Annotated in this window: 39 protein-coding genes and 1 tRNA gene; 27 read left to right on the top strand and 13 right to left on the bottom strand. The window is 41.1% G+C overall.

Annotation, left to right across the window (positions count from 1 at the left end; all coding sequences use genetic code 11):
* The first annotated feature begins 55 nt into the window (after positions 1-55).
* The 7 genes from AAC000_RS21870 (at position 56) to AAC000_RS21840 (ending at position 8,321) form a co-directional block, all read left to right on the top strand.
* Positions 56-460 (top strand): methyl-accepting chemotaxis protein, encoded by a 405-nt coding sequence (locus AAC000_RS21870; RefSeq protein WP_339725894.1) that lies wholly within the window; start codon positions 56-58, stop codon positions 458-460.
* 382 nt (positions 461-842) lie between these two features.
* Positions 843-3,005: a penicillin acylase family protein gene (locus AAC000_RS21865; protein WP_339725893.1), complete on the top strand. Its 2,163-nt coding sequence runs from the start codon at positions 843-845 to the stop codon at positions 3,003-3,005.
* Between the two features lie 212 nt (positions 3,006-3,217).
* Positions 3,218-3,667: a DUF1499 domain-containing protein gene (locus AAC000_RS21860; protein ID WP_339725891.1), complete on the top strand. Its 450-nt coding sequence runs from the start codon at positions 3,218-3,220 to the stop codon at positions 3,665-3,667.
* A 142-nt stretch (positions 3,668-3,809) separates the two neighbouring features.
* On the top strand, positions 3,810-4,199 hold the full coding sequence (gene speD, locus AAC000_RS21855) for an adenosylmethionine decarboxylase (RefSeq protein WP_339725890.1): 390 nt from the start codon (positions 3,810-3,812) through the stop codon (positions 4,197-4,199).
* Between the two features lies 1 nt (position 4,200).
* Positions 4,201-5,754, top strand: a complete 1,554-nt coding sequence (locus tag AAC000_RS21850) for a polyamine aminopropyltransferase (protein WP_339725888.1) — start codon at positions 4,201-4,203, stop codon at positions 5,752-5,754.
* Positions 5,755-6,009: 255 nt separating this feature from the next.
* The gene (locus AAC000_RS21845; RefSeq protein WP_339725886.1) at positions 6,010-7,188 is read left to right on the top strand and encodes a monodechloroaminopyrrolnitrin synthase PrnB family protein; all 1,179 of its coding nucleotides are present in this window, start codon (positions 6,010-6,012) and stop codon (positions 7,186-7,188) included.
* Entirely contained in the window at positions 7,185-8,321 is a 1,137-nt protein-coding gene (locus tag AAC000_RS21840; RefSeq protein ID WP_339725884.1) for an aminotransferase class V-fold PLP-dependent enzyme, read from the top strand. The genes AAC000_RS21845 and AAC000_RS21840 overlap by 4 nt, the downstream gene beginning before the upstream one ends.
* A 115-nt stretch (positions 8,322-8,436) precedes the next feature.
* Here AAC000_RS21840 and AAC000_RS21835 read toward each other — a convergent pair whose 3' ends face one another.
* Positions 8,437-8,955 (bottom strand): hypothetical protein, encoded by a 519-nt coding sequence (locus AAC000_RS21835; protein ID WP_339725882.1) that lies wholly within the window; start codon positions 8,953-8,955, stop codon positions 8,437-8,439.
* A gap of 337 nt (positions 8,956-9,292) precedes the next feature.
* Here AAC000_RS21835 and AAC000_RS21830 point away from each other — a divergent pair, with 337 nt between their 5' ends.
* Together AAC000_RS21830 and AAC000_RS21825 are read left to right on the top strand one after the other, a co-directional pair.
* Positions 9,293-9,712, top strand: a complete 420-nt coding sequence (locus tag AAC000_RS21830; protein WP_339725880.1) for a hypothetical protein — start codon at positions 9,293-9,295, stop codon at positions 9,710-9,712.
* A 105-nt stretch (positions 9,713-9,817) separates the two neighbouring features.
* Positions 9,818-10,222 carry a hypothetical protein gene (locus tag AAC000_RS21825; protein WP_339725879.1) on the top strand — a complete coding sequence of 135 codons (405 nt, stop codon included), beginning with the start codon at positions 9,818-9,820 and terminating at the stop codon, positions 10,220-10,222.
* Between the two features lie 168 nt (positions 10,223-10,390).
* Here AAC000_RS21825 and AAC000_RS21820 read toward each other — a convergent pair whose 3' ends face one another.
* From AAC000_RS21820 to AAC000_RS21800, 5 genes are all read right to left on the bottom strand, one after another.
* The gene (locus AAC000_RS21820) at positions 10,391-12,574 is read right to left on the bottom strand and encodes a family 78 glycoside hydrolase catalytic domain (RefSeq protein ID WP_339725877.1); all 2,184 of its coding nucleotides are present in this window, start codon (positions 12,572-12,574) and stop codon (positions 10,391-10,393) included.
* Positions 12,575-12,723: 149 nt separating this feature from the next.
* Complete coding sequence (locus tag AAC000_RS21815; RefSeq protein ID WP_339725875.1) at positions 12,724-15,621, bottom strand: TonB-dependent receptor; 2,898 nt, start codon at positions 15,619-15,621, stop codon at positions 12,724-12,726.
* Between the two features lie 420 nt (positions 15,622-16,041).
* Positions 16,042-17,436, bottom strand: a complete 1,395-nt coding sequence (locus tag AAC000_RS21810; RefSeq protein ID WP_339725874.1) for an FGGY family carbohydrate kinase — start codon at positions 17,434-17,436, stop codon at positions 16,042-16,044.
* On the bottom strand, positions 17,429-19,129 hold the full coding sequence (locus AAC000_RS21805; protein ID WP_339725873.1) for a nucleoside transporter: 1,701 nt from the start codon (positions 19,127-19,129) through the stop codon (positions 17,429-17,431). The genes AAC000_RS21810 and AAC000_RS21805 overlap by 8 nt, the downstream gene beginning before the upstream one ends.
* An 86-nt stretch (positions 19,130-19,215) precedes the next feature.
* Positions 19,216-20,007: a DeoR/GlpR family DNA-binding transcription regulator gene (locus AAC000_RS21800; protein ID WP_339725871.1), complete on the bottom strand. Its 792-nt coding sequence runs from the start codon at positions 20,005-20,007 to the stop codon at positions 19,216-19,218.
* A gap of 187 nt (positions 20,008-20,194) precedes the next feature.
* Between AAC000_RS21800 and AAC000_RS21795 the strand changes: the two genes are divergently transcribed.
* The 3 genes from AAC000_RS21795 (at position 20,195) to AAC000_RS21785 (ending at position 25,517) form a co-directional block, all read left to right on the top strand.
* Positions 20,195-22,387 (top strand): bifunctional rhamnulose-1-phosphate aldolase/short-chain dehydrogenase, encoded by a 2,193-nt coding sequence (locus AAC000_RS21795; RefSeq protein ID WP_339725870.1) that lies wholly within the window; start codon positions 20,195-20,197, stop codon positions 22,385-22,387.
* A 19-nt stretch (positions 22,388-22,406) separates the two neighbouring features.
* On the top strand, positions 22,407-23,699 hold the full coding sequence (rhaI, locus tag AAC000_RS21790; protein WP_339725868.1) for an L-rhamnose catabolism isomerase: 1,293 nt from the start codon (positions 22,407-22,409) through the stop codon (positions 23,697-23,699).
* Positions 23,700-24,047: 348 nt separating this feature from the next.
* The gene (locus tag AAC000_RS21785; RefSeq protein ID WP_339725866.1) at positions 24,048-25,517 is read left to right on the top strand and encodes a DUF3336 domain-containing protein; all 1,470 of its coding nucleotides are present in this window, start codon (positions 24,048-24,050) and stop codon (positions 25,515-25,517) included.
* 198 nt (positions 25,518-25,715) lie between these two features.
* Here the strand turns inward: AAC000_RS21785 and AAC000_RS21780 are convergent, their stop codons facing one another.
* The 4 genes from AAC000_RS21780 to AAC000_RS21765 all read right to left on the bottom strand — a co-directional run bounded on the left by AAC000_RS21780 (position 25,716) and on the right by AAC000_RS21765 (position 29,746).
* Complete coding sequence (locus tag AAC000_RS21780; RefSeq protein ID WP_339725864.1) at positions 25,716-27,005, bottom strand: aminotransferase class I/II-fold pyridoxal phosphate-dependent enzyme; 1,290 nt, start codon at positions 27,003-27,005, stop codon at positions 25,716-25,718.
* Positions 27,006-27,100: 95 nt separating this feature from the next.
* On the bottom strand, positions 27,101-27,712 hold the full coding sequence (locus AAC000_RS21775) for a DUF2306 domain-containing protein (RefSeq protein WP_339725863.1): 612 nt from the start codon (positions 27,710-27,712) through the stop codon (positions 27,101-27,103).
* Positions 27,713-27,789: 77 nt separating this feature from the next.
* Complete coding sequence (locus AAC000_RS21770; protein ID WP_339725861.1) at positions 27,790-28,950, bottom strand: helix-turn-helix domain-containing protein; 1,161 nt, start codon at positions 28,948-28,950, stop codon at positions 27,790-27,792.
* A gap of 109 nt (positions 28,951-29,059) precedes the next feature.
* Positions 29,060-29,746, bottom strand: a complete 687-nt coding sequence (locus tag AAC000_RS21765) for a tRNA-uridine aminocarboxypropyltransferase (protein ID WP_339725860.1) — start codon at positions 29,744-29,746, stop codon at positions 29,060-29,062.
* 70 nt (positions 29,747-29,816) lie between these two features.
* On the opposite strand from AAC000_RS21765, the gene AAC000_RS21760 reads away from it, so the two are divergent.
* A complete protein-coding gene (locus AAC000_RS21760; RefSeq protein WP_339725859.1) occupies positions 29,817-30,359 on the top strand; it encodes a GNAT family protein in 543 nt (180 codons plus the stop codon).
* 44 nt (positions 30,360-30,403) lie between these two features.
* Here the strand turns inward: AAC000_RS21760 and AAC000_RS21755 are convergent, their stop codons facing one another.
* Positions 30,404-32,104 carry a M1 family metallopeptidase gene (locus AAC000_RS21755; RefSeq protein ID WP_339725857.1) on the bottom strand — a complete coding sequence of 567 codons (1,701 nt, stop codon included), beginning with the start codon at positions 32,102-32,104 and terminating at the stop codon, positions 30,404-30,406.
* Positions 32,105-32,424: 320 nt separating this feature from the next.
* Between AAC000_RS21755 and AAC000_RS21750 the strand changes: the two genes are divergently transcribed.
* The 10 genes from AAC000_RS21750 (at position 32,425) to AAC000_RS21705 (ending at position 43,899) form a co-directional block, all read left to right on the top strand.
* The gene (locus AAC000_RS21750) at positions 32,425-32,832 is read left to right on the top strand and encodes a DUF2750 domain-containing protein (RefSeq protein WP_339725855.1); all 408 of its coding nucleotides are present in this window, start codon (positions 32,425-32,427) and stop codon (positions 32,830-32,832) included.
* Positions 32,833-33,387 (top strand): hypothetical protein, encoded by a 555-nt coding sequence (locus AAC000_RS21745; protein ID WP_339725854.1) that lies wholly within the window; start codon positions 32,833-32,835, stop codon positions 33,385-33,387.
* A gap of 160 nt (positions 33,388-33,547) precedes the next feature.
* Positions 33,548-34,165, top strand: coding sequence for an ANTAR domain-containing protein (locus tag AAC000_RS21740; protein WP_339725852.1), 618 nt, complete (start codon positions 33,548-33,550; stop codon positions 34,163-34,165).
* Between the two features lie 17 nt (positions 34,166-34,182).
* Complete coding sequence (locus tag AAC000_RS21735; protein WP_339725850.1) at positions 34,183-35,292, top strand: CmpA/NrtA family ABC transporter substrate-binding protein; 1,110 nt, start codon at positions 34,183-34,185, stop codon at positions 35,290-35,292.
* Between the two features lie 300 nt (positions 35,293-35,592).
* The gene (locus tag AAC000_RS21730; RefSeq protein ID WP_339725848.1) at positions 35,593-37,059 is read left to right on the top strand and encodes a NarK family nitrate/nitrite MFS transporter; all 1,467 of its coding nucleotides are present in this window, start codon (positions 35,593-35,595) and stop codon (positions 37,057-37,059) included.
* 48 nt (positions 37,060-37,107) lie between these two features.
* Entirely contained in the window at positions 37,108-38,826 is a 1,719-nt protein-coding gene (locus tag AAC000_RS21725) for a bifunctional protein-serine/threonine kinase/phosphatase (RefSeq protein WP_339725846.1), read from the top strand.
* Between the two features lie 396 nt (positions 38,827-39,222).
* Positions 39,223-40,626, top strand: coding sequence for a CmpA/NrtA family ABC transporter substrate-binding protein (locus AAC000_RS21720; RefSeq protein ID WP_339725843.1), 1,404 nt, complete (start codon positions 39,223-39,225; stop codon positions 40,624-40,626).
* Between the two features lie 52 nt (positions 40,627-40,678).
* Positions 40,679-41,668 carry an ABC transporter permease gene (locus AAC000_RS21715; RefSeq protein WP_339725841.1) on the top strand — a complete coding sequence of 330 codons (990 nt, stop codon included), beginning with the start codon at positions 40,679-40,681 and terminating at the stop codon, positions 41,666-41,668.
* Between the two features lie 41 nt (positions 41,669-41,709).
* The gene (locus tag AAC000_RS21710) at positions 41,710-42,567 is read left to right on the top strand and encodes an ABC transporter ATP-binding protein (protein ID WP_339725839.1); all 858 of its coding nucleotides are present in this window, start codon (positions 41,710-41,712) and stop codon (positions 42,565-42,567) included.
* 117 nt (positions 42,568-42,684) lie between these two features.
* Positions 42,685-43,899 carry an alginate export family protein gene (locus AAC000_RS21705; protein WP_339725838.1) on the top strand — a complete coding sequence of 405 codons (1,215 nt, stop codon included), beginning with the start codon at positions 42,685-42,687 and terminating at the stop codon, positions 43,897-43,899.
* Between the two features lie 100 nt (positions 43,900-43,999).
* On the opposite strand, the gene AAC000_RS21700 is transcribed toward AAC000_RS21705, so the two are convergent.
* Positions 44,000-44,419 carry a DoxX family protein gene (locus tag AAC000_RS21700; protein WP_339725836.1) on the bottom strand — a complete coding sequence of 140 codons (420 nt, stop codon included), beginning with the start codon at positions 44,417-44,419 and terminating at the stop codon, positions 44,000-44,002.
* Positions 44,420-44,504: 85 nt separating this feature from the next.
* Here AAC000_RS21700 and AAC000_RS21695 point away from each other — a divergent pair, with 85 nt between their 5' ends.
* Entirely contained in the window at positions 44,505-44,858 is a 354-nt protein-coding gene (locus tag AAC000_RS21695) for a VOC family protein (RefSeq protein ID WP_339725834.1), read from the top strand.
* Positions 44,859-44,906: 48 nt separating this feature from the next.
* Here the strand turns inward: AAC000_RS21695 and rnhA are convergent, their stop codons facing one another.
* Positions 44,907-45,368, bottom strand: coding sequence for a ribonuclease HI (gene rnhA, locus AAC000_RS21690; protein WP_339725832.1), 462 nt, complete (start codon positions 45,366-45,368; stop codon positions 44,907-44,909).
* A gap of 88 nt (positions 45,369-45,456) precedes the next feature.
* On the opposite strand from rnhA, the gene dnaQ reads away from it, so the two are divergent.
* The 3 genes from dnaQ (at position 45,457) to AAC000_RS21675 (ending at position 47,935) form a co-directional block, all read left to right on the top strand.
* On the top strand, positions 45,457-46,164 hold the full coding sequence (dnaQ, locus tag AAC000_RS21685) for a DNA polymerase III subunit epsilon (protein ID WP_339725830.1): 708 nt from the start codon (positions 45,457-45,459) through the stop codon (positions 46,162-46,164).
* A gap of 25 nt (positions 46,165-46,189) precedes the next feature.
* Positions 46,190-47,683: a TIGR03503 family protein gene (locus AAC000_RS21680; protein ID WP_339725828.1), complete on the top strand. Its 1,494-nt coding sequence runs from the start codon at positions 46,190-46,192 to the stop codon at positions 47,681-47,683.
* Between the two features lie 175 nt (positions 47,684-47,858).
* A tRNA-Asp gene (locus tag AAC000_RS21675) sits at positions 47,859-47,935 on the top strand.
* Positions 47,936-48,052: the final 117 nt, after the last annotated feature.

Raw genomic sequence — 48,052 nt, 5'->3', positions numbered from 1 at the left:
TACAAAATTAAGAAACCGGCACATTTAAAGAAAAAGCCTTAAACGAACAGTATTAGTGGTAGCCGATGAAGTGCGAACACTTGCTAGTCGAACACAGGTATCGACTCAAGAAATTCAAGTGATGATCGAAAAACTTCAAACTGGCTCAAAACAAGCTGTGTCGGTAATGGAACAAGGACGAACTCAGGCTCAAACGGGGACCATACAAGCATCTGATGCAGCCCAATCTCTAGTGAAAATAACGAGTTCTGTGGCAACCATTAATGATATGAATACCCAAATAGCAAGTGCCGCTGAAGAACAAAGCGTAGTTGCAGAGGAAGTGAATCGTAATATTACCAACATTAGTGCTGCTTCTGAACAAGCAGCAGATGGAGCAACACAAACAACGTCAGCAAGTGAAGAACTTGCTCGTCTAGCCAGTGGTTTACAGGAATTGATTGGCCAGTTTAAGGTGTGAAACAATAATTGTCAGTTCTTAGTATTGCGGCGCTGCAGGCTCTACAAATTCCAAATTAATCAGAAATCTAAAGTACCAATAAATAGGGTGTTCGTTAATTCAAGTCTTCCCAATTTATTATCCTTAACATGCTTTTTTTGTTCCTTGTTATGATTCTTTTTTGACTCTAAGTCTGTAATAAACTTCAGATACTGTTTGGTTCTTTTTAAGTAGTGAAGTTTTGAATCACATAAAAATAGACGAAAAAATCTAATCTGGCTTTTAAAAGATATTGCACTTAGTCTAACTTCCTATAAAAAATACATTAACAGCGACTGTTATTAGAGCTCTGATAAATGGAGAGCTCGACATTTCAATGAGCGCGCTGTTATGGGAAGGCATTATGGCTAAAAAAATACTGGTTATTGTCACGACATTATTAACATTCATTTTTATCGGTTTTTGGATAACTGCACCACAATCAGAGGATCCAGCGCAATACAAAATACTCGCGGATAAGTACCAAGTACAAATTGTTAGAGACAAATATGCGGTACCACATATCTTTGGCGCGAGGGATATAGATGCGGCTTTTGGACTGGCTTATGCTCACGGTGAGGATGATTTTGCGACTATGCAAGATGTTTTGTTGGTTACTCGTGGCAAACTCGCGACTTTACACGGTGCCAGTGCGGCTAAGACAGATTATCTAGTACAATTTATGGGAGTCTGGGATGTGGTGAACGCCGGTTATGAGAGCCGCATTGACCAACAAACCCGAGATCATGCCCAGGCCTATGCGGATGGGGTAAACTATTACGCTTCTGTCAATCCGAGCAAAGTTGCTGCCGGATTATTGCCCGTTACCGCTAAAGATATTGTTGCCGGTTTCACTTTTAAAACACCGTTATTTTATGGATTTGATCAAGCTGTGGCCGCTGTCGTCGAGGGAACTTATGGAACTGGCCTCGACAAACTGGCGTATTTGCAAGTCACCCACTCACCGCAACCGGATCTTGGAAGCCAGGGAATTGCTATTGCGCCGTCTCGTTCAGAAGATGGTTATACTCGCCTTTTGGTTAATTCCCATCAACCTCTTACTGGACCCGTTGCTTGGTATGAAGCGCGAGTAAAAACACAGCAAGGCTGGGATATGGCAGGCAGCACTTTTCCTGGCGCACCTGTGATTTTACACGGTCACGGTCCCACGCTGGGATGGGCAAGTACCGTCAATAAACCGGACTTAGTGGATGTGTATCAATTAACTATTAATCCCAACAATGAAAACCAATATTTATTAGACGGTGAATGGCGAGACTTTGTAGTAAAAGACGCGGCTATTGATGTCACCTTTTGGGGGCCGATCCGCTGGACCTTTCACGAAACGATATATCGCTCAGAACATGGCCCCGTTTTTAAAACAGAAAAGGGCACCTTTGCACTGCGCTGGGCGGGTATGGATGAAATGCGTACTCTCGAAGAGATGATAGCCATGAACAAAGCCCGTACTCAAGGTGACTTTGAAGCCGCGCTTTCGATGCTTGCTGCGCCTAGCATTAACTATGTGTACGCAGATAGGAATGGCAATATTGCACACTACTATAATGCGATGATGCCAAAACGCCCCGAAGGGGATCAGTATTCAGCTATTAATTGGCTTGGTTTAATTCCTGGGGACCAATCAGATCTAATTTGGCACGGATATCACCCCTTTGAACGATTGCCTCGCACTGTGAACCCTAAATCCGGTTTTGTATACAATGCTAACAATACTCCGTTTCGTTCATCGGTTGGTGAAGGCCAACCAAAACCTGAAGACTTTGATACTGCTATGGGTATTCAGACTAATATGACTAATCGAGCATTACGTATCGAAGCTTTGTTTGGGAACGACCAAGCTATTAGCCGCGAAGATTTACGGAGCTACAAATATGATAATAGTTACGCCCAAGGTTCAGAGGTTGGCCAGGTGATCACACGGATTTTAGCGATGTCTTTTGAGTCTGGGAGTCAGTTGCAAGCAGGGCAAACACTGCTGCAAGATTGGGATTTAGGCACCGATGCTGAAAATCGAATCGCAGCGCTGGGAGTGCTGACCACTAAGCCATTTGTTATGGCGACTATGCGCGATCAGCCTGAACCTGATTTAACTGAAGCTTTTCGCACAGCGCTTTCTTTACTACAAACCCATTTTGGGCGAATCGATCCGAAATGGGGCGAAGTCAACCGGCTTGTGCGCGGTGATAAAAGTTGGCCTCTGTCTGGTGCACCTGACGTGTTGCGTGCCGTTTATGGAGAATTTGATGATGAGGACGGCCATCTACAAGCCACAGCTGGAGACAGTTACATTATGTTTGTTGAATGGGCGCCAGATGGAGAGCTTTCAACTCGCAGCATCCATAATTTTGGCAGTGCCACCCTTGATACCACTTCACGTCACTATGATGATCAAGCACCTATATTTGCAGCTGAAAAAGAGCGCAGGTTACCCTTGGATTGGGACTCACTCATGGCCGAGAATACCAGTGTGACAAGGCTTGGTGGAGACCCAAAGCCTTTACTTTAAACAATAGGTCTATGGTTTTTAAGTTAATTCGTAACGGCGAACTTGTTCAGTTCAAAGAGTACTATCTACTAAACGGCAAGCAGATATCATTGCCTAGATGTCTGCGGTAACTGAATATTTGCCAAGTGTTTTTGTATGTGCAATGCCTAGTTGTCTCTTAACTTATGTATACTGGCAGACATAAATACAACGAACATATAAGGAGCAGTGTTTTGAATAAATATCTAGCTATTACTCTGTTGAGCTTTATTGTTTTGGTGGGATGCTCTGGCACCATACCAAAATTAGGTGTGAAAAGTGGTCAATTGATGCCTTGTCCAGATAAGCCTAATTGTGTCAGCACTCAAGCAACAAATGAAGCACACTTTATACAAGCTATAGCATTCAGTGGTTCAGTCCAAGAAGCGCAAGATAGATTGTTACAGGTTCTGGAAGGGATGGAACGTACAAAAATTATAGCCACAGAAGAAAACTACATTCGCGCTGAATTTACTTCTAATGTTTTCCGCTTTGTTGATGATGCAGAGTTTGTTTTTTTATCTGCTGCTGAGGGAAAAACAATGATTCACTTACGATCCGCATCACGTATCGGGCACTCAGACTTTGGTGTGAATCGCCAGCGTATGGAACAGATTAGAAATACATTTAATTCAAATAGTTAATGTAAGGTGTGAATGAATGTCACGTTAAAACAGTTGCCAAACATTATCCTTTTTTATTTGCTACTCCTGTAGCGAAATTAGACAATAACAAAGTTACAAATAAACCGACTTTTAAATAATGTCAGGATAAAGATAAAATTTTATGGAAAATAGTTATACCCCAGGGATACATCTGATTTTAGATCTATACCAAGCCACCCATCTAAATGATAAGTGCGTGATTGAAAAAGCCTTAACAGAGGCGGCAGAGGCCTGTCACGCCACAATTTTGCAAAAATACTTTCATAGTTTTGGAGAAGGGCAAGGCATTACAGGTATGTTACTGCTTGCTGAGTCCCACATTAGCATTCACACATGGCCCGAAAATCACTTTGCAGCTGTTGATATATTTATGTGTGGTAATTGCGAACCGTCTTTAGCCATTACACCTATCAAGCAATATTTATGTCCACAACGTGTCGATGTGCGTGAGTTAGATAGAGGAGCGGCGTTAAACAAGGTAAACATATCGTCAACCTATGGACCAATTTAAGATGTCGACTGCGCCACCCGACTTGGCTAACCAGTCTAAACAGAAACACTCTGCTACCTTGATCTATGCCGCATTTATTGCTGGTTTATGCTCGATTATTTATGAACTGCTGATTGCCACCACTGTGTCCTATTTTATGGGGGACAGTGTGAAGTTTTTCTCACTTACCATAGGGCTATATATGGCCGCCATGGGCTTGGGTTCTTATTTATCTAAATTTATGACTGACAAGTTATTACAACGTTTTGTGATGGCAGAAATCTTACTCGGGCTTATCGGTGGGCTCAGTATTCCGTTATTGTATTTTACCTATACTACCACCGCATTATTCTACCCAACTTATGTGTTGCTCACCTTAAGCATTGGTTTCTTAATTGGCCTAGAAATTCCTTTTCTAACCAGATTAATGGAAAGTTATCAGGCACTTAAATCCAATATTGCGAATATCTTATCTTTTGATTACCTCGGAGCTTTGATCGCAACCATAGCCTTTCCGTTTTTTCTTTTACCTGTATTGGGCATTTACCAATCTTCATTGTTGTTTGGGCTAATCAATATGTCCATCGCGGCTGTGGTGTTGTACTCCTTTAGAAGGTCCCTAGGAAAAACCGGTAAAAGACTGCAATTCTTAACCTTTGTTATGAGTGTAGTCATTTTAGTGATGTTGGTGTTTTCTGGTCGTGCTCTAAAGGAATGGGATCAAATGCTTTATAACGGGCGTATTGTGCATAGTGAACAAACCCCTTATCAAAAAATAACTCTGACTAAAAGCAAAGACGATCTGAGACTGTACTTAAATGGTGTCTTACAGTTTTCATCTGTAGATGAGTACCGTTACCATGAATCATTAGTGATGGTGCCCATGACTTACGCCGGTAAACTCATCAAACGTGTATTGGTGTTAGGCGCAGGAGACGGTTTAGCGGTAAGAGAGTTGCTCAAGTACCCTGAAATTCAAGAAATAGTCTTGGTTGACCTAGATTCTAGAATGACCGAATTAGCAAAAAATAATGCACATTTAGTTGACATAAACTTAGCCAGTCTAGCGAATAAAAAAGTACAGGTTGTGATTGCTGATGCCTTCGTATATCTCGAGAAAAATCAACAACCTTATGATCTTATCATTAACGATTTACCTGATCCGAACAGCGTTGCACTGTCGCGTTTATACAGTAAACAATACTACCGCTTAGCCAGAGAAAACTTAACCTCAGATGGCCTAATGGTGACCCAAGCGACTAGCCCGTTTTTTGTTAAACCTGCATTTTGGAGTATTGCAAAAACCATAGCCGCAGCCGGTTTTGATTATACCTATCCCTATCACACTAATGTACCGTCTTTTGGAGACTGGGGATTTGTATTAAGTGGCCTGAAACCCATAAGCCTAGTACCTAAACGGCCCTTAGAACACAGCCTTTTTTTAAGCCCAGAAACACTGCCATCTATGTTTGTTTTTGCAAAAGACATTCAAGAAATCGCGGTTGACATTAACCAAATTGATAAGCCTGTAGTGCTGGATTATTACTTAAACAGTTGGCGTTATTTTAGTGATTGAGTGGTTAACCATCATTATTTTATAACGTTTAAAATTCGCTTTGATTCTCTTCGAACTGCATAGAGTCACATCTGATTTATCATACTTTATCACTGCGACCAATGTCCCGTAATTCATAATTTACGTTTCTATAAAAAATCTTCTTTGTTATCGCTGCAGTTAATTTGCTTATTTTTACAATGGTTGGCAACATATTTGACTCTTCCCACTGTTGAAGTAACTAGAACTGGGAGCAAATATTACAAATGGGAAAACATGAAATTACTGACGCCAAAAACACTGGCTTTCGATAGCTGGATCCGTAGCGATTTTGTGCAACTTAATGATGATTTGGAAGCCTTGTATTTCCAGCAAGAAGACAAGTCTAATGTTGCAGGTTTGGGTGATGACATTAAAGAGGCGCTGCAGCGGCAAGGGCGCGAATTAATAATAGAGCTATTGGCTGAGGGTAATACCGATCAGGGATTCGACAGTGCTTTTGATCTTTTAGGTAATGTAGGCCTGTATATGGCAGCGTGTCGTAGACACGAAATTACCGAACCGAGTCGCGAGACTCACTCGCCTTTGGTTGAGGCATCTGCACTAGCCATGCATATTGGTGCCTCAATAGGAGTGACACCACGTTTTGCAACAGCCCATTTGACCACCCACAACAGCGCTCAAAATGGTATTTATAAACGCTTTACCAGTTTAGAAGATGAAAAGCTTTTTGTGGATTATAATACCCGAGGGATATTGGCCTATAAACGCGCCGCTGATGCGCTGTTAAAAATCCAGCCCTTGGGGATCTCTCATCCAATTTGTTTCGATTTGCTGGTGGCATGTCAAAAGGCATTACAAGAAGTAATAGATTCGAATGCAATCTTGTTTGAACGTTTAGATGCCACGCGTTTTTTCTATTGCGTGCGACCTTACTATAAACCTTATCGAGTTGGCTCTCAGATTTTTCGAGGCGCCAATGCCGGCGATTTTGCTGGGATCAATGTTATCGATATGCAGTTAGGTCTGTGTATGGCCAATGATCCTAATTATTCTCAACTTTTAGTTGATAAGTTTCTTTACATGATGCCTGAAGATCAATCTTTATTGCGGGACTGTATGCGACGAGAAAGCATAATGAACGACTTTCTTAATGCTAAAAACTTTGCCGATCACCACTGGTATCAGTCTAATTTAGAGCAATTCCTACTAGCTTGTGCCTTGCACGGTGAAACCGCGAATCAGCACCATGAACAATTGGTTAATAAGTATATTACTGAGCCATCCAGTGATCTTTCGCAAACTCACTTAAATTCCGTCACTGCAAGTGGTCCTCCATTGGCATCTTTGCTAAGTGGATTAGAAAAACTCAAAGATAAACGTATGGCAAATCAACGCAGTGATATTCTGACCCGTTTTGATGATCTTAATAGACTTAAGGCTAGCCTTAAATGACAGTTGATTTAGCGACTCAAAACGTTAAGGACGACTTCTGCCTGCCTGAAAAAGGCAGTTATTTGTTAAGTCACTCGGTGGGACGTCCGTTAAAAAGTGCGCAACAGGCTTTTAGCAAGGCATTTTTTAGTCCATGGGAACACCAAAGTACTGAGCCTTGGCAACATTGGCTAGGAAGTATTTCAAGCTTTCAGTCCGCATTGGGACAGCTCTTTAACCATCGGCCAGAAAACTTTTGTCCGCAAGTGAATTTATCCAGTGCGCTGTGTAAGTTGGTAATGTCACTTCCTAGATTAACTAAACCATCGGCAAAGTTGTTGATGAGTGAATTGGATTTTCCAAGTATGGGGTTTGCATTGCGTCATGCATTACCTGAATGTGAGATTGTTTTTATTCCTAAACAGTTAGATATCAGTTGTGTAGATGTGTGGAACAGCTATTTAAAGGAAGACCTAGATTTAGTGTTTATTAGCCAAGTATATTCAAATTCAGGGCAACAGGCGCCTGTAAAATCCATAGTGGCAAAGGCTAAACAGCAAGGCATTTTAACTCTAGTGGATGTAGCGCAATCAGCGGGGGTTGTCCCTCTAGATCTTTCGAAAACCGCCGCCGACTTTATGATAGGTTCATCGGTAAAATGGTTGTGTTCTGGTCCTGGCGCGGCCTATTTATGGGTACACCCCAATCAAATAGCAGATTGTGAGCCAAAAGATGTAGGATGGTTTTCCCATGAGGATCCCTTTGAATTTGATATTCATCATTTTCGCTACCATCACGGAGCATTGCGCTTTTGGGGAGGAACGCCCTCAGTGGCGCCATTTATCTTGGCAGCCCATAGTATCAACTATGCGAATCAACTACCTCAAGGTCTGGCCAGACAGCATAATTTAAAGCTTTTAGCCATGTTGCATAAAGCGTTTGGCACACAAATGGTGTCACCTAAAGAGGGCAATAAATGCAGTGGTACCGCAATATTGCAGTTTGCAGATGCCCAAGACGCGGTACTGAAAGCCTTAAAAACAGCAGATATTGCAGTAGATGTGCGAAGTTTAGGGATCCGTATTTCGCCGCATATTTACAATGATGAAGATGATATGCAGGCGTTGATTGAGGTGATAACAAAAGTCTGTTAATTCCTAGCAGCTGGTTAACTTTGCATCGAATCAAAAATCATCCACTTTTATTAATAGCAACACGAGTTATTTTCACTTAATAAAGAGCAAGTGGCAGCGGCGATTAATATCCACTTTATGGGTAGAGCTGTACTATGCCACTTTTGCCTTCCCAGTCACCTACTATCCAAATTTCTTCAAAAGGGTGAGAAGAGGGCACAGTGATGCAATGTTGCAGAGCTTGGATCTGTGTTTTACTCCAAGCAGGGTGAGCATTACGGATCACTAGCCAAACGCGTTTCGTTTTATATTGCTTTAACGATTTATTAAATAAAATACGATTTAGGGCAGTTAACAATCGTGATTCAGGGGCGGTGTTCTTTTCTAGTTCCTGTAGTTCTTGACGGGTTTTATCGCTTAGTTCCCGCTGTAATATTTGCATGGCTTCTTGTTCACTGCCATATAGGTGTGCCACTTCTAAATCTAGGCGTTCACCTTCAAAACGACAAGATACATCGGGTTTGGTAGGGCGATTATGCCAAAGGTGGCGAATTGGTTTACCTGTTTGTTGCTCATACCAACGCATAAATAATTTTGCAGCCTGATGCTCCAACGCTATCTTTTCTTGTTCACTGCTGTTAAGTCTAGATACCACACCATTCCCTCAATTCGATTGAAAAGATTAGCATCAACGCTAACTTAAATGTAAATTGCCATTGCCTAAAGTTAACGTTAGATCTTTTTGAGTCAAGGCAAACCTAATTTGACGGTTCTAATAACAGCCAAATAATTGAAGATTTCTATAATACATAACGCATGCCCCTCTATCAGTGCAAATCTAGGCTACATGTCAGATCGTTAATCCAAGCTTAGTAAATTCAACCACTATTGAAGAGATTAAGTTGGAGTATTATTGTCGATAAAATACCCGCAGGGTAATTTAGGTGGCTCTTTATTAATATTTAGGTTCAGCTTAACGCAATGGAATCATCATGCTAAATTTAAAAGACACAGTAAAAATTTTACCTATAGCTGCTACGTTTTTGCTTACTTCTTGTCTGGAATCTCAGAAGCCTTTGATAGACGATTCTAAACTGATCGACCCCTTCGGTAGAGACTTTCAAGTGTCCTATTCTTATGCTGATCTACCGGTGATACCAAATGGCAAGTGGTTCAACAGTATGTCGCGAAACGGGAATATGTTAAGTGTTGCGTTTGTGTCGCCAGAATTTATGCAAGAAACACCAAAGTTTAGTTATTCCATTGCGATGTATGAATGGACAAAACTACAGCACTACAATTATGAATTGCTAAGGTTTAATAAGGACGAAGGTTCAGTGTATCGATGCCGCACAAATAAGGGGACTGTTGAGTCTAAATATTCCCTCTATAAGGCTGTGGAAAATGAATAAAAAAGTCTGGTTAAGAACGGCATTTTAGAGAGTAAATGTGGTGTACCAACCTTTATACGAGAGGATAGGGGGATTCCGATTCGAAAGCCGATCCCAAAACTACCCTTGTCACTGGATGATAAGAAGCAACAGTTATCGCAAATGATAGATATGGCAAAATTTGGAAGGCGTCATAATAAATCGAATAAAACCTATGATTTCTTGAGTCGCGACGGCACGCTCGTCGAATGTAGAGGCCCGTTTTATGAGCGTCTGAATTTCAGACGCAAGAGTGATATTGATGGAAAACCTATGGCACTTCTTATCGTCTATCTTGGCAAACCAGAACGCTTTAGCAATCACCGAAAAGACTTTAATGCCTGCTCAGTTGCATTGAGAAAAGTTGAATTTATGATGTTGCAAGATGCTGCAAGTTCCATTGGGTTGCCATTTGTACCTGATGAAATTACACCAACACAAATGATTGGCGTTGACCAAAATTTCAAAATTTTATATGACAGTGAAAAATAGTGCGTAAAACTTGCCATTTCACATTTGCACAATCTAGTTGGTTTATAATTCCAGCAGCTCAAAGACCGCCCAAGGTCATCGCACTGAGACAATGACGTTTGGGTAAAATGTTTAAAGTGAGTTCTATGCCGGTGAAATTATTTGACACCGGCATAGGATCTGAACTCTTTAATCTATAAAAATTTCGTTGGCTCCTGGAAGCAATATTATAGCATTTTTCCCTTTAACTTTTTCATCGTTTAAAGTAATGCTGCGTTTACTTAACTCATTGAAGATAAATTCCGCAGTGGTATTGGCAGGAATTATGAATGAAAATTTTTGGCTACCTGATGCTTGAAGTTGATAGCTTCCGCTTATTTTTCCTGACAAAGTCGGCACTACAATCTCACTGTGCTTTAGGTCAGCCATCTGTGGTCGAATGATAATGTTGGTAAAGCCTGGGGTTTTTGGTTGTATCCCCCAAAGGTAACGCCCAACGATGTTAGCCGGTGCGGCTCCCCAAGCATGGTTCCAATCTGAATTGGGTTTATATTTCATATCCCAGGCTTCCATAGTGATGGTAGAGCCCACTTTAATCATATTGTACCAACTGCGATCATGTGTCGCCCGCATCAGATCTAAGCCGTATTGCCCTTCTCCGGCTTTATATAAGCCTTCTAATAAGTACTGGGCGCCGTAGACACTGCAGGCCATTCCCCGTGACTTGATAAATGCCACTACACTAGGAATATATTCTTCAGGCACCATGCCAAATGCCAGAGGCATCATATTGGCGTGTAGCGAAGCATGAGTCGAACCTTCACCATCTAGATAAACCCCTCTGGTTTTATCAAATAGTTTTTCGTTAACGGATTGTTTGACTTGATTGGCTAATTGGCTGAATTGTTTTGCATCGTCATTTTTGCCCAGAACCGTTGCCAACTCGGCCATAATCAGCATATTCTGATAGAAAAAACTGTTCACCACTGTATTGACTGGCACGAGGTCGTAACCATCCCGCTCACCCGCTTCGGTGGCCAATTGCCACTTAGTGTCTTTCTGACCGGGAGGCCAATCGACAATGTCTTTTAATCTTCTGGTTGGATCTTTAAATCCAAGCTTTTGCATAAATTGATCGGTTACCAATGGGGATTCGGAGGTAATTAAACCGTCGGCACGGCTAAGTTCAATCAGGGTTTTATGTTTTAACTTATCATAGTAAGCAGCGATAAGTTCGGTATCACCGCTATGGTAATAATCCTGATAGATAATCAAAGCGGTATGTAACAACCACTCAGTTGGCCAGGTTGGGTTTTGCATAAAGTATTCAATGGTTTGTTTGCCCATTGCATACTCAGCGTCAACGTTATAATGGCTTAGCTGATTAATGTAGGCATCGGCTTCATAAGGAATACGCTCTCTGTCGCCATCCACGTAAACGCCAAATGTTGATGTGGCTTTCATACTGTATTTGCTGATATCCCAAACTGCATTAAGCACTGCATCGGAACTGCTAAATAGACTTTGGTCATCTTCAAAATAATGGAATATCGCCCGTTGGGTCACATTTTTAGCGGTAATGTTTTGCTTGGCATTTTCAATTTCCGCATAACGAAAGGGGATGATTACTCCGGCTGAGTTAGGGACTGGTACGCCGTGTTCATTGGTGTTTCGCTCGTCAGCGGGCAGTTGCAAAATATAGTGCGTTTGTTTTGGGGTAACCCTTAATTTCACTTTCTGATAACGAATGGTACCGCCAGGGTTAGTGTCTACCCGACCTTGTTTAAGTTTTTCGCCTACATGGATGATCAGCGTTTCTTTTGAGGTTGCGTGGTAGGTTAGCTCTAATGTACCAAATGCATCTTTACCAAAATCAATAAGGTAATGTCCACTGGACAATTGGGTAAAATGTTGAGGACGAATTTGCTCGGTTTCGATGCTATTGGCTGTAGAGAGGTAGCCGTCAAAACTACCGGTTTTGAAAGATTGGATCTGCGAATAGTTGCTGGGTTGGTTCAACTTGTCCCATATCCTTACTTTCCAAAAATAGCGTGAATTTTTGCTTAACGCGACGCCATCATGTTCGATGTTGATACTCGAAGATGAATTGACTTTGTGACTATCCCAAATATCACCAATATTTTCTTCAATGTTCTGTTTACTTGAGGCCACCAATAGCTGGTAAGCGCTTTGATTAACCGCTTGCTGTGGCACATGCCAACTAAACTCTGGACGCGGATCTGCTATTTCGACATTATTAGTATCGCGAATGTATTCAATGGTTAAGCCCGACGGCATAGTTGAGGCTTGACTGCTCTGTATGCCACAAAAAAGTGATATTGCGACAGAAAATAATACATTTCGATTTTTCATAATTAGTTCTTCTTAAATGCTTTTATCTAAATGGAATTGTTGAGTTAGTGAATTTACTACTTGGCTCAAACAGTAAAGTATTTCAGTTTGAATAACATAAAAATGCCAGTAGCTTATGGCCACTGGCATCTAAACGCTGCTAGGGAATATTAAAAGTTATAACGAGCTCCGACTATAAAGGTTTTGCCATCATAATCTACTCGACGTTGACGATTTAAGTTACCTTCAAACTCAATCAATGGTTCATCTGTCAAATTGAACGCCTCGAAACTCAAGACTAAGTTTTCATTGATATTGTACGATGCCGAAGAATCTAGCTGCCCCCTAGCATCAACAGAACGTGCTGCACCGGAGAAGGTACCACCAGCAGCAAGCTGATATTCATCCCGCCAGTTATAAGCTAAACGCACCGAAAAATCATCATTTTCATAAAACGCGACAGCATTATAATTTTTCTCTGAAACACCTGTTAGCGCTGCTTCATTGCCATTTATTTCACCATCAATATCGATTATGGTGTAATTAAATAATCCACCGAATCCACTCCAAAAACCGGGTAGAAAATCTAGGTTTTGCTGAATGGAGAATTCAAGACCTGTAATTGCAATGGTATCAGGCGTATTTCTGGCTTGAGTAACAATAATGCCTTGCCCTTCGCTAGTGAAACAATCAAAGACACCCTCACTATTAGTTACGCCAGCCCCGGTTAAATTGCCAAATGGTAAATCGCCACCATCATTAGGACACAAGGTTGTTGATGCAATGAATCCTTCTATATCTTTCTTAAACAATGCGACGGTTACTGCTCCTCCTGGGCGATTGTACCATTCAAGTGATAAATCATATGAGTTAGCGCTATAGGGCTCTAAGTTGTTACTTCCTAGTGTGGCTTTAATAGGGTTTGGATCAGTTGTGTCAGTCGATACAGAAATACTCTGAGCCGGTGTATTATCACGATTTAACGGTCGCACAATAGTTTTACTGTATGCTCCGCGTAATATTACATCTTCTGTTAAATTTAAGGTGATATTGGCTGACGGTAATACATTGTCGTAATCATTGTTGGTCGTTACGTATTCAATGGAACCTTCATTATTGCGCATCGATAACAGCTCAATACTGGAATCAACATAGCGAACACCTATATTCGCGCGGTAAGGAATATCTCCAAATGATCCATCAAAATTCAGTTTTCCATACAAGGAAAAGATATCGGTATCTGCAGTATAAGTACCATTAAGCATACCGCCGTCATATGGATTGATTGTCCAGCCAGCAGTACCAAGCATGTAGCCGTCAGGCACAACAACAGGTTGTAATCTTTGTGCGATAAGATTGCCATCTAAAGATGTCCAGTTATTTAAGCTATTAACGTTGCCGCCCATAAAACCCGCGCCATCTAAAAAGTGAACGTCATTTACAAAGTCATTATTGATGAAATCTGTTGAAAGGTTTTGCAAACCAATAGCCGTGTGACGCTGCCGAGAAGAGTCTTCAGTAGAGGAAGTATAAAGAGAGCCTAGTTCGAATCCACTTAATGCTCCCATGTCCAAATAGCGTTCAATATGAATATTGGCAACATCCATATCTGTTTCAATTACAGTATCAGTGTCAGCAATGATAAGCCGATTGTAGCCACCGATATTTGAAGGCGCTTCCAAGACGTAGGGAGGACTAAGTACATAGTCACCACTGGTATTCTCTAAGGTATTCACATCTTCAAAATTGGCACCTTGGGCATTGGTAATATCTACCGAATAACCCTTCCAGTCCGCACCTCCACTAGAAATTTGGGCAATGAGTCCATTTTCTCCGCCGTAGCGATAGTCATATTGTACTGTTCTAGTGATATTACTGCCTTCTGAATGGCCTAGAGCACCTTTAACCGTCCACTCGTCTTTGCTCCATTTAAGATCCCAATTGACATTTAACATATCATCTTTCATAGAGCCAGGTCGTGGCCCTTGAGTAGCATCCACGTGAGTCAGATTAACGTCTGTGACGACATATTCAGGGTTACCTGCTGCATTGTTTCCGGCAAATATAGGACTGGACAGTGCTTCTACTTGAGTCGTTGAACCTTGGTTTGATACCACCCATAAATCAAATGGGCGATCTAAATCTCTATCGGCATACAAAAGGGAGAGATTGGTTTCTGTATTATCATTAATTTTATACTGAATGGCGGTTGATAGGCCAAGGTTGTTACCGTCATAACTGGACACAATCTGACGCATTTGGCCTGGATAGTAAACCTTACCACCATCGGCCATTGTAACCGTACCACCTTCACCATCGGGTAATTCAGAATATCGGGTCACTAAAGTTGTATCACGACGATAATTATCTTTTGAGGAAACAAGGGAAATTGACACACCAAGCCTGTCGTCCAAGAAATGTTTATTGGCAGAAAATGCCATTGCTGGGGAAACCGCTTCAGTTAAACTTTCATATATTCCTTTAACGCTGAGTGTCATTGAGTCATCGGCTAAATCAAGTGGACGTGCAGTTTTGAGGTTGATAATGCCACTTAGCCCACCTTCTGGCATAATCGCCGTTGGTGATTTGACCACTTCAAGACCACTAAACAAATCCGATTGGAATGCGCCAAATGAAGTTCCGCCGTAATCGACAGGATCAGCGAAGGGTAAACCATTGATAAGCGTGCGTGAGAAGTCGTCTGGCAATCCGCGTAAATTGATACTGGCATCCCGTGGACTATCGCTAGGGTTAGAATTACTACGATTGATTTGCACACCCGTTATGCGTTGTAACGATTCACCCAAGTTCAAATCAGGAAAGGCACCCATACTGTCCGCGGAAATACCATCAACAATAGAGTCTGCATTTCGTTTGTTTTCCAATGCATTTTGCAAGCTTTGTTTGTAAATGCCTTTTACCTCAATGACCTCAACTTCATTATTAGATTCTTGTTGTTGTGAGGCGTCTTGTGCTTGTAAGGTGGTGGCGCCCCACAATGGACTCAACAGTGCTGCAACAGCACAGCAAACTTTAGTTTTCTTTGGTATTCCGTTAGCTGTTTTCATTTTAAGTATCTCATTGATGTTTTAGATTCGTGTTGTATGTAATTAGTACTTATAAGGGTACTTTCTGATATTAAGAATCCAACTCGCAATCAAATAAAATTTCACAAAGTGATTGCAATAGACTCCATTTGATAAAATTTAATCACAAATGCGCATTATATGTCAAACATAAATCAAAATTGTTAAATTTTTTCGAGTTAATTTAACAAGTTGTGCCTTTTTTAGCATTGAAAACGCCATTTATAGGATTAATTTTTGTGGGTTTTTATAAATCGCTCAAAATCAGTCATCTGGTTTTGGTGGAGGAGGGGACTCGAAATAATGTTTAGTTATGATAAAAATGGTGCTTGATTGTGTTTTAAAAGTAAATTGTGACTATTTTTCGATATTTTCTTAACTAGCGGCGTGGGAGACTAAGCCTTATAAGATGAGCTTTTTGACTTTGTCACGCCAACATTGTCGATAAGCCTTTAAACCTTTTAAATTGGTAGCCTCGGCAAAAGCAAATTCCTGCAATGATTTTTCTACAGGCCTGTTCCAACGCGTGAGGCACCATGCTCCTTTAATTGTAGTTGCCTCATCACCTGACAATAACACTTGCTGATGAGGACGCATTTGCGCCAACAATGAACAAAGAAATGGATTTTTTGTGGCAGAGCTGCCCAATACAAGATCTCCCTTACTCCCCAGCAAGTCCAATTCATAATCAATCATTAAGGCTAGATAAAGCGTTGCTAAAGCCTTGCCGTTGGCAGGGATCGCATTAAGTTGCCCCATATGACCCAAAAATGGCCCACCAATTGCGCTGAAACTGGGTAACGCAAACACCTTATTATAGATAACCGTCTGCAAGTCATCGGCACTGTATACAGCATCAATTTCAGTACGGGTTAACTCGCAGATTTTTTCAAATTCTCTACCTCCCATAAAACGCGCACAAGGTAAACATTGTCCAACGACACTTACATTGGCTAAGGTATCGTGATTTTCATCGAGTTTTTTCAATTCCTGTGCTGCGCTCATGCATATAATCCATGTGCCGGTAGAAATTACGGTAATATCCGATTTTGGCATCGCGTATAAATAGCGAGCAAATCCAGCATTGGAATCATGAGCACCAGTATATACCCGACAATCTGGTGATAAACTGGTCGTATTACAGACATCCTGTTTCGGATGCCCAGCAACTTCAAATGCCGCTTGAATAGGTGGCATTTTTGCAGTTAATGCTAACCTATCTATTAATGGTGAATAACACTGCTTTTCTGGTAGCCAAAGATCCGTATGGCAGCCTAACGAAGATACTTCGGTATAGGCTTCACCCGTCAGGCGCCATACCCAATACTGTGGGTACATTAACAAGGTTTCACTGTTGGCAAACTCCGCCGGATATTGTTGCTGCATCCAATACAACTGTCGGCCTAAGTTCAGTCCTGCAGGTAACTTGGGTGAAAACGTTTCGCTAAAACTTGGTCGGATTTTGTCATATTCCTGACTAACAATTTCCGGAATCGGGGTTTCGTAATCCAACACTGGCAGAGCCAATTCGCCATTCTGTTGCAATAACACGGCGCAAGCGCCATGCGTACTAACGTTGATAGCCTTAATTGGTGCAATATCATTTGCTTTGCGGATACTCTGCAGTAGCCATTGCCATGTCTGTTGGATATCAAAAAAGGGATAGTCACTATTACACTGAGTAATATTGGATAACTTATCGGAACAAACGATGTCGCCTTTATCATCTAGCAACACCGTTTTAATGTTAGTTTTGCCAATATCAATAATGAGGCAGTGTTCTTCCTGATTAATCATGGCTTGTCGCAACACCAGTAGATTTAAGCGATTCTTGGTTATCTTCGCCGATAGCGCAAAACGTTGCCGTTACAAAGTAAAGCAAACTGGGCCAGATCAATAGGGACTGGAATACTGGTAACGATATCGTGCCTTGAGTACAAGTGATGGCTAAGCCAATACACAATAACAAACAAGCCAAAGCTATCCATTTTAACCATTTAGCAGAACTGCGCTTGATGGTTATGTCAGACGTCGACGATTCACTATCTAGACTTGTTAAAAAGGCGACTTCAGCAGATTCGCGTTGCTGTTGTTGTGTTGCCTCCTCTTTTTGCTCGCTAGGATAGGCTTTGTTAGCTCCCAACACTTTTGCCAATAACAGATAAATCACAGTAGCGGCTAGCCAACTAGGAATAACTAGAAAAAATTGATGCACACCCACAGCATAACTTGCAATGGCAACAATTAAAGCGCCACCCCAGGCGATTATCGCAGCCCAATTGGAATTTTGCTGAGCATAACTAGACCAATAACGGGTTAGGCCAAAACGAGGGAATAACCAGTGCTCTGTCACTATGACTGCCCCTATTGGTGCGACAATGAGCCCCATAATGCTGACAAAATCCATCAACTTGGAAAACACAAAAGGGAAGCAGGCAATAATTGTGGTCACCACACCAGTGATTATAGTGACTTTGACTCTGTCCCATTTAGGGTTTAACGATTGAAAGGCTAATCCGGCACGATAAATAGTCGGATTGGAGGTAGTCCAACCCGCAATAATGACAGCAATAATACCTGCCGCACCTAGGGCCTGAAATGCCACTTCACCAGCATCCAGTGCCGATACCGAGGTTTTCAGCAATATGGCCGCTCCGGCACCCATTACTCCGGCACAAATCCAAGCGGCGAAATGACCGATAAACATACCCAATGCAGAAAAATAGCCATAGTTAGCTCGGCGTGCAAAACGCAATACTGTCATATCTGACAAGCCGCCATGCATGGCAAAATTACATACCCAAGCAAATGCTGCTACATGCCAAAAACCTAATTCGCCTTCGCTGGCAATCCAGATATGTTGATCGGCAACTGTTTTAAAGTCGGAAAAACTACTAATTGAATCCACACCCGGTGTCATGCTGGCCAACAAAGGCATCAACGCTAATGCACCAGCAAAAAACATTAAAATCATCCAAGGAGCGCATACTTCAGCAAACTGAGCAACCCGCTTGAAACCTTTAGCTGCAATGGCAACCACCACAGCACCTACAATTAATGCCACTACCACAAACCCCGGGCTAGTAGGGTACCAATTTACCTGTACAGGAATATCGAACAAGATACGCACTGCCGAAGCAGACACGGTAATCATGGTCCCCGCCAGCACGCAAAACAACGCACCGTTGACCACTGAGTAGAGTTTAATGGTGCCGGGACCGGCAATTTTCTCCAGATAAGCGTACAAGGTTAAGCGAGTATTAACGGCAATGGGAGCGCAAACTAAGGCCCAAGTTAACACCGCCAATAAATTGCCCAGTAATAATCCTATGAGGATATCACTGGTACCGACCCCCCATGTGACGAACATCGCGCCAATAACAAACTCAGTTCCGGCCACATGTTCACCTGCATAGCTGGCGGCAAAATGACGGGCAGGTTGTAACCTGTTCGCTGTTACCGGCGTACGTTCAAACTCTTGGTTCCCCATACTACTTACACCTCATGGTTATTATTTTTTTGTTATTAGAGCATGCTAGCAATGAACAATATCCAGGTTCGAACGGTCAACAGGCCCTAATTTTTGTTAGCATCCACAATGATTGTCTGCACACCATGTTCGGCGAACAAACGTAGATACTTTTCATCCACACCACTATCCGTAATTAACACATCAACTTCTTCTAAAGGGCACAGAATAAAATTGGAACGCTTACCCAGCTTGCTTGAATCCGCTAGTACTATTAGTTGATCAACTTGACGCATCAGTTTCTGTTCGGCACTGATTAACAGCGGATCAGATTCCATCACGCCATAGTCGCCTATACCTGGCGTACCCATAAACATCTTGGTTCCGTGATAATGTTTGATGGTGTCATGCTCAAAAGCACTCAAAATTAACTTTTGCTTACGATACAATTCGCCACCCGGTAGAGTGATGCGATTGTCGCTTGTTTCGAGCAATTCCAGCGCTAATGGAAATGAGTTGGTCAAGATATTTAATTCCCGTTTAGCCAAATATTCGGCCATCATATAGGTCGAACTGCCACCATTGATGATAATGGACTCACCGTCTTCACATAGCTCAACGGCCTTGCGCGCAATCAGTTGTTTCTCACGAGTCATGCGTTCCTTGTCTACCAGAAACGCACTACCTTCAAGATGCATAAGCTTACGTTTTTTATGGGGATCTAATCGCTCAGCACCACCATGAATTTTTTTCAATTTATGTTCTTCAGCCAACTCCACCAAATCTCGGCGAATAGTGGCCTCCGAAGCTGATAACTCATCTGTCAGTTCTTGCACTGTAATCAGGTGTCGCTCATCGAGCAAATCCAGAATCAAATGATGACGTTGTGACTTATGCATATGATTGCCTTTGAAAATTTTGGTTGTTCAATACTAAATCAATCATCCAAGATGCGCAAAATATTAACATAATATGACATAATTAGAGCATAACCATTCGATATTGACAATATAATGATTGATAATGATTGTATTGTGATTATAATTGGTTGCTAATTTGAACCTCGCTACTGTTGGGATAAAGATAATGCAGGATCCGAAAAAAGAATTTCGCCACGTAGACTATTTATGGTCTGATGAAGTGGCCGATAAACTCGGCCCAGTGGATAACTTAGTTTATCGTTCCAATCTACTCGGATCGGATCAGCGCATCACCAATACTGGTGGCGGCAATACCTCAGCTAAATTACAAGAGAAAGATCCGCTTACTGGCGAAATGGTCGAAGTTCTTTGGGTGAAAGGCTCAGGTGGTGACCTGCGTACCGCAACCCGGGAAAATTTTGCGTCTTTATATGAAGACAAATTGCAGGCGCTGGATAAGGTTTATCAGAAAATGCCCGAGGTCGGTTACAAGTCCAGTGGCGAAGATGCCGTTGTTGGCCTCTTTCCACATTGTGTGTTTTGTTTAAATCCACGGGCTTCATCTATCGATACCCCCTTACATTCGATGATCCACAATAAGCATGTCGACCATTTACACCCGAATTCAGTGATTTCGATTGCATCTTGTAAAGATCAGGAACGCTTGACTCAAGAGGTATGGGATGGTGCGTTAGCTTATGTGCCGTGGATGCGTCCTGGCTGGGAAGCCGCAAAATTATGCGCCGAGGTATACGACAAAAATCCGAATATTAAAGGTATATTGCTTGGTCAACATGGTCATACAAACTGGGAAGAAGAGAGCAAAGCCTGCTATGAAACCTCACTTTGGGTTATCGAAAAAGCCAGTCAATTTATTGAAAAACACGACAAAGGCGACAACACCTTTGGCGGTGCCAAGTACCAAAGCTTGCGCTGTAATGAACGCAATGAATTGTTAACCCAATTTTTGCCGGTCGCCAGAGGTTTGCTTTCAAACAAAGCCAAGTTTATTGGTACTGTGCAAACGGATGACAATACTTTAGGTTTTGTAAATAGTGTTGATGCGCCGCGACTGGCCGAATTAGGTACCTCTTGTCCTGATCATTTTTTACGCACCAAAATCAAACCATTGTATCTAGATTGGGATCCACAAAGTGGTGATCTAGACAGCCTTATCAGCATTTTTGAGCAAGGTCTGGAGCAGTATCGTCTTGATTACACTGCCTATTACAATCAATGCAAACACCATGATTCGCCCCCTATGCGCGACCCAAGTCCAACCGTTGTACTCATACCTGGCGTGGGTATAATTGGCTGGGGGAAAAATAAAAGTGAATCCCGGGTTACTACCGAATTTTATAACTGTGCGATTGAAGTCATGCGCGGTGCAGAAGCCGTCAGTGAGTATACCGCATTACCAATTCAGGAAGCCTTTGATATTGAGTATTGGGCATTGGAAGAAGCTAAGTTACAAAGAATGCCGGCGGAAAAACCCCTAGCACGTGATGTTGTTATTATTATTGGTTCCGGTGATGGTATTGGTAAAGCCACCGCTCACAGAGTAGCTAAAGAAGGGGCGCACGTGGTTTGTGCTGATCTACGCGCCGATGCTGCTAAACGTAGCGCTGATGAATTGCAAAGTAAGTATGGTCTTGGCGTTGGTGTTGCAGGAACAGACATTTCCGGTTGTGGTCCTGCTATCGGCTTATCGGTTGATATTACTAAGCGTGAAAGCGTAAAAGCCATGCTCGATCAGGTTATATTGGCCTACGGTGGTGTAGACAAGGTCATAGTCACCGCTGGAGTATTCTTAGCTCCCGGGCAAAATGGTATGGATGATGATGACATGTTTGATGTCAGCTTTTCAGTCAATGTAAAAGGTGGCTATATCGTTGCCACCGAAGCTGCAAAAGTGTGGGGCAAACAAAAGCTACCCGGTGCTTTGGTTTTAACCACTAGCGTCAACGGGGTTGTCGCTAAAAAAGGGTCGATGGCCTATGACACTAGTAAATCCGCCGCCAATCATCTAGTGCGTGAATTGGCTGTGGAATTGGCACCTTTGGTGAACGTTAATGGACTTGCCCCAGCGACTGTCGTTAAAGGTAGCACTATGTTCCCCCGGGACAGAGTGATTGCTTCATTGAAAAAATACGCCGTCCCTTTTACACAACAAGACAACGACGATGACTTACGCACTAAATTGGCAGAGTTTTATGCCCAGCGAACCTTAACTCGTCAGCCTATTACCCCAGAAGATCAAGCCGAAGCGGCTTATCTACTAATATCCGGCCAGCTCAGTAAAACCACTGGCCAAATTATCAGTGTCGATGGTGGCTTACACGAAGCCTTTTTACGCTAATTTATTTGAAGGAATCAAAGTGAACAATCTTTTGAATCATGATTTTATTGATGACTGTAACCAGCAATGCGAAAAACAATTGCAACTGGATTACCAATACTTAGGTGAAAAATTTTCACAACTTAATATTGATATTGAAGACATAGTGGCACACGCCAGCGACTTTTGTATTGCACTGCCAAGTTGGGGCGTGGGCACAGGCGGAACGCGATTTGCGCGTTTTCCAGGTCTGGCCGAACCGCGCAATATTTACGAAAAACTCGAAGACTGCGCGGTGATTAATAGGTTAGTTCAATGTACCTCTGCAGTATCCCCCCATTTTCCCTGGGATGTGGTTGATGATATGCCGGCTTTGCGTGAACAAGCCCAAACACTTGGATTGCATTTTGATGCTGTTAACTCCAATACCTTTCAGGACCAAGCACAGCACCAGCATAGCTACAAGTTTGGCAGTCTGACTCACACCGAGCAAAAAACGCGCGAGCAAGCTATTCAGCATAATCTAGATTGCATTGAATACGGTAAGGCACTGGGTAGCAAAGCATTAACCGTATGGGTCGGCGATGGCAGCAACCATCCAGGGCAACAGCATTTTAGCCGCGCTTTAGAACGCTATCTGGATTCAACAAAAATTATTTACAATGCTTTGCCTAACGACTGGCAGATGTTTATTGAACATAAAATGTTTGAACCGGCATTTTACTCGACTGTCATTCAGGATTGGGGCACCAATGTGTTGTGTGCAATGGAATTGGGTGACAAAGCAAAATCATTAGTGGATTTGGGCCACCATGCACCCAACGTGAATATTGAGATGATCGTGTCGCGTTTGATCCAGTTCAAAAAACTGGCAGGTTTCCATTTTAACGACAGTAAATATGGCGATGATGATCTCGATAGCGGCTCAATTAATCCCTATCAGCAATTTTTAATTTTTAACGAGCTGGTTGATGCCGAATATCGAGGCGCGGAAGGGTTTAACCCTGCCTATATGCTGGATCAGTCCCATAACGTTACCGACCCAATTGAAAGTTTGATGAACTCAGCCGAATCGGTGCAACGCTCATTTATTCAAGCCAAACTGGTCGATCGTGAAGCCTTGTATACTTATCAACAAAGTAACGACGCCTTAATGGCCAGTAACACACTCAAAGCAGCATTTCATTTGGACGTAACTCCAATTTTGGCCATGGCCAGATTACGTTCTGGCGGTGCCATCAATCCTTTGCAAACCTATCGAAAAGCCGAATATCGTCAAAATTTAAAAAAACAGCGCCCACAAACATCCCATGGCGGTTCTGGCATAGTCTAACTGCCCACATTTTCCTTGACACATAAGAAGCTCCTGACTTGGGGCTTTTTACTGAAATTAGATCAGCGAATGATTCTTACTTAGCTTTTATTTGACTACCAAATCCTTGAAGTCCTATGGTCCACCAGATTAAGGTGTTAGTCATTAATTCCGCTTGTAAATCTTGCTGTATTTATTAATTATTAGCATAAATTAAAACTTCTAAGCTATTTTACCCCCAGTCATTGTTAACAAATAAGCATTCCCACTCATTTTGGCTTGTATCTATATATCAGTCATCTTGATGGTTCCGCTTATTTTTTTGATTATAATGTTCAAAATAGTTTTTTGTTGCGGAAGTCTGACTTTATGTTGTCTATCACCTCTGGTTTATCTCTTAACCGCTTAGAGCGAAAAATGCGCAGTGCCAACTGTTATGCTGATTGGAAAAGTGCCGCTCTTGAGCATGACGCTAAATCGGGGTTTGCAGCATGGAAAAGCAAAGAGGAGTCGAAGAGTTACGATTATGTGAACATTCGTACCAGAATAGATGCCCTTAAAGAGTTCAGACGTCAGCAAGATGACGTTGGTTTGTTATTTGCTCTTAATGAAGGTATTCATGGTAATCAAGGAGGCATGGGTAAATCAATCCTCTATCAAAAGGCTAAATTTGGCACTAAACAACTTATTGAAGAGTACGTTGATGAAATAGTCAGTGCTCTCGAGCATATCTCTACTATTCCCGAATCCAGTGAAATCACCAAGGAAGACAAACTGGATTTTTTTGAACGCGCAAGTCATTGTTTTGGGCGATCCGCTTTGATGTTAAGTGGTGCTGGCTCCCTCGGGCATTTTCATCGTGGTGTTATTAAGACTTTATTTGAACATAAAGTGTTACCTACTGTTATTTCTGGATCAAGCGCGGGGGCGGTGTCTGCAGCGATTCTTGGTACCTATTCTGACGATGAATTGCCAGCGGTATTGTATGGCAACAAAGACTTGGACCCGCGACAAGCTGAGATAGATAGCCGTCCTAAAAGTCTGATCCGTAAGCAATCTGACTCAACATCCTTAAAAACAATGCTCGAGGCAATTCTTCCTGATATGACTTTTCAGGAAGCCTATGAAAAAACGGGGCGAATGATTAGCATCACTATTGCTCCTTTTGAGGAACACCAGTCTTCTAGACTAATGAATGCCATTACTTCGCCAAATGTTTATATACGCACTGCAGTTATGGCGTCTTGTGCAGTACCTGGGGTTTACCCCCCTGTTATGTTGATGGCGAAAAATGTATACGGTGAGGCTCAGCCACATTTACCTGATCGTCGTTGGGTAGACGGTGCGGTCACTGACGACTTACCCGCCAAAAGGCTCGCTAGGCTTTATGGTGTTAATCATTATATTGTGAGTCAGGCTAACCCCTTGGCACTTGCAATAATGAAAGGCGAACAGTATATGCCTGTGTCTGAAGGGGCCAAAAAGGTGATCCGCTTATCCACCCATGAAATGTTGAAAAGTGGTGAGAAGTTTAGTCGTCGTTATTTGCGTAAAATCCCCGAAGTGGGTAAAGCCATGAACATGTTCTATTCGGTGATGGCACAAGATTACAAAGGGGATGTGAATATTGCTCCTAACTTTAACTTTGTTGATCCTCAAAAGTTACTTGGACAGCTAACCTCTGCTGAAATCCAAGAATTGGTCATTGAAGGGGAACGCTCAACTTGGCCACAATTGGAACAGATTAAAACTTGCTCGAAAATTGGCAATAAATTAGATGAAATATTAGATACACATAGTGACCATAATATTAAGCGTTTGTATAAAAAACGCACTTGAGTGGCTGCATAAACCTAATAAACGAATATTTGGTCAATATGCGTATGAAGTATTGCGGTTGATTGAAGAGTAGTTATCTATACTAGGGATTCATAATGCTGAACTAGGTGATCTTGTTGTTCGTAAATAATAAAAAAGACTCACTTTTTACACAACAACGGGGCAAATTACCCCGTTGTTAAGTCCTTGGCTTGTTGGCTATTTTACAGAATCAAGTGCCTGACTGACATCGGCGATAATATCGTCAATATTTTCGATACCCACAGATATTCTAACAAGATCTTCGCTCACACCGGCTTTGGCAAGTTCTTCTGGGTTAAGTTGCCTATGCGTTGTAGAAGCAGGATGACAGGCCAACGATTTAGCATCACCTATGTTAACGAGTCTTAGGATCATTTGTAGGGCATCGATAAACTGACCGCCAGCCTCTTTACTAGATGAATCTGCACTTGTTTTGATACCAAAACTTAAAATACCTGATGCTTTGCCATTGGTGATTTTCTGGCAAGTGGCTTGGTAAGGACTGTCTGGTAGCGCTGCGTAATTAACCCAACTGACTTTCTCGTGATTGCTTAAATAAGCTGCGAGTTTTTCGGCGTTTTCACAATGACGCTCCATTCGTAAACCTAGTGTTTCCAAGCCCATTAAAATATTAAAGGAATTAGTGGGTGAGATAGCTGCGCCAGTGTTACGTAAAGGAGCAACCCGACAACGTCCAATATAAGCTGCTGGCCCTAGCGCTTCTGTATACACTACGCCGTGATAGGACGGATCTGGTTGGTTCAATACTGGGAAACGTGCTTTGTTGGCAACCCAATCAAACTTACCAGAGTCAATAATTACACCTCCGATAGATGTGCCATGGCCGCCAATGTATTTGGTTAATGAGTGAATAACAATGGCCGCGCCCTTTTCAATTGGACGACATAAAAAGGGGGTAGCGACAGTGTTATCAACTATTAACGGCACACCGTGTTTAGCACCAATCTCCGCTAGCTTCTGCAAATCGACAACATTACCTGCGGGGTTACCAATAGATTCACAGAAGATCGCTTTGGTATTTTCATCAATGGCTGCTTCGAAGGCGTCATAATCGTCAGCAGCAATCATGCGTGCTTCAATGCCTTGATTGGGTAGCGCGTGTGCAAATAAATTGTATGTGCCTCCATATAGCTGACTTGTGCTGACAATATTGTCTCCCACAGTACAAATACATTGAATCGCATAGGTGATAGCTGCCATACCTGACGCTACGGCTAATGCCGCTATACCTCCCTCCATTGCCGCGATGCGCTCTTCTAGTACTGCTGTGGTTGGGTTCATGATCCGAGTATAGATATTACCCGGCACTTTTAAGTCAAACAGGTCTGCGCCGTGCTGAGTGTTGTCAAATGTATATGAAGTTGTTTGGTAAATAGGTACAGCTGCCGCTTTAGTGGTTTCTTCTGAGGTGTAACCGTGATGTAAAGCTAAGGATTCTAATTTCATGTTGAGTCTGTTCCTTGTTAAATAGATTTTTTAATGCATCAACAATAGCTCGATGTCTCTTATGAGTTCAAACATAAGCGCTTCGGTTATTGTGCTTATTTGGAATAAGGTATGTTTAGATTTAGTTTCCAAAGGTATATCTCAGCCAACAACAAGTTAATTGGCCAACAACTCCAATAGATAATTTGTTGCGCGGTATACAAGTCGAAAAACGAATACAGAATAGGGGATAATAATCGTAATGTAATGGCTGAAGCGGTTAGGGCTGTGCTACGAATAATCCATTTTTTATGTTGTTGAATATCGCCATTTAGGGCGTGAAATACTGCTTTAAATGTAACAAACCACCACAAAGTTGCCAGTGTACTTAACGCAACTGTACTCGATAATCCTCCATAGGCATTCCATGCCAAATAGTAAGCACCTGTACAAGAGATAACGACTGCAACGGAATATAGCTTGCCTATTTTCCTATGCCAGTACTTATATTGCTTTATAAGAAAAAATTGTATGGGTATTAATGCCAGTGCTAAAGCACCCGCTACAATATGCATGTATAAAAACAATTTTGGTAATGCAAATAAACGCGTATGAATTGGACCAGCCATTCCAATAAAGGGTAAATACACGGCGTATCCTGCAACGCCGAAACAAAGTATCGCTCCCGTTATGAGTAATAATTTGTAGAGTCTAATTTGTAACGTCATTTTAACTATGGGGTTGAGTGTATTTAGCTCTATTCAAACGTTTTATACAGTTCGATTCGACCGAACTAATCCTATACTCAAGTGCAATTAGGCCTATTCGGACGTTTTTGGGAGTGTATTGTCTGAGGAGAATTGTTTATTTGTGCTTTAAATTGGCTAGGTGTTTGGCCTTTTATTTGTTTGAATACGGCGTTAAATGTACTTTTGGTGGCAAAGCCTGATTCAAAGGCCAAATCGAGAATAGTTTTACTTGAGTCTGCCATTAAGCGTTGGCAAAAATAGTCAATACGGTATTGATTAACATATTGATAAAAATTTTTGTTTAGATGTTGATTGAGTGTTTCTGATATATGGTGAGGGCTAATTTTTGTGGATTTTGCTAATTCATTTAATGATAATTCGCTATTTAAGAATAGCTGGTTACATGTCATGTTTTTGTCTAACTCGTTAGCCAAACTTTGATGTGTGCTTGAGTCTAAAATCCTATCTCGAGTTTGATGTTTTGATACGATTGTTTGTTCTTTTACAGTGATATCTTCTACTTGAAATAGCTGCGGATATCGCCACTGCGTGATTGCAACACTATAGATAAGCAAGACAATTAGGCATGTAGCAATATCTGATAACACAAAATACTGCCCAGAGAGACTAGGTGCTGCTTTTAATAACCAAATTACGCCAAATAGAAGTAATAGCTTATTTAGCCAGCTAAAAATTTTGGGATGGAAGTGTGCGAGTGTATTGTGTGATACTTTTTGGTATTGATGCACCCACCTTATACTTAAAGCCAAGTACACCAATGCTTGGCTAAATAGTATTAATTGACTTAAGTGAAAACTGATTGAGTCAGGTGCTGATGTTGTTATTAAATCGAGTTTGACATGTGCTGGTGCAAACAGAATATCAATGTTTAGAACATAACAGAGTATGGCGGGTGTGAAGTACAGCCAATCATATTGATTAAGTTGACGATTCTTAAGGGCTAATGAGCAATATAGATATAAAAAAGCACCATAACTTGCGGGAAGAAAATAACTCCAACCAATAAAGATTGAAAAACTATTCAGTTCACCATCTTTTATTATCAAATGCCCTAAAAAATACAGCGCTAAAAATATGCACCAATACCCCAATAAACGCCCAGCTTGATTAATTTTTGCAGACAATAACAACAAACAAGCCAATACTAGGCCTTGAATGGCGCCGATTACTGAAATGTATTGAATGATAGTGGACATAAGTTTTGAGTAATGTTCAGTATATAAAATACTATATTCATTAATTTACCATTCGGCAATGAAGCAATTGACTCCGATCAAATAGAGTCTTAGTAGCAAAAAATCAGAACTAAATAAGGGTTAAGTGTGCTTTGCCTGCTATGTAGGCTTTTTTGAATTGATGAAAGTATTCTTTTAGGGCTTCGGCAGCAATGTTATCGTCGGCCATTTTTAATACTTCTATTGCCACTTCAGCGGTACAGAGTTGATGGCTATGAGCGGCTTCACGCAATTGATAAGACGATGCTTTATCGGGCTGAATGCCCAATACCGGTAATGTGGCAAATGAAGGGCTTTTAAACATTTTACTTGCTTCACGCCACGTGCCATCTAACATCACAAAAAGCGGTATTTTACCCTGTTGGATAGCGACTAACTCTTTTGGTGAGTCGATACATCTATCTGCTGCGGCATATTGTTGAGGAAAAACTAAAATAGGCGCATATTTGGGATTGTTTAATAGCGCAATTAAGGCCGGTTCGGGCGCAACTCTGTCCCACCTAAACGCATAGTTGTCGGCTAATACATCTGCAATGAGTTTGCCGGTATTTGTTGGTTTGTAATATTCATTTTTATACATCACCAAACAAAAGGCGCTGCGACTTTTAATGCTTGGGCGCTGTGCACAAATACACTTTTTTTCAGGTATTAAACATTTATCACAGCGTTTGACTTTGTAACCTCGGGCCCTAAATTCTTTTGTTGATAATGCTAACTGTTGTTTGCGTAAAATGTGAACTGAGTTGATATGAGGCAAAAAAAATCCGTGAGTAAGTAGCTAGTCTTGTAATATCATCGCATTTTTTGAGATTTAAAATAGTGAAAGAATGAAAATTCAGGTAGATAACAATATCCACATTGAGCTTTTGGTTCCCGAATTTACCGAACGTTTATATGTTTTAACTAATAGAAACCGCGCTTATCTAAAAACATGGTTGGCGTGGTTAGACCTAGTAAAAACCTTTGAAGACACTCAAATGTTTATTGAGCACACAGTGCAACAACATAACCATAACCAAGCGACAACCTTTGCTATTGTTTTTCGTGATAAATTGGTGGGTATTGCTGGATTTAATCAGTTTGATTATCAGCATAAATGGGGGGTGATAGGTTATTGGCTTTGCGCCTCATATAATGGCAAAGGTGTGATGACTAAAGTGGTAGAAAAATTATTAGAATATGGTTTTGTTGAAAACCGTCTTAATAAAATAGAGATACGCTGTGCTGTAGAAAACCATAAGAGTAGAGCGATTCCAGAGCGATTAGGATTTACCTATGAGGCAACCTTGCGACAATGTGAGTGGTTATATGACAAATATGTCGATCACGCGGTTTATTCATTGTTAGCCAGTGAGTTCAAGACAAACTAACCTGATATGACGAGCTATCGTCATATCAGGTTATGCCTACATTCTTAACGTTTCTTTTTACGTTTCGCTTGATTTTCTTCACATAACCCAATGATAGGTAGATATCGCAGAACCTGCATATCTGGGTCAATAATGACATGATCTTCTGGCTTAACCTCTACTGAAATTTGCTTGTCTTTAGTAGTGTACACTGATGATTCGCCATTGATTGAAATCGTTATCGGCATAGGAAAAGCCAAGTTTTCTGGTGTTTGCCATGTGAGAATCAACTCATTATCCGTGCGGCTTTGTAATAGTTCAGGTAAAGCCGCTTGTTTTAAATACACATCAAACAGCCATGTATAATCTTCACCTGTTATTTTGTTAACAATATCAATGAAGTCTTGAGTATTTCGATATCGTGGCGCAATTGGGTAGCTTAAAGAGGCAGTCTCATTTGTTGCGTATAATAATTCCCGTGTGGCTTGCCAAAATAGTTCGTCTCCTATTAACCACCTCAGAGTATGTAAGGTCCAGCCTCCTTTTCCATAAATATCAGAATTAAAAGCTTGATCTGAGGTTATTACGCCTTCCATTACTACAGGGTAACAATTCACTAGACCTAAATATGATTGATACATAGTGTTAATGTAAGCGGCATTTCCAAATTTATATAAACTGTATGCCGGTTGCATATAAAGACCAAAACCTTCATGTAACCACGCATCGTTTAATTGTTCATGAGTAATTAGGTTACCAAACCATTCGTGGGCGAGCTCATGATGTAACAGCCAGTCAAAGCCATTTTTGTCTCTAACGTAATTTTTTCCATAGGCGTTAATGGTTTGATGTTCCATACCTAGATGTGGTGTTTCTACAAAACCTAACTTTTGATCGCCCCATGGATAGGGGCCTAGTAAAGATTCGTAAAAACTGATTTGCTGCAATAAATCGTTATTTATCAAGTCTTGAGCTTTTTCAGTGTTTTGGTTTAATGCCCAAAACTCAATAGGCACCGACTGACCATTGACGCTGGTATAAGACTGCTGAATACGAGTAAATGGCCCAATGTTTAAAGCAATATTATAATCACTCGCGGGTACCGATAATTTCCAATTAAACTTGTGTTTATCTGTTCCAATATTATCAATGGATTGCAACACTCCATTTGTTACTGCGCTCAAAGACTTAGGCACAGTTAGCGAAATTTCCATGCTGTCTGCTTTGTCAGCAAAATGATCTTTACATGGCCAAAATAAATCACATCCTTCACCTTGTACAGCGGTCGCTATCCAAGGCATTCCGTTATCTGTTTCACTCCAAACAAAACCTCCGGACCAAGGAGCATTTAACGCTATATGTGGTTTACCGAAATAATGAACGGCAATATTAACTGTATCACCCGTTGTTTTAGATTTCCCTAAATCAATAGTGATAACTCCCTCAATTCGTTGATACGTCGCAGGTCTATCATCAACTAGCACCTTAATAATATCAAAACGGCTATCCAGTTTTAATTCAACTTGTGAAGTGTCTTGGGTAATCAAAAACTGACTGTAACCGACTCCTGCAATGCTTTTGCTTTCTGGAAATATTTCAAGGTCTAAACCATAGCTGATCACATCCGTGCTTTTGGCAACATCTGAAAAAGGTTTGCCTGTATCCCCGATAATGGGATCGAGTGGCGCAATGCTGCTACATGCTGTTAATGCAATTAAGCCATAGGTTGTTATTAAGGTTTTTATTAGGCTTTTGTGGGGAGTCATAAAAATTGTCCTACTTATTTTATAATTTTAGTCATTTTCACACGACTCAAGCACCAGCACCAGCAGCAAGTTAAGGTGTTTAGCCTTAAGAGTCTTTCAAGGTTCGCAAAGTGATCATTTTTAAAAAGGGAGCGTATTAGTTTTTAGTTATACCTTTTCTGTTTGGAACTTATGCGCCACTTCATGTATTGTGTGCCGCTATTTTTTTTGGCGACCTTAATTTTCAGTACCTGATTTAAGTGAGCTTTGAAGATGCCAAATAATTAAGCGTAAAACAGTAGAAATAGTGGTTTTATGTAAATGGAAATTAGGATATTAATATGAACGAAATTTCATCAGCAGATTTTCTCGAACTTAGTAAAATGTTACCCGAGCTACGTTTTGAATATGCATTGACGCAAATGATAGAAAAACAAAGTTTATGGGGACTGTATGGTGAGAGTGGTTGGGTGATGCTCAAAGCAGATGAAGATGCGTGTATTCCTATTTGGCCACATAAAGAATTTGCAGAGGCTTGGGTTAAAGATGAGTTTCCAAATTTTGAGCCAAAACAAATTGATTTTGTGGAGTGGTTAGATATCTGGTTACCTGGAATGAAAAACAACAATACCTTAATTCTGGTTTTCCCTTTAAGCAATGACGAAGAAGGCATTATGCTTGAGGCAGAGGAAATGATTAGTTGTATTGAAGACGATTTAAAAAAACTTGGGAGTAACGGCTCAAACTAAATGCCGCGCAAGAGCACATTAGTAGGACTGGGTGATCCCTTTGCCCAGTTTAAGGTTTATATCGCTAATCGCCCTGATTTTGCCGACTACTCAAATTTGACCACTGTTAAGCCACTTTCTTTAGGGGAAATACAAGAGATTGGTCTAGCTTGTGGTAACGGTTGGCGCAAAGTCTTTAATGTGTATGCCAAACTGGTATTTGCATTAAAGATTGAAAGTCTTGTTGCATTGCAAGCGGCCCAAAGTTGGCAGTCTTTTCGAGATAAGATTTTGCTGCAAAGCGCCTCGAACACTTCCTTAGTGTTTTCTGCTCCAACAAGCTCACCAAATTACCAAAAAACTAGCGGCTCCATAGATATTATAATGGGCAAAATCTACGCTAAATCACTCAATTTACCCACCACGCTGAGATGGTTAGACCATGAATTTGCTGTCGACTTAGACAACAGGTTGCTTGTTTGTCCGTATTTTGATTATCGCCAATTGTCGAATATTAAAATTATACGCCTCGTTGAATTAATTAAGCAGTTAAGGAAAGGGCAAATCCCTACCTGATGAGCACCATCACAGTGCATTTGCACTTGTTTGGTTTATTGGAATACTTTTTATTTACATCTAAATATTTAACTTCTTGATATCTATGAGCATTTAATTTGGCGCATGGCTTGCTAATGCATTGTCATGAAAGAATCTTACTATCGCTCGGAAAGTTAGCTTGCAACATACCGCCTTATCCAAAAAGCAAAACAACGTGATACCAGAATTGCGTATTTTGCTAATTGATGAAAATCGCCAAAGAGCGGAGTCCTTGACGTCTGCGCTTAATAATTCGCGATACAAAATAAGTCACCTCGCCAGTCCAGATACGTCATTGTTAAAACAAGTCGATGAATTACAGCCAGATATTATTGTGATTGATATTGAATCACCAAGTCGCGATATTTTAGAAAGTCTTAGTACTATTTCGCACTTCAGTCCCAAGCCTGTGGTGATGTTCTCAGGGGAAAAGGATACCGATACTATTAATCAATGTATCGAATCTGGGGTGAGCGCTTATGTTGTTGGCGATTTGCAAACCGAGCGAGTGAAACCGATTTTAGATGCTGCATTGGCACGTTTCCGTGAGTTTCAAAAACTAAAAGAAGAGTTAAGTGATACTAAACAACAATTGGCGTCTCGCAATTTGATTGATCAGGCTAAACGATTGTTAATGAAAAAAAAGAACCTATCGGAAGACGATGCTTTTAAAGCCATGCGCAAGACTGCCATGGATACAGGGCAAAAATTGGACGATGTGGCAAAAACACTTATCTCTTTACTCAACACTATTTAATTTATTAGGTCACAAGCATGATTGAACCTGAACAAACAGATTTAACCCTAGGTTTTATACCACTGACAGACTCGGCGCCATTAATTGTGGCTAAAGAAATGGGATTTTTTAGTCAGTGGGGCTTGAATGTTAAGTTACAGAAACAAAATTCCTGGGCGACCCTTAGAGACAAGTTACACGCTGGTTTATTGGATGCGACACAAATGTTGGCACCTATGCCATTGGCGAGTTCTTTAGGTTTGGGGTGCCCCAAAGTTAATGTGATTACGCCCTTAGTACTGAGTCTAAATGGTAATGCCATCACTTTGTCTGAAAAGTTACATCAAGAAATTTTAAAAGAGAATCAACTCGCTCATGTTACTTTGCCTTTGGCTGCATATTTATTGCAAAAAGTGATCAGTGTACGCAAAAAGCAAAACCGTCCAAAACTAAAGTTTGCCACTGTGTTTCCCTATAGTTGTCACTATTATCAACTTAAAGATTGGTTAGCGTCAGCTAATATTTCTGAAGTGGATTTGGACATAGTGGTGGTGCCCCCAGTGAATATGGTGGCCTTTTTAGAAAGCGGTGAAGTGGACGGTTGTTGTGTGGGTGGACCTTGGAACGCTAAGGCGGTAAGAGCAGGTATTGGCTTAACGGCGCTGACTTCATTTGATATCTGGCAAGATAGTCCTGAAAAAGTGTTAGGGTTGTTGGCTAGTTTTCAGAAGGCTAAACCCAATACAGTATTGGCATTAACTGCTGCGTTAAAACAAGCTTGTATCTGGTTAGAAAATATTCCTAACCGATTTGAGGCGGCTCGTTTGCTCAGTACAGATCAGTATTTAGATGCGTCGGTTGAGGTAATTGCACCGTCTCTAATTGGTAGTTGTTTAACCCATATTTCCATGCCACCTCGGGCGATACCTTCTTATAATCAGTTTTCCAAATCGAATAATGGTTCAATTAATGTACCTGAATATATTCGAGGTGAATGGTTAATTAGTCAAATGAGAAATGCGGGGCAGCTAAAAGGTATTGACGTGCCTATGGATATTGTTAGGCAAGTGTTTAGGCCAGATATTTATCAGCAAATGCGCCTGAAACTGGAAGATCAAGCTGTACAATTTTTTCGTCGCTCTGGTTAATAAGTTACTGAATTGGCACCAGTCTGGTGCGTTTCGCACTTTAGTGGTGGTAGAAATTCAATTTTTAAAGACTCTAAATTTTTAACTTGTTGAATTGAAAGGTAATTATTATTGGCGCTTATTTTGCATTGACAAATAGGAGTGTTAACCAAAAACATCTTTTGGATTAGCTTAAATATTAAGCTTTAAACCAATTGCTGCAATTAATTTTAGCAGCGCGGCAATGTAGCCCATAATGACTGAGTATTCTGAGTCATTATGGGTTTTTTTTTACTTTTTTTTCATTAGTGAGTATTACAAATGAGTGTAGATAAATTTAATTTATTGTCCTTTACCGGCAAAATGAAAACCCTACATCTATCGTGGATTGCATTTTTTATTACTTTTATGGTGTGGTTCAACATGGCACCACTAAAGGGAGCCATTGTAGATGGTGTGGGTCTGACACTCAGTGAGTGGAAAACACTATTGATAATCAATGTTGCCTTGACCATACCGGCCCGTGTGATTATAGGCGCATTGACGGATAAGTTTGGACCACGCATCGTCTACTCAAGCCTACTGGCTATCTGCTCTATTCCTTGCTTTATGTTTGCCTTTGCAGACAGTTTTACCCAATTAGTCGTAGCACGTTTTGCTCTTGGTTGTATTGGTGCCGGATTTGTTGTGGGAATTCGTATGGTCAGTGAATGGTTTCCGCCTAAAGAACTTGGTACAGCTGAAGGCGTGTACGGTGGTTGGGGTAACTTTGGTTCAGCAGCTGCCGCTTTCACTTTGCCGACTATTGCTTTGTTGTTTGGTGGTGAAGACGGCTGGCGTTATGCGGTGGGCATCACCGGACTAATGAGTTTACTATTTAGTGTGGTGTATTTTAAAAATACGACAGATACACCTAAAGGGTCAACTTACTTTCGCCCTAAAAATTTAGGTGGTATGGAAGTCACCAGCGTTAAAGATTTTTATCTGCTTTTGGTGATGAAAACCCCTATGTATTTGGCGTTAGCGTTATTGAACTGGAAGTTGTCACCTCAGGGCGTGTCGCTGCTGAGTGAAACTGTTGCTGTGATAATCTATATTGGCTTAATCTCATTATACATCTACGACATTTATGCTACGTACAAAGTGAATAAAGATATTTTTGTCACCCCAGTACCTGAAATTCATCAGTACCAGTTTAAGCAAGTTGCGGTATTAAATATTCTGTATTTTGCTACTTTTGGATCTGAGCTGGCGGTGATATCTATGTTGCCCGCATTTTTTGCTGAAACCTTTGAATTGAGTATGGCCACTGCAGGTTTATTAGCGGGTATGTACGCCTTTATGAATTTAATGTCCCGTCCAGGTGGTGGTTTATTATCAGATAAATACGGTCGTAAGAAAACTTTACTTATCCTGACTGCTGGTCTTGCCTTGGGTTATTTGTGTTTGAGCTTTATTGACGCGAGTTGGCCGATTTGGTTGGCAGTGTTAGCCGTTATGGCATGTTCGTTTTTTGTGCAATCAGGGGAGGGGGCTGTATTTGCGGCGGTACCACTGATAAAACGTCGACTAACAGGGCAAATTGCTGGCATGACAGGTGCTTATGGCAACGTTGGTGCTGTAGTCTACTTAACGGTTTATTCTTTAGTTGATACTTCGACTTTCTTTCTGGTGATTGCTAGTACTGCGGTATTGGGTTTTGTGACATTATTGTTTATGCAAGAGCCAAGTGGCACTATTACTGAAGTGAAAGAAGACGGCAGCGTTGAACTTATTCAAGTCACCTAATCAAGTTACTTGATCAATTTAGCATCTTTACGTTTAGGTGATTCGATATTGGAAAAACTAGAAGTAGAATTGGGTGGTTTTTCCAGCAAAGGGGTAAAGGCGGAAAATCAAGATGCTTTTGCCGCCTTTATGCCCCAAGATCAGAGTCTTGAATCTAAAGGGGCAGTGGCGGCTATTGCAGACGGGGTAAGCGTTTGTACTCGAGCTCGCGAAGCTGCTATTACTTGTGTGACTAATTTTATTGAAGATTATCACCAAACCCCAGAAACGTGGACGGTTAAGCGCGCCGTAAGCAAAGTTTTACATGGTTTAAATCGTTGGTGTCATGGACAGCACGATTATGAACATGGTGGTCATAGCCAAATGATCACCACTTTTAGTGGCATGGTGTTTAAGTCTGCGTCAGGATTTATATTACACACCGGTGATAGCCGTATTAGCAGATTACAAAGAGGTGAGTTTGAACAACTCACTACTGATCATGTGTCGCGCCAAGGACAACGTAACGTATTGACCCGAGCAATCGGCCTTGAACCCCATCTAGATGTTGATTTCAGTACCCTTGAATTAAAAGTAAATGATTTGTTTATTTTTACTTCCGATGGAGTACATGAATTTTTACCCTCGAAAACCTTAATTGTACTACTTCAAAAGCAAGAGCTTTCTTTAGAACAGCGAGCTAAAAGCATTGTAGACGCGGCAATAAAGGCGGGCAGTAACGATAATGTGACTTGTTTGCTGGTATTCGTAAAAAGCTTGCCAAATGTCAGTTTAGACGAGCACTACCGACAAATCACTCGATTGGCCATGCCTCCAGCTTTGGAGCCTGGAATGAAGCTCGAGGGTTACAAGGTGATGCAAACCCTGTTTAACGGCACACGCAGTAGCTTATATAAAGTCATAAATGAACAAGATGGTAAAACCTATGGTTTGAAAATTCCTTCTCAACATTTTGCTGATGATCCTATCTATTTAAGCGGTTTTTTACGTGAAGAATGGGTAGGTCAACACATCAAACATCACAATGTGATGGGCATATTTAAGCGCAGTGCTGAAGCTAAGTTTATGTATCACATTTGTGAATATATAGAAGGTCAAACCTTACGCCAATGGATGTTTGATAACCCCAAACCGTCCCTGGAACAGGTGCGCAGTATCATTAATCAATTAGTGACGGCATTGCGAGTGTTGCAACGTAAAGACATGGTGCATCGTGATGTGAAACCAGAAAACGTAATGATAGATCATCACGGCGAGGTAAAACTGATCGATTTTGGTACTGTATTAGTTAATGCTTTAGCCGAGACAAACTCATTGCCAGAAGAACCCGTTGCATTGGGCGCAGTGCATTATATCGCGCCAGAATATTTATTAAGACAAGGTTGTGATCACAAAAGTGATATGTTTTCTGTGGCTGTTGTGATTTACGAAATGTTGACCGGGCATTTACCATTCAGAGCGTTTAAATTTAAAGACTATGTGCCTAAGCGTTATGAAGAATGGCTTTATCAACCTTTAACCAAAACCAGAGCCGATTTGCCCCAATGGCTTGATTTAACTTTACGTAAAGCATTACAACCCAATCCTTCGATGCGATATGAGGCTTTTTCAGAGCTACAAACTAATTTATCTCGGCCTACTACTGCTATCTTGAGAGACATCCAAAATAAACCCTTATTACAGAGTAACCCTTTGTTATTTTACAAAGGGTTGTGTGTGTTGCAGTTTTTACTGCTCGTCGTTTTGATCGTGTTTAGTTTTAACTAAAACATGTTACCCACGGCTGTAGCGGCTTAGCTTCGAATCAAAAATTACCCATTAAAAAATTTTTAGAGTGCGCTTAAGGCACTGCTGCAGTGCAAATATGCACTTTTTTAGCATCAACTGTTGTCATTTGATTTTTGGGGTTTTACTTAAGTTGTTGATATTAAACAAAATATAAAGTTGGCATTATTGCTGCTTAGTACTAAGTGAATAGCGACCATGTGTATTTTTTACCTTTGTCGCAAATAATAATTAGAGGCGTTCAACGTCCTAATGCGTTAAAAAATAATTGTAACCATGCGATGACGCCTGGTTGCAAATAGGCAGTGTAGCCCGCAAAGACTTTCCGTGTCCTGGAGTCTTTGCGGGTTTTTTTTTGGCTAAAAATCGGAGTAGCAAATGGCTAATCTAAAGTTATTAAGTGCATTTAAACTAGTGGTTAAGTCACTCCGAGTGGGTGTGATATCAACCGTCTTATCAGGTGCAGTAATTGCAACCTGTGTATCAGCAGAGGAGTTAGGCTGGCCAGAGAAGGAAGAATTAAAAATTGGTTTCATTAAATTAACCGATATGGCGCCACTTGCCGTTGCCTATGAAAAAGGCTACTTCGAAGAAGAAGGCCTTTATGTGACCCTTGAAGCCCAAGCAAACTGGAAAGTACTGCTCGATAGAGTTATTGATGGACAGTTGGATGGGGCGCACATGTTAGCGGGCCAACCTTTAGGCGCAACTATTGGTTATGGTACCAAAGCGGATATCATCACAGCCTTTAGTATGGACCTAAATGGTAATGCAATAACCGTTTCCAATGACATTTGGAAAGAAATGAAAAAACATGTTCCTCACGAAAATGGCAAACCGGTTCACCCCATTTCAGCTGACTCCCTCAAGCCTGTGGTTGACGATTTTAAAAGCAAAGGCAAACCATTCAAAATGGGGATGGTCTTTCCTGTGTCTACTCATAATTATGAATTACGTTACTGGCTAGCAGCCGGTGGTATTCATCCTGGATTTTATGCGCCACATAAAGGGGACACTAGTGGTCAAATTGATGCTGATGCTTTGTTATCTGTTACTCCACCACCACAGATGCCTTCTACTATGGAAGCCGGCACTATCTATGGTTATTGTGTAGGTGAGCCTTGGAATCAGCAAGCAGTATTCAAAGGAATTGGTGTACCTGTAGTAACAGATTATGAGATTTGGAAAGATAATCCTGAAAAAGTCTTTGGTGTCAGTAAAGGATGGGCTGACAAATACCCTAATACCCATATCCGTGTGGTTAAGGCGATGATCAGAGCGGCCATGTGGTTAGATGCAAACAACAATGCGAACCGACCAGAAGCCGTGAAAATTTTAGCCAAAAGTCAATATGTTGGAGCTGATTACGAAGTTATCGCTAACAGTATGACGGGGACCTTTGAATACGAAAAAGGTGATAAACGGGATGTGCCTGATTTCAATGTTTTTTTCCGTTACAACGCAACTTATCCTTTTTACAGTGATGCGATTTGGTATTTGACGCAAATGCGTCGCTGGGGGCAAATTGCAGAGCCAAAGACTGACTCTTGGTATAAAGATATAGCAAAGCAGGTTTACCGTCCGGATATATATGCGCAAGCAGCCAAAGCGTTAATTGCTGAAGGTAGAGCTAAACCTTCTGATTTTCCCGAATTTGCGACTGAGTCTGGCTTCAAACCCGCTCAAAAACACTTTATTGACAATATTGTATATGACGGCAGTCAACCAAACGCTTACTTAGACAAGTTTACGATTGGTCTTAAGAATGACAGCCAAATTTAATTAGTTTTAAGAGCGGGTGGGGCGAAGCCCCAGCTATCATGGAGTGTTGAATATGAGTAAACAACAAGCGATCCCTATGATTTTTAATCAAGTCAAACAAGTTAACTGGCCAACTTTAAATCAATTTTTAAGTGCTACTGCTTTACCTATTGTTGGAATTGTTATCTTTCTAGGGTTGTGGAGCTTGATGGCAAAAAATATTGATACCTCTTTAGGTAAGTTCCCTGGTCCTGCTGCAGTTTGGGAGCAAACTAAAGTCTTAGTAGATGAGCACAACGCACAAATGGACAAAGCCGATAAATTTTACCAGCGTCAGGATGAGCGTAACGCAACACGTGTAGCTAAGGATCCTAGTTATCAACCTAAGATTAGAGCTTTTACTGGTGCACCGACTTTCTTACAGCAAATTTGGACCAGTTTATATACAGTCATGGTTGGGTTTATTGTGGCCTCTGTATTGGCCATCCCTTTGGGGATCATATGTGGGCTAAGTAAAAATGCGTATACCGCTATCAACCCCCTTATCCAATTATTTAAACCTGTATCTCCTTTAGCATGGCTACCTCTAGTGACTATGGTAGTGAGCGCCGTTTATGTCAGCACAGATCCGATGTTTTCTAAGTCTTTTATTACGTCAGCGGTAACTGTTTCCTTGTGTTGTTTGTGGCCGACTTTGATTAACACTGCTGTGGGAGTATCGAGTATCGACCAAGACTTACTCAACGTAAGTAAGGTACTAAGACTGAATGCTCTTTCACACGTAATTAAGATTGTTTTACCTTCTTCCATACCTGCAATATTTACGGGTTTACGTTTATCCCTTGGGATTGGATGGATGGTTTTGATTGCTGCAGAAATGCTTGCTCAGAATCCAGGTTTAGGAAAGTTTGTTTGGGATGAATTTCAAAATGGCAGTTCTGAATCGTTAGCTCGGATCATGGTAGCAGTATTGACTATTGGTGTGATTGGCTTTGCATTAGACAGGTTAATGTTAATGCTACAAAGAAAAGTCAGCTGGGATAAAAGCGCTGTATTGCGTTAAGTAACTGGGAAGCGATTAGCAATTATTGTGAGGAAAATATTATGAGTAGCCATCATTTAGAATTAACACAAGTAGGAATTGACTTTCCAACTGCAAAAGGGCCATTTACTGCTTTAAAAGACGTCAATCTAAAGATTGAAAAGGGAGAATTTATTTCGTTAATAGGTCACTCAGGTTGCGGTAAATCGACAGTATTAAATATTGTTGCGGGCTTATATCAGGCAACTACAGGTGGGGTGATATTGGATAATGAAGAAGTCAATGAGCCAGGACCAGAGCGAGCCGTGGTATTTCAAAATCACTCTTTGCTACCATGGCTTTCAGCCTACAAAAACGTTGAACTTGCGGTAAAACAAACCCCCAATGGTCGCTCAAAAAAAGAAATGAAAGAGTGGGTTGAACATAACTTAGAGCTCGTGCATATGAGTCATGCGGTTGACAAGCTGCCTGCGGAAATTTCTGGAGGAATGAAGCAACGCGTGGGAATTGCTCGGGCATTAGCAATGGAGCCTAAAGTATTATTGATGGATGAACCTTTTGGTGCGCTGGATGCGTTAACTCGTGCTCATCTGCAGGATTCAGTTATGGAAATTCATGCTCAGCTAGGTAATACCGTGATTATGATCACCCATGACGTAGATGAGGCGGTGTTACTTTCAGACAGAATAGTGATGATGACCAATGGCCCTGCCGCCACTATTGGCGAAATTCTACCTATTGAATTAGCGAGACCTAGAAACCGTATTCAATTGGCAGACAACCCCAAATATAACCACTACCGTCACGAAGTACTGAAGTTCCTATATGAGAAGCAGCGCAAGGTGGAATCTGTTGCAGCACGTAAAAAGTCTAAGGACGAATTATCTTCTAATACTTCAAAAGGAAGCAATGCGGCATAAGCCATATTGATTCGAAATTTTTCTATAAAACGAATTGACTTTAACTGAACTATTCAGCTCGCTTGTACCTTTGGTAATGAGCTTAGCCGAGTAATGCCTAAAATAAGAGAGAAGACCATGAGAACACTACAACTATCTAAATTGAAACTAGCCTTAGCAGCAGCGTTCCTGGGCGTAACTGTTAGCCAAAGTGTATTTGCGCAGTCTGTGACCGAAGCCTTAACTACTGGTAAAGCCTATGGCGATTTTAACTTACGTTATGAAAGTGTTGAGCAAGATAATACTGCCAAAGATGCAAGTGCTTTAACATTGCGTACTCGTCTTGGTTATACATCTGGTAGTGTAAACGGTTTTTCTGCCACAATTGAAATGGAAGATTCACGCATAGTGATGGGCCAAGGTGATTTTACAGTTGGTCCTGCTGGATATAATAGCGGTCTTTACTCCGTTATTGCGGATCCTGAAACCACAGAGCTAGACCAAGGTTTTATTCAATATAAAAACGAAAAATTAACGGCTAAATTAGGTCGTCAAGTTATTACTATGGATGGTCATCGTTTTGTGGGGCACGTTGGTTGGCGTCAAGATCGACAAACTTTTGATGCAATGAGTGTGGCCTATGCACCTGTTAAAGATTTATCAATAAAATATGCTTACGTTACTCAGCGCAATCGTATTTTCGCTCAAGCAGCGGATATTGACTCAAAAGATCATTTGGTAAATGTGTCCTACGACACTTCCGTTGGAAAATTGGTGGGATATAGCTATTTACTTGAAATGGATAACGATACTGAAAATGCTTTAGACACCATTGGACTTAGTTTCACTGGCAGTGCTAAAGCGGGTGAAACAAAAATACTATACGCAGTGGAATATGCTAAACAAAGCAATGAAAGCGCGACAACTGACTATGACGTAGATTACGTGAAATTAGAGGCTGGTGCTGTATTTAGTGGCATTACAACTAAGTTGGGTTACGAAGTATTGGGCTCTGATGATGGTTTATATGGTTTTTCAACACCTTTAGCTACCTTACATAAATTTAATGGTTGGTCAGATCAATTTTTGTCAACTCCAGCCCAAGGTTTAGTTGATACCTACATTAGTTTAGCCGGTAAGTTAGCTGGTGGTGGTTGGGCTATTGCCTATCATGGTTTTCAAGCTGACGAGACTAGTCTTGATGTCGATGATTTGGGAAATGAACTCAATGCTTCCTATGTCAAAAAATTTGGTAAAAACTATGTAGCAGGTATTAAATACGCCACTTATTCGGCCGGTGACATTAACGTGGATGCAGATAAAGTTTGGGTTTGGCTAGGGGCTAAGTTTTAAGAATACTTATAGTTTAACAAAGGCCAACATTAGAAGAATGTTTGCCTTTGTTTTACTTAAGTTTAATGAATACGCATGCAATCAAGACCTTTGCTAAAGGCTATTGCTGCAGATTCTGCTTTCTAGTGTCAACACTTAATCTACCTGTACCAAGGTTTGCGACCATCAATAGTCCCGCCAAAATACCCATGTTCTTAAAGAAGTTTTGAGTTTCGTGGGTGCGTGCCAATCCTTCTGCCATAGCCCAAAAATCATGCATATATAAACTGATAAATAAGGTTAACCCAGCTAATATAAATGCAGCCAGTTTGCCTTTGAAACCTATAATAATGGCTAAGCCTGCCACAATTTGGATTACAATAGTGACTGGTAATAACCAGGCGGTAGCGGGTACACTGTGGGCTAGCATATAGTCGGTCATGGTTTGGTAGTTGGTTATTTTCTGTATTCCCGGCAATATAAAATAGCTACCCATTAATAATCGACCCAATAATAAACAAATATTTTCAATTACACGCATTGATTGTCCTCAATTTTAGTTATTTTTAGTGAAAATTTACGTCTACATATTGTTAACATCATCCTTTAACCAATGGGAAAATACTATGAGCCAACATAATAAAATTAATTATATTGAGATCCCTGTGAAAGCTTTGGCTTCGAGCAAAGCCTTTTTTAATCAAGTGTTTGGTTGGACATTTATTGATTATGGCGATGATTATGCCGCCATCACCGGAGCTGGAATCGATGGCGGGCTTTATGTATCAGAGCAAAGTGTGTCTGCTGACAAGGGCAGTGTGCTTGTTGTGCTGTACAGTGATGATTTAGAGCAAAGCCAAGCAGACATTAAGTCGGCCGGTGGCACAATTAAAACCCCTACTTATGAGTTTCCTGGTGGCAAGAGATTCCACTTTTGTGATGGCAATGAAAATGAATATGCCATATGGAGTGATAAGTAACGGCAAAACACTTATCACTGGATAATCTTAGTCCGAAAAATGAAAATCTTAGCCAGAAAAACCACTGTCTTCTGGCAAGTTTTTACCTTCAGCTGCTTGACGAGCCAATTGGTCACAGGCTTCGTTTTCTGGATGTCCAGAGTGGCCTTTTACCCAGAACCAACTGACTTTATGTTTGTTTACTTGTTCGTCTAAACGTTTCCATAAATCCACATTTTTTACCGGTTTTTTATCTGCGGTTCGCCAACCATTTTTACGCCAATTTTTAATCCATTGGTTAATACCATTTTTAACATATTGGCTGTCTGTGGTTAAGTTTACTGCGCATTCTTCGGTTAAGGTTACCAGTGCTTCAATAGTAGCCAGCAACTCCATCCTATTGTTAGTGGTGTGTTTAAACCCTTGACTGATTTCTTTACGATGTTTATCAAAAATTAATACTGCGCCATATCCACCGGGACCAGGGTTACCTAAGCAGGAGCCGTCGGTAAAAATTTCTACTTGTTTCATATTCAAGCCTGTTTATCTTTCAAGTTCAATTTTGCGCAGTATAATGACCAAGATTGTTAATACCACTAAATTCTATAAAGAGTGTGAAATGCGCCAAATTGTATTAGATACCGAAACCACTGGATTAGACCCTAAAGAAGGGCACCGCATCATTGAGATTGGGTGTGTTGAAATGGTCAACCGTCGTCTCACTGGAAACACTTTTCACGTGTACATCAATCCGCAACGTTTAGTTGAGCAAGAAGCCATTGAGGTACATGGCATCACCAATGAATATTTGGCCGACAAACCTGTATTTAGTTCGGTGGCTAAAGAATTCATTGAATTTATTAGTGGTGCTCAATTGGTGATACACAACGCCCCATTTGATATTGGGTTTATGGATCATGAGTTTAGTCGTCTGTCAGGCCTAGCAGTTAAAGAATCTGCAAAAATGTGCACTGTGCTCGATACTTTAGATCTAGCAAGGCAGATCCATCCTGGGCAAAAGAATAACCTCGATGCATTATGCAGGCGTTATGGCATAGATAACTCCCATCGAGAGAAACACGGTGCGTTATTAGATGCAGAAATTTTGGCCGACGTATACCTGATGATGACGGGTGGCCAAACTGACCTCAACTTAAGTGGTAAGGCTAATACAGAAGGTGGCAGGCAAGTAGAAACTATCCGTAGGCTGCCTACAAATAGAAAACCGTTAAAGGTTGTTATGGCAACGGCCGATGAATTAGAACAGCATGAGCGTCGCTTAGACATAGTGGCTGAAAAAGGTGGGGCCTGCTTATGGCGTCAATAATGACAAAATAGAGAGTTGAGTAAACATGTTAAAACCGGTCGTATCTGCTCTTATATTATGGCTGTTTGCATACACAAGCTTGTCGGTACAAGCCATTCCCCAAAGTACGCAAGACAGCGCACAATCTGCAAATGGCCAAGATAGTAGTCAAGGGGAAGGTTCGCCTCTGATCCAATTGGGATCGAAATATCATAATGGTATCGAGTTGCTGCAAAATCGATTTAGAATCGATTACGAAGTCGATGATATTACTATGATATTTTTTCGTAAATTCGGTTCTGCACCCATAGTGTTAGTGCGACCAGATGGATCCAAAATTTTTCAATCCAATGCCGATGGTGAAAACATTTTTTGGTTTGATTCTGCCACCTACGACATGATCAATATTAAAAACCCCACACCTGGGCCTTGGCAAGCGGTAGGACAAATTACTCCTGAAAGCCGAGTCATGGTGATAAGTGACTTAGCATTACATGCTGATCCTTTGCCTGCCATGATCTTTTCAGGTGAAATCCTGAAACAATCAGCCTACTTAACCAATAACAATATACCTATTGATTACACCGCTTTCAGAGATGTGGTTGAATTGACCATTTCATTATCTAGCACCAACAATCCTAACTACAACAACTTTGGTGCTAACACTGAGGTAGTCGCCATTTTTGAAGACAATGGTAAAGGTATGGACGAACGGCCCTTAGATGGCGTGTTTACTGGGCAATTTAACTTAGCGATAGCCGACGGTGAATGGATCCCAACTTTTTCCGTCTCTACACCTATGTTTACTCGTGAGCAGGTGGATCCAAATATTATGCTTTTAGCCAATCCCATTAAAGTGGATATCGAACTTGATGGGGGAGGCGATGGTTACCATAAGTTGAAAGTAGATGCGCAGCGTGAATATGTAGACATGTCCACCTTATTACTTGATGGAAAAGTACGTTTTCCAAATGGTGATATTCAGAATTTCTCAATAACTGATATGTCTGCGGATGTACGCGAGTATTTAATAGTGAACTACGAGTACGGTGTATACCGTGTTAAGTTGACTGCTTATGGGAACACAACAGACGGCAGAGAGTTTATTTTAGATGTGCCTGAATACAGTTTTCTTACTGAGGAGCCTGATCCAGTTATTGAGGCAATAGCGCCCGGTATGGGTGACCCCACAATGTTAGATGGAAGTGAGCAACAAAACATATTAGCCAAGACACCCGACGCACCTGAAAATGTAGGAATGTCTACTTCTATGTTAGTTTCACTGATTGTGACAATTAATTTATTTCTATTAATTGTTGGGGGCGGCTTGATTTGGTGGCTAACCTTGGACAAAAAACCAGATTTTAAATTTACCAGAAAGAAAAAAGCCCCCTTAGATAAAAAAGAATTGGTTAAAAAAGAAGGAATGTTTGCAAAAATATTTAAATCTAAGGAAAAAGAACAGCCAAAAGAAAATAAACCTCAGACAAAAGAACAGTCAGACCCAGGCTTTATGGACTTAGGCATCCCAAAAGATTGATTGATTGTCTGCTTATTCAGCAAATTGCTCATTACTACAGCAATCGATACTATTAACTGAATTTCATGTAAAAAAGCTATTGACTAGTATAGGGTGAAGCCGTATTATCTGCGCCGCGGTTAACGAGGTGGTTCCAAAGAATTCCTTGTAAGTCGTTGAAATTAGAAAGAAAACTGGAGCGGTAGTTCAGTTGGTTAGAATACCGGCCTGTCACGCCGGGGGTCGCGAGTTCGAGTCTCGTCCGTTCCGCCATTTTCTATCTAGTTTCGTTTTGATAATGCAGCAAAGTATTAGTGTTAGCAATAATAATAGTACGGAGCGGTAGTTCAGTTGGTTAGAATACCGGCCTGTCACGCCGGGGGTCGCGAG

It is taken from the genome of uncultured Paraglaciecola sp., from assembly GCF_963977085.1.
Taxonomy (GTDB): domain Bacteria; phylum Pseudomonadota; class Gammaproteobacteria; order Enterobacterales; family Alteromonadaceae; genus Paraglaciecola.
The sequence above is the reverse complement of the archived record's forward strand: the minus strand, read 5'-3'. Positions and strand labels throughout refer to the sequence as shown.

What these genes read in the sequence shown, in the direction of transcription:
- AAC000_RS21820 (WP_339725877.1), bottom strand. Translation starts at nt 12,574, where the DNA reads ATGAAAAATCGAAATGTATTATTTTCTGTCGCAATATCACTTTTTTGT.
- AAC000_RS21815 (WP_339725875.1), bottom strand. Translation starts at nt 15,621, where the DNA reads ATGAAAACAGCTAACGGAATACCAAAGAAAACTAAAGTTTGCTGTGCT.
- AAC000_RS21715 (WP_339725841.1), top strand. Translation starts at nt 40,679, where the DNA reads ATGAGTAAACAACAAGCGATCCCTATGATTTTTAATCAAGTCAAACAA.
- AAC000_RS21750 (WP_339725855.1), top strand. Translation starts at nt 32,425, where the DNA reads ATGAACGAAATTTCATCAGCAGATTTTCTCGAACTTAGTAAAATGTTA.
- AAC000_RS21805 (WP_339725873.1), bottom strand. Translation starts at nt 19,129, where the DNA reads ATGGGGAACCAAGAGTTTGAACGTACGCCGGTAACAGCGAACAGGTTA.
- AAC000_RS21680 (WP_339725828.1), top strand. Translation starts at nt 46,190, where the DNA reads ATGTTAAAACCGGTCGTATCTGCTCTTATATTATGGCTGTTTGCATAC.
- AAC000_RS21745 (WP_339725854.1), top strand. Translation starts at nt 32,833, where the DNA reads ATGCCGCGCAAGAGCACATTAGTAGGACTGGGTGATCCCTTTGCCCAG.
- AAC000_RS21770 (WP_339725861.1), bottom strand. Translation starts at nt 28,950, where the DNA reads ATGTCCACTATCATTCAATACATTTCAGTAATCGGCGCCATTCAAGGC.
- AAC000_RS21845 (WP_339725886.1), top strand. Translation starts at nt 6,010, where the DNA reads ATGAAATTACTGACGCCAAAAACACTGGCTTTCGATAGCTGGATCCGT.
- AAC000_RS21735 (WP_339725850.1), top strand. Translation starts at nt 34,183, where the DNA reads ATGATTGAACCTGAACAAACAGATTTAACCCTAGGTTTTATACCACTG.
- speD (WP_339725890.1), top strand. Translation starts at nt 3,810, where the DNA reads ATGGAAAATAGTTATACCCCAGGGATACATCTGATTTTAGATCTATAC.
- AAC000_RS21850 (WP_339725888.1), top strand. Translation starts at nt 4,201, where the DNA reads ATGTCGACTGCGCCACCCGACTTGGCTAACCAGTCTAAACAGAAACAC.
- AAC000_RS21705 (WP_339725838.1), top strand. Translation starts at nt 42,685, where the DNA reads ATGAGAACACTACAACTATCTAAATTGAAACTAGCCTTAGCAGCAGCG.
- AAC000_RS21780 (WP_339725864.1), bottom strand. Translation starts at nt 27,005, where the DNA reads ATGAAATTAGAATCCTTAGCTTTACATCACGGTTACACCTCAGAAGAA.
- AAC000_RS21830 (WP_339725880.1), top strand. Translation starts at nt 9,293, where the DNA reads ATGCTAAATTTAAAAGACACAGTAAAAATTTTACCTATAGCTGCTACG.
- AAC000_RS21760 (WP_339725859.1), top strand. Translation starts at nt 29,817, where the DNA reads ATGAAAATTCAGGTAGATAACAATATCCACATTGAGCTTTTGGTTCCC.
- AAC000_RS21865 (WP_339725893.1), top strand. Translation starts at nt 843, where the DNA reads ATGGCTAAAAAAATACTGGTTATTGTCACGACATTATTAACATTCATT.
- AAC000_RS21695 (WP_339725834.1), top strand. Translation starts at nt 44,505, where the DNA reads ATGAGCCAACATAATAAAATTAATTATATTGAGATCCCTGTGAAAGCT.
- AAC000_RS21755 (WP_339725857.1), bottom strand. Translation starts at nt 32,104, where the DNA reads ATGACTCCCCACAAAAGCCTAATAAAAACCTTAATAACAACCTATGGC.
- AAC000_RS21775 (WP_339725863.1), bottom strand. Translation starts at nt 27,712, where the DNA reads ATGACGTTACAAATTAGACTCTACAAATTATTACTCATAACGGGAGCG.
- AAC000_RS21810 (WP_339725874.1), bottom strand. Translation starts at nt 17,436, where the DNA reads ATGATTAATCAGGAAGAACACTGCCTCATTATTGATATTGGCAAAACT.
- AAC000_RS21785 (WP_339725866.1), top strand. Translation starts at nt 24,048, where the DNA reads ATGTTGTCTATCACCTCTGGTTTATCTCTTAACCGCTTAGAGCGAAAA.
- AAC000_RS21840 (WP_339725884.1), top strand. Translation starts at nt 7,185, where the DNA reads ATGACAGTTGATTTAGCGACTCAAAACGTTAAGGACGACTTCTGCCTG.
- dnaQ (WP_339725830.1), top strand. Translation starts at nt 45,457, where the DNA reads ATGCGCCAAATTGTATTAGATACCGAAACCACTGGATTAGACCCTAAA.
- AAC000_RS21800 (WP_339725871.1), bottom strand. Translation starts at nt 20,007, where the DNA reads ATGCATAAGTCACAACGTCATCATTTGATTCTGGATTTGCTCGATGAG.
- AAC000_RS21710 (WP_339725839.1), top strand. Translation starts at nt 41,710, where the DNA reads ATGAGTAGCCATCATTTAGAATTAACACAAGTAGGAATTGACTTTCCA.
- AAC000_RS21700 (WP_339725836.1), bottom strand. Translation starts at nt 44,419, where the DNA reads ATGCGTGTAATTGAAAATATTTGTTTATTATTGGGTCGATTATTAATG.
- AAC000_RS21795 (WP_339725870.1), top strand. Translation starts at nt 20,195, where the DNA reads ATGCAGGATCCGAAAAAAGAATTTCGCCACGTAGACTATTTATGGTCT.
- AAC000_RS21720 (WP_339725843.1), top strand. Translation starts at nt 39,223, where the DNA reads ATGGCTAATCTAAAGTTATTAAGTGCATTTAAACTAGTGGTTAAGTCA.
- AAC000_RS21730 (WP_339725848.1), top strand. Translation starts at nt 35,593, where the DNA reads ATGAGTGTAGATAAATTTAATTTATTGTCCTTTACCGGCAAAATGAAA.
- rnhA (WP_339725832.1), bottom strand. Translation starts at nt 45,368, where the DNA reads ATGAAACAAGTAGAAATTTTTACCGACGGCTCCTGCTTAGGTAACCCT.